This window comes from Arthrobacter sp. NPDC058192 (assembly GCF_042883665.1).
Lineage (GTDB): Bacteria > Actinomycetota > Actinomycetes > Actinomycetales > Micrococcaceae > Arthrobacter.
This window is the reverse complement of record NZ_JBHVVJ010000024.1, coordinates 1-47,301: the sequence shown is the minus strand read 5'-3', so window position 1 is coordinate 47,301 and position 47,301 is coordinate 1. Positions and strand designations below refer to the sequence as shown.

The 47,301-nt window shown below is 67.5% G+C and carries 47 protein-coding genes; 38 read left to right on the top strand and 9 right to left on the bottom strand.

Annotation, left to right across the window (positions count from 1 at the left end; translation table 11 throughout):
* The first annotated feature begins 269 nt into the window (after positions 1-269).
* The gene (rbfA, locus tag ACFVVK_RS19560) at positions 270-779 is read left to right on the top strand and encodes a 30S ribosome-binding factor RbfA (protein ID WP_390270862.1); all 510 of its coding nucleotides are present in this window, start codon (positions 270-272) and stop codon (positions 777-779) included.
* Between the two features lie 119 nt (positions 780-898).
* Here rbfA and ACFVVK_RS19555 read toward each other — a convergent pair whose 3' ends face one another.
* The 3 genes from ACFVVK_RS19555 to ACFVVK_RS19545 all read right to left on the bottom strand — a co-directional run bounded on the left by ACFVVK_RS19555 (position 899) and on the right by ACFVVK_RS19545 (position 3,701).
* Positions 899-2,023 (bottom strand): ScyD/ScyE family protein, encoded by a 1,125-nt coding sequence (locus ACFVVK_RS19555; protein WP_390270859.1) that lies wholly within the window; start codon positions 2,021-2,023, stop codon positions 899-901.
* A gap of 169 nt (positions 2,024-2,192) precedes the next feature.
* Complete coding sequence (locus tag ACFVVK_RS19550) at positions 2,193-2,396, bottom strand: hypothetical protein (protein WP_390270856.1); 204 nt, start codon at positions 2,394-2,396, stop codon at positions 2,193-2,195.
* A 96-nt stretch (positions 2,397-2,492) separates the two neighbouring features.
* Complete coding sequence (locus tag ACFVVK_RS19545) at positions 2,493-3,701, bottom strand: pyridoxal phosphate-dependent aminotransferase (RefSeq protein WP_390270854.1); 1,209 nt, start codon at positions 3,699-3,701, stop codon at positions 2,493-2,495.
* A 143-nt stretch (positions 3,702-3,844) separates the two neighbouring features.
* On the opposite strand from ACFVVK_RS19545, the gene truB reads away from it, so the two are divergent.
* Genes truB through ACFVVK_RS19530 form a run of 3 tightly spaced genes read left to right on the top strand, consistent with a single transcriptional unit; the run spans position 3,845 to position 5,629 of the window.
* Entirely contained in the window at positions 3,845-4,813 is a 969-nt protein-coding gene (gene truB, locus ACFVVK_RS19540) for a tRNA pseudouridine(55) synthase TruB (protein ID WP_390270851.1), read from the top strand.
* Positions 4,813-5,166, top strand: a complete 354-nt coding sequence (locus ACFVVK_RS19535; RefSeq protein WP_390270848.1) for a hypothetical protein — start codon at positions 4,813-4,815, stop codon at positions 5,164-5,166. Before truB ends, ACFVVK_RS19535 begins: the two co-directional genes overlap by 1 nt.
* A 1-nt stretch (position 5,167) precedes the next feature.
* The gene (locus ACFVVK_RS19530) at positions 5,168-5,629 is read left to right on the top strand and encodes a hypothetical protein (RefSeq protein WP_390270845.1); all 462 of its coding nucleotides are present in this window, start codon (positions 5,168-5,170) and stop codon (positions 5,627-5,629) included.
* Between the two features lie 80 nt (positions 5,630-5,709).
* On the opposite strand, the gene ACFVVK_RS19525 is transcribed toward ACFVVK_RS19530, so the two are convergent.
* On the bottom strand, positions 5,710-6,255 hold the full coding sequence (locus ACFVVK_RS19525) for an NUDIX domain-containing protein (RefSeq protein WP_390270842.1): 546 nt from the start codon (positions 6,253-6,255) through the stop codon (positions 5,710-5,712).
* 185 nt (positions 6,256-6,440) lie between these two features.
* Here ACFVVK_RS19525 and ACFVVK_RS19520 point away from each other — a divergent pair, with 185 nt between their 5' ends.
* Positions 6,441-8,408, top strand: coding sequence for a DUF222 domain-containing protein (locus ACFVVK_RS19520; protein ID WP_390270839.1), 1,968 nt, complete (start codon positions 6,441-6,443; stop codon positions 8,406-8,408).
* A gap of 30 nt (positions 8,409-8,438) precedes the next feature.
* Here ACFVVK_RS19520 and ACFVVK_RS19515 read toward each other — a convergent pair whose 3' ends face one another.
* Positions 8,439-8,837: a hypothetical protein gene (locus ACFVVK_RS19515; RefSeq protein ID WP_390270837.1), complete on the bottom strand. Its 399-nt coding sequence runs from the start codon at positions 8,835-8,837 to the stop codon at positions 8,439-8,441.
* Positions 8,838-9,136: 299 nt separating this feature from the next.
* Between ACFVVK_RS19515 and ACFVVK_RS19510 the strand changes: the two genes are divergently transcribed.
* Complete coding sequence (locus ACFVVK_RS19510; protein ID WP_390270834.1) at positions 9,137-9,520, top strand: hypothetical protein; 384 nt, start codon at positions 9,137-9,139, stop codon at positions 9,518-9,520.
* Positions 9,521-9,606: 86 nt separating this feature from the next.
* On the opposite strand, the gene ACFVVK_RS19505 is transcribed toward ACFVVK_RS19510, so the two are convergent.
* The gene (locus ACFVVK_RS19505) at positions 9,607-10,233 is read right to left on the bottom strand and encodes a DUF937 domain-containing protein (RefSeq protein ID WP_390270831.1); all 627 of its coding nucleotides are present in this window, start codon (positions 10,231-10,233) and stop codon (positions 9,607-9,609) included.
* 233 nt (positions 10,234-10,466) lie between these two features.
* On the opposite strand from ACFVVK_RS19505, the gene ACFVVK_RS19500 reads away from it, so the two are divergent.
* The 15 genes from ACFVVK_RS19500 to ACFVVK_RS19430 all read left to right on the top strand — a co-directional run bounded on the left by ACFVVK_RS19500 (position 10,467) and on the right by ACFVVK_RS19430 (position 27,223).
* Positions 10,467-11,450, top strand: coding sequence for a bifunctional riboflavin kinase/FAD synthetase (locus ACFVVK_RS19500; RefSeq protein WP_390270828.1), 984 nt, complete (start codon positions 10,467-10,469; stop codon positions 11,448-11,450).
* 165 nt (positions 11,451-11,615) lie between these two features.
* Positions 11,616-12,470, top strand: coding sequence for a tryptophan 2,3-dioxygenase (kynA, locus tag ACFVVK_RS19495; protein ID WP_390270825.1), 855 nt, complete (start codon positions 11,616-11,618; stop codon positions 12,468-12,470).
* 41 nt (positions 12,471-12,511) lie between these two features.
* The gene (gene kynU, locus ACFVVK_RS19490; protein WP_390270873.1) at positions 12,512-13,726 is read left to right on the top strand and encodes a kynureninase; all 1,215 of its coding nucleotides are present in this window, start codon (positions 12,512-12,514) and stop codon (positions 13,724-13,726) included.
* 255 nt (positions 13,727-13,981) lie between these two features.
* Complete coding sequence (rpsO, locus tag ACFVVK_RS19485; protein WP_090956430.1) at positions 13,982-14,251, top strand: 30S ribosomal protein S15; 270 nt, start codon at positions 13,982-13,984, stop codon at positions 14,249-14,251.
* 246 nt (positions 14,252-14,497) lie between these two features.
* Entirely contained in the window at positions 14,498-16,765 is a 2,268-nt protein-coding gene (locus ACFVVK_RS19480; RefSeq protein ID WP_390270870.1) for a polyribonucleotide nucleotidyltransferase, read from the top strand.
* Positions 16,766-16,940: 175 nt separating this feature from the next.
* Positions 16,941-18,284: a M16 family metallopeptidase gene (locus ACFVVK_RS19475; RefSeq protein WP_390270822.1), complete on the top strand. Its 1,344-nt coding sequence runs from the start codon at positions 16,941-16,943 to the stop codon at positions 18,282-18,284.
* 107 nt (positions 18,285-18,391) lie between these two features.
* Entirely contained in the window at positions 18,392-18,844 is a 453-nt protein-coding gene (locus ACFVVK_RS19470; protein ID WP_390270819.1) for a DUF1579 domain-containing protein, read from the top strand.
* 246 nt (positions 18,845-19,090) lie between these two features.
* Positions 19,091-20,284 (top strand): substrate-binding domain-containing protein, encoded by a 1,194-nt coding sequence (locus ACFVVK_RS19465; RefSeq protein WP_390270816.1) that lies wholly within the window; start codon positions 19,091-19,093, stop codon positions 20,282-20,284.
* A gap of 60 nt (positions 20,285-20,344) precedes the next feature.
* Complete coding sequence (locus ACFVVK_RS19460) at positions 20,345-21,109, top strand: ABC transporter ATP-binding protein (RefSeq protein ID WP_390270813.1); 765 nt, start codon at positions 20,345-20,347, stop codon at positions 21,107-21,109.
* Positions 21,106-21,891, top strand: a complete 786-nt coding sequence (locus tag ACFVVK_RS19455; protein ID WP_390270811.1) for an ABC transporter ATP-binding protein — start codon at positions 21,106-21,108, stop codon at positions 21,889-21,891. The genes ACFVVK_RS19460 and ACFVVK_RS19455 overlap by 4 nt, the downstream gene beginning before the upstream one ends.
* Positions 21,888-22,763 (top strand): branched-chain amino acid ABC transporter permease, encoded by an 876-nt coding sequence (locus ACFVVK_RS19450; RefSeq protein WP_390270808.1) that lies wholly within the window; start codon positions 21,888-21,890, stop codon positions 22,761-22,763. The genes ACFVVK_RS19455 and ACFVVK_RS19450 overlap by 4 nt, the downstream gene beginning before the upstream one ends.
* 140 nt (positions 22,764-22,903) lie before the next feature.
* On the top strand, positions 22,904-23,995 hold the full coding sequence (locus tag ACFVVK_RS19445) for a branched-chain amino acid ABC transporter permease (RefSeq protein WP_390270868.1): 1,092 nt from the start codon (positions 22,904-22,906) through the stop codon (positions 23,993-23,995).
* Entirely contained in the window at positions 23,992-25,629 is a 1,638-nt protein-coding gene (locus ACFVVK_RS19440; RefSeq protein ID WP_390270805.1) for a class I adenylate-forming enzyme family protein, read from the top strand. Before ACFVVK_RS19445 ends, ACFVVK_RS19440 begins: the two co-directional genes overlap by 4 nt.
* Positions 25,626-26,321 (top strand): TetR/AcrR family transcriptional regulator, encoded by a 696-nt coding sequence (locus tag ACFVVK_RS19435; protein WP_390270803.1) that lies wholly within the window; start codon positions 25,626-25,628, stop codon positions 26,319-26,321. The genes ACFVVK_RS19440 and ACFVVK_RS19435 overlap by 4 nt, the downstream gene beginning before the upstream one ends.
* The gene (locus tag ACFVVK_RS19430; RefSeq protein ID WP_390270800.1) at positions 26,318-27,223 is read left to right on the top strand and encodes an alpha/beta hydrolase; all 906 of its coding nucleotides are present in this window, start codon (positions 26,318-26,320) and stop codon (positions 27,221-27,223) included. The genes ACFVVK_RS19435 and ACFVVK_RS19430 overlap by 4 nt, the downstream gene beginning before the upstream one ends.
* A gap of 32 nt (positions 27,224-27,255) precedes the next feature.
* On the opposite strand, the gene ACFVVK_RS19425 is transcribed toward ACFVVK_RS19430, so the two are convergent.
* Complete coding sequence (locus ACFVVK_RS19425) at positions 27,256-27,522, bottom strand: MoaD/ThiS family protein (RefSeq protein WP_390270798.1); 267 nt, start codon at positions 27,520-27,522, stop codon at positions 27,256-27,258.
* A 7-nt stretch (positions 27,523-27,529) separates the two neighbouring features.
* Positions 27,530-28,660: a GTP 3',8-cyclase MoaA gene (gene moaA, locus ACFVVK_RS19420; RefSeq protein WP_390270795.1), complete on the bottom strand. Its 1,131-nt coding sequence runs from the start codon at positions 28,658-28,660 to the stop codon at positions 27,530-27,532.
* 132 nt (positions 28,661-28,792) lie between these two features.
* Here moaA and ACFVVK_RS19415 point away from each other — a divergent pair, with 132 nt between their 5' ends.
* From ACFVVK_RS19415 to ACFVVK_RS19375, 9 genes are all read left to right on the top strand, one after another.
* A complete protein-coding gene (locus tag ACFVVK_RS19415; RefSeq protein WP_390270792.1) occupies positions 28,793-29,536 on the top strand; it encodes a response regulator transcription factor in 744 nt (247 codons plus the stop codon).
* Entirely contained in the window at positions 29,523-30,947 is a 1,425-nt protein-coding gene (locus tag ACFVVK_RS19410; protein WP_390270789.1) for a sensor histidine kinase, read from the top strand. The genes ACFVVK_RS19415 and ACFVVK_RS19410 overlap by 14 nt, the downstream gene beginning before the upstream one ends.
* Positions 30,948-31,174: 227 nt before the next feature.
* A complete protein-coding gene (locus ACFVVK_RS19405) occupies positions 31,175-32,746 on the top strand; it encodes a molybdopterin-dependent oxidoreductase (protein WP_390270865.1) in 1,572 nt (523 codons plus the stop codon).
* A 25-nt stretch (positions 32,747-32,771) separates the two neighbouring features.
* The gene (gene glp / locus ACFVVK_RS19400; protein WP_390270786.1) at positions 32,772-33,995 is read left to right on the top strand and encodes a gephyrin-like molybdotransferase Glp; all 1,224 of its coding nucleotides are present in this window, start codon (positions 32,772-32,774) and stop codon (positions 33,993-33,995) included.
* Positions 33,983-34,510, top strand: coding sequence for a cyclic pyranopterin monophosphate synthase MoaC (gene moaC, locus ACFVVK_RS19395; protein WP_390270783.1), 528 nt, complete (start codon positions 33,983-33,985; stop codon positions 34,508-34,510). The genes glp and moaC overlap by 13 nt, the downstream gene beginning before the upstream one ends.
* A complete protein-coding gene (locus ACFVVK_RS19390) occupies positions 34,507-35,019 on the top strand; it encodes a MogA/MoaB family molybdenum cofactor biosynthesis protein (protein WP_390270780.1) in 513 nt (170 codons plus the stop codon). The genes moaC and ACFVVK_RS19390 overlap by 4 nt, the downstream gene beginning before the upstream one ends.
* Positions 35,009-35,482 carry a molybdenum cofactor biosynthesis protein MoaE gene (locus ACFVVK_RS19385; protein ID WP_390270777.1) on the top strand — a complete coding sequence of 158 codons (474 nt, stop codon included), beginning with the start codon at positions 35,009-35,011 and terminating at the stop codon, positions 35,480-35,482. Before ACFVVK_RS19390 ends, ACFVVK_RS19385 begins: the two co-directional genes overlap by 11 nt.
* 95 nt (positions 35,483-35,577) lie before the next feature.
* Positions 35,578-36,336 carry a 4-hydroxy-tetrahydrodipicolinate reductase gene (gene dapB / locus ACFVVK_RS19380; protein WP_390270774.1) on the top strand — a complete coding sequence of 253 codons (759 nt, stop codon included), beginning with the start codon at positions 35,578-35,580 and terminating at the stop codon, positions 36,334-36,336.
* Positions 36,337-36,341: 5 nt separating this feature from the next.
* Complete coding sequence (locus ACFVVK_RS19375; RefSeq protein WP_390270771.1) at positions 36,342-36,827, top strand: hypothetical protein; 486 nt, start codon at positions 36,342-36,344, stop codon at positions 36,825-36,827.
* Positions 36,828-36,855: 28 nt separating this feature from the next.
* On the opposite strand, the gene ACFVVK_RS19370 is transcribed toward ACFVVK_RS19375, so the two are convergent.
* Complete coding sequence (locus ACFVVK_RS19370; protein WP_390270769.1) at positions 36,856-38,109, bottom strand: heparan-alpha-glucosaminide N-acetyltransferase domain-containing protein; 1,254 nt, start codon at positions 38,107-38,109, stop codon at positions 36,856-36,858.
* Between the two features lie 93 nt (positions 38,110-38,202).
* Between ACFVVK_RS19370 and ACFVVK_RS19365 the strand changes: the two genes are divergently transcribed.
* From ACFVVK_RS19365 to ACFVVK_RS19330, 8 genes are all read left to right on the top strand, one after another.
* Positions 38,203-38,634 (top strand): hypothetical protein, encoded by a 432-nt coding sequence (locus ACFVVK_RS19365; RefSeq protein ID WP_390270766.1) that lies wholly within the window; start codon positions 38,203-38,205, stop codon positions 38,632-38,634.
* Between the two features lie 4 nt (positions 38,635-38,638).
* Positions 38,639-39,403 carry a carbon-nitrogen hydrolase family protein gene (locus ACFVVK_RS19360; protein WP_390270763.1) on the top strand — a complete coding sequence of 255 codons (765 nt, stop codon included), beginning with the start codon at positions 38,639-38,641 and terminating at the stop codon, positions 39,401-39,403.
* A 105-nt stretch (positions 39,404-39,508) separates the two neighbouring features.
* Entirely contained in the window at positions 39,509-40,417 is a 909-nt protein-coding gene (gene dapA, locus ACFVVK_RS19355) for a 4-hydroxy-tetrahydrodipicolinate synthase (protein ID WP_390270760.1), read from the top strand.
* A gap of 60 nt (positions 40,418-40,477) precedes the next feature.
* A complete protein-coding gene (locus ACFVVK_RS19350) occupies positions 40,478-42,169 on the top strand; it encodes a ribonuclease J (RefSeq protein WP_390270758.1) in 1,692 nt (563 codons plus the stop codon).
* Positions 42,170-42,356: 187 nt separating this feature from the next.
* Positions 42,357-45,299: a DNA translocase FtsK gene (locus ACFVVK_RS19345; RefSeq protein ID WP_390270755.1), complete on the top strand. Its 2,943-nt coding sequence runs from the start codon at positions 42,357-42,359 to the stop codon at positions 45,297-45,299.
* A gap of 25 nt (positions 45,300-45,324) precedes the next feature.
* Positions 45,325-45,963, top strand: a complete 639-nt coding sequence (gene pgsA / locus ACFVVK_RS19340; protein WP_390270752.1) for a CDP-diacylglycerol--glycerol-3-phosphate 3-phosphatidyltransferase — start codon at positions 45,325-45,327, stop codon at positions 45,961-45,963.
* On the top strand, positions 45,960-46,502 hold the full coding sequence (locus ACFVVK_RS19335) for a CinA family protein (RefSeq protein ID WP_390270750.1): 543 nt from the start codon (positions 45,960-45,962) through the stop codon (positions 46,500-46,502). The genes pgsA and ACFVVK_RS19335 overlap by 4 nt, the downstream gene beginning before the upstream one ends.
* 137 nt (positions 46,503-46,639) lie before the next feature.
* Entirely contained in the window at positions 46,640-47,092 is a 453-nt protein-coding gene (locus ACFVVK_RS19330) for a helix-turn-helix domain-containing protein (RefSeq protein ID WP_390270747.1), read from the top strand.
* Positions 47,093-47,301 lie beyond the last annotated feature (209 nt).

Here is a 47,301-nt window from a genome sequence, read left to right as displayed (position 1 = left end):
GGGGGGGGGGCCCGCGTTTTTGGGGGGCCCCCCCGGTGTGGGGGGGGCCGGTGTTTTTGGGTCGGGGGCGCCCGCCAATTGGGCGGTGGGGGTTGCGATCTACGATCGCAACCCGTCCGGCTCCGACAGGCCCGATGCCACTCCCAGGCCGCCGGAAAGAAATCCAACGGGAGTCGGTCGTAGACTCGCTTTAGGCGCGTGGCAACAAACCCCAGGTGTACGTGAACCGCAACCGCGCCGTCGTACATCCAAATTTTTTAGGAGTGGAAATGGCTGATCCCGCACGGGCTGCCAAGTTGGCGCAGCGGATTAAGGTCGTTGTTGCCGAGGCTTTGGGCCGGAAGGTCAAGGATCCCCGGCTTGAGGGCGTCACCGTGACCGACTCGCGGGTGAGTAACGACCTGCAGCACGCGACCGTCTACTACACCGTGTTCGGTGACGAGGTGGCCAAGGCCGATGCCGCCAAGGGGCTTGAGAAGGCCAAGGGCGTGTTGCGGCAGGAAGTTGGCCGGAACATTACTGTCCGGCTGACCCCCACGCTCGAATTCGTGGCGGACCAGATCCCGGTGAACGCCTCGAACCTGGAGGAATTGCTCCGCGAGGCCAAGAAGCGCGACGCGGAGGTGGCGGCGCTGGCCGAAGGCGCCAAGCACGCCGGGGACACCGATCCTTACAAGAGCGACGCTCCGCAGGATGTGGAGCTCGACGAGGACGACTTCGACGAAGAGGATCTGGACCTGATCGACCACGACCAGATCGACGAGGACCGCAACAGGTAGGGACTCGACAAGTGTCCTGACCGATAGGGGCAGGCACCACGGCAATGGCCGGAACCGGGAACGGTTCCGGCCATTGCCGTCTAAACGCCGTTGGTCGGCCGTTGGCCGGGGCGCGTGACTCAGTCGTCGTGCGAGCCGTGGCCCACGTCGCTGGAGGCCACCTTGCCGTTGGGTGGTCCGGGCGCGGCGCCTTCCGAGGGCAGGGCGTTCACCGTCGCGTACAGCGTGGAACCGGCGAGGTCGACGTCGGCCGTGAGGGCGGCGCTGAGCACGACGCTCTGCTTGCCGGAGTGGCGGTCAATCTTGAGAACGCCCTTGCCGAACAGTGACGCGACGTAGATGTCGCCGTCGTCTCCAACGGCGAGCCCGGTGGGGGACATGACCTGGTCAGCCAGCAGCTTCACCCTCCCGTTGTCCGGATCCACCTTGAAGACAGCGCCCCGGGCGCCGAGGGCAGGGTCCTCCGGGCCGCCGGGCAGTGTTGAGACGTAGAGCCAGTCACCGGGCCCCTGGGCCACGTCCGTGGGGACAGGCTCGAACGCGTAAGTCCGGCCCACGGTGCAGGCCGGAAGGTGGCTCGCGGCCGCAGCTTCGGCAGTGATCTTGAACGGGCGGGGCGGCAGCACGGCGACAGTCCTCGTCCGCCCGGTCCGGACGTCCACGGAAACCACGCTGTTCGCGCCGGCATCGGCTACGTAGATCGTTCGTCCGGAGACGGTCATTCCGTACGGGTGGGAATCGACGTCGCCCCCGGAAGCGGCAGGGACTTGGGGAGGCAGCTGGGCAGCGCAGTCAGCTGGCAGGTTGTGGAAACCGTAGTGCGCGTCCTTGTCGGCGTTGTGCTGGGTTTCCAGGGCGGCAAAATCACCGAAAGTGCGCTGGTGGCCGTCCTCGTCGATGCTGCGCACATGCCCCACGAGCGGTCGCGCATCCATGGGCCCGGCGCCCTGGCTCTCAACGAAGTATGTGGTCGATCCCTGCTGGGCATTTCCGGCGACGTCCCAGTGCGCGTTCTCATACAGGACTTTCTTGGTGCCGTGAGCGTCCATCCGGGTCAGTCGTCCCACGAACTCTTCGCTCACAGTCACGGTTCCATGCTCGCCGGCGCTCAGATGAAGAGGGCCGCCCAATCCACTGGCAAGGGTTGTCGGCGGCCCGTTAGCGGCCACGACCGCCGAAGGCCCGGCGGAGAGGAATGCCGCGACGGTGGCGGCTGCGGCCAACAATGACAGATCTTTTCTCATGACGTGCTCCCGTGGCGGTGCGGAATAACCCACGGCTTAATAACCGGGCAAGACCCATGGGACCGGGCGTGCGTTCGAGAAACCCGCACTGGAATTGCACTGCCCCCACGAGCGGATTTTAATCCGCGGCGGCCCCTAAGTCGATGCCCTGTGCCTCGCTGCCACCGGCCTAGCGGCGCCTGGAGCGTGCTCCCAGGCCGCCGCCCAGCACCGGGGATCCCATGCCGAGGAGGAAGCCGAAGTCGTACCAGTTGCCCGCCCGGGCGGAGTTGTAGAACGGGAACTCAGCCCAGAACCCGAACACATGCGCGATCAAGACGATCCATGCCGTCAGACCGTTCCAGAAACCCCACAACAGGTCTTGCCACCACACGATGTACTCCCTTGGCCGGAAAACACGGCACCCGGATGAACCGGGACAACCCAATGTCAGGCTAGCCGGGCCAGCTGGGGGCGCCGTGTGTTTAAGCTATGACTCCAGAGGCTCCGGCAACAGGGTCTGTGGTCCCGGCAGGCTCGGCGCTGATTCGCGTGCAGGGAGGCGGCCGAGGCCCTCCACCAGGTCGGCCTGGTCGGCGCAGAGCGCAATGCGGATCCAGCCCTCGCCGATGGAACCAAATGCCGTGCCGGGGGCGAAGGCCACGCCGGAGTCCGCGAGGAACCGGCGGGTCCAGGCCCGGACATCCCCGTTGCTGGCATGGGACACGTCCGCCCACAGATAAAACGCGCCTTGGGCGCTCAGGTAGCGGATGCCCCGGGAGCGCAGAATCGCGGAGGCGGCGTCGCGGTTGGCCCGGTAGTGGGCGCGGGCGGAGCTGACGTAGTCCTGCGGGCCGGTCAGAGCCGCCAGCGCGGCGTACTGCGACGGCGAGGCCACGCAGGACACGATCGACTCCATGACGTTGTTCATTGTCCGCTCCAGCCCCGGCGGGCAGATCAACGCGCCGATGCGCAGGCCGGTCAGCCCGTAGGTCTTGGACAAGGTGAGCGAGGTGAAGACCCGAGCTTCGCCCGGGACGTCGCTGTCGAAGCGGGCCGGGCTGACATGGGGGACGTCGTAGGTGAACGCCTCGTAGCATTCATCCGAGATGATCCACAGATCGTGCCGCCTTGCCAGCTCCACGAGGCGCCTCGTGAGGTCCTCGCCCAGGACGGCACCGAGCGGGTTGGACGGCGAGTTCAGCATCAGCACCTTTGTCCGGGGTGTGATCAGCGCCTCGATGTCCTCGATCCGCGGCTGGAAATCGTGCTCCGGGTACAGCGGGTAGCGGACGGGCACCGCGTTCAGCAGGCTGCTCGTCATCACGAAGGTGGGGTAGCCCGGGTTGGGAATCAGGATCTCGTCCCCGGGGGCGAGCAGCAGGCTCATGGCCAAATGCAGACCTTGCTGGGCGCCGCCGACGATATAGACACGGTCGGCGGCGATCGGCGTCGCATTTTGTTCCCGGAAGCGGTCGGCGAAGGCCTCGCGCAGCGCCGGGATTCCGGCATTGGGCGTGTAGTTCGTCTCGTCCCGGTCGAGGCAGGCCATTCCGGCCTCCAGCACGTGCCGGGGGACGGCGAAGCCCGGCTCCCCGATACTCAGCACGATCGCGCCGGGCGTTCCCCACGCGGCTTCGGTGATCTCGCGGATCTGGTTGACCGGAACGTCGCGGACATGTGCTGCAAGCTGGGGCATGCAAGCCATCCTAGTGGCCGGGGCCGGCGTTGGCCCGGGCATTTGTGCCGGGGTGTGGCCGGATCTTTGCGGTAGCCGGTGTCGGCCTGCCGGCCGTGCTCCGTGGGCCGTGGGGTTCGGCTGGCCCGCATATACTGGGAGGCGTGCTTTCTGGACTGGTGATAGTGGACAAGCCGCAGGGTTGGACCAGCCACGATGTGGTTGGACGGATGCGGCGGATCGCAGGTACCCGAAAGGTCGGCCACGCCGGGACGCTGGATCCGATGGCTACCGGCGTACTCGTGGTGGGCATCAACAAGGCAACCCGGCTGCTGACTTACATCGTTGGCACGTCCAAGACCTACACCGCCACGGTCCGGCTCGGTGAATCCACTGTGACGGACGACGCCGAAGGCGAGGTCACTGCCGCGCGCAGCGCCGCCGCGGTCACCGACGACGCCATCCGCGCCGGAGTCGCCGCGCTCACCGGGGAGATCGAGCAGGTTCCCAGCAGCGTCAGCGCCATCAAGGTCAACGGCGAACGCGCGTACGCGCGGGTCCGCTCCGGTGAAGCGGTCAAGCTGTCTGCCCGCCCGGTGACCATCCACCGCTTTGAGGTCCATGAGATCCGACGCGTGCGCGAGGGGGAGGCCTTGGATGTGAACGTCACGGTGGAGTGTTCCTCCGGGACCTATATCCGTGCCCTGGCCCGCGACCTTGGTGAGGCTCTCGGCGTCGGGGGCCACCTGACTGCACTGCGTCGGACCCAAGTGGGTCCCTACACGCTTGACCAGGCGCACACCCTTGAACAACTGGCTGAGACGCTGGACGTCCTGGAGATCTCTGACGCGGCCCGGGCGCTCATGCCGAACCGGGAACTCAGCGAGGCAGAGACCACCGAGATATCCTTCGGCCGACGTATCGCCGCCGGCGCTGCCGCCGGCACGCCGGGTGCGGCGACAGCGGACAGTCCGGCCGCGGCGTTCGCGCCGGACGGTACGCTGGTGGCCCTGCTGGCGGATGCGGGAAGCTACGCCAAGCCTGTGCTGGTCTTTGCGCCGGACAATGAAAAGCACGGCAGCGACAAGCACGGCAGCAAGAACCACAGCAATGAAAAGCAGGCCGGCCAGTAGTGGACGCGTATTTTTACATCATCCTCGTGGTTGGCTTGCTGTCCACCATCATCTGCGCCGTCGCAGGCATCCTGAAAAAGGCGCCCAATGACACGACGATACTGTCCGTGGCCGCCGTCGAACTATCCTTGTTGGTCTATCTGGTCGGCTCGATCATCCGGGTGGCCAGCGGGGAGCAGATCGCGGGGGAGCCGTGGGAGTTCTGGGGCTATCTGTTGACGGCTCTGATCCTCCCGATCGGCGCGGTGTACTGGTCCATCCTGGAACGGACCCGCTGGAGCAACTTCGTCCTGGCGGCCGTCGGCGTCACCGCCCTGGTGATGGCCGCCCGCATGAACCAGATCTGGTACTGACATGGAAGAGGCAGAAAACGTGAGCGCAAAATCCTCGCAGGCGGCGGACACCGCCCCGGCGCCGACCAATACCCGCAACACCGGCGCTGGCCGGCTGCTGATCGCTGTGTATGCCATCTTCGCGCTATCGGCCACAGCGCGGGCCGGCTACCAGATCCTCACCAAATTTTCCGAAGCGCCGCTCGCGTATCTGTTGTCCGCCTTCGCCGCCGTCGTCTACGTCGTGGCGACGGTGTCCCTGGCCAAGCCGGGCCGCACCGCATTCAAGGTCTCCGTGGTGGCGGTCCTCGTGGAGCTCGTCGGCGTCCTCGTGGTGGGCGCACTGAGCGTGTTCGACGCCGTGAACTTCCCGCACGAGACCGTGTGGTCCTTGTTCGGCCGCGGCTACGGTTTCATTCCGCTCCTGCTGCCCATTCTGGGACTCATCTGGCTGTACCGCCGGCGGCCCACGGCGAGCAACTGAGCCGCGGCCTCTCCACTGCAGGCGTGCCGCCACATTCCCGGCCTCGTTACGGGTTGATCGTGCCCCGTCATGCTCGTAGCTTAGGGCCCGTCAGGCAGATCGAGCAGCCGACGACGCAGGCCGGGCCATGAGGCCCCGAACCCGGGGTGCAACTCTTTGTCCTGGACGCCCCCAAGCGGCACCCACAGGAGTTCAAGGCTTTCGGGATCGCTGATGGCCGGGTCGAACGGCACCAGCGTTTCCGCAACCACCGTCGTGTAGGTCCAGTAGCCGACGTCGAACACTGACGTAAACAGTACGCGGACGTTCTCCGGCGGTACGGCCGCTTCTTCCCTTGCCTCCCGGAGGGCTCCGTCGATAGCTTCCTCACCTTGGTGCAGGGCACCTCCGGGCAGTCCCCAGGTTCCGCCCTTGTCGCTCCACAGTGCGCGGTGCTGCAGCAAGACACCTTTCGACGGGTCGTGGACCAGCAGGCCCGCCGAGCCGAAGCGCCCCCAGAACCGTCCGCGGTCACCTTCGACCCACGCATCACCGGGGTCGCGTGGGCCCAAGGGCCGTCGCAGTTCGCTGGGCAACGACCCGGCGAGTGACGTTTCCCCGGGCTGAGCGGCTTGTGTGCGTTCCATCCCTACAGCTTGCCACGCGCCGGACCGCACGACGGCGGATGGCCTACGAAGTGTTACGTCCAGCGTGGGGCGGGTTTTGAAGTCGTTGCGATATTTTGCTGGGAAAATGCCGGAATTTCGCCCCGCGCGGCCCCTCAACAGCCCATCTCATCATTACTGTCGTACCCCTGTGGTTGAGTTCAGTTATGGAAGCTCTTGGAGAGTTCGTCCCGGATCCGGCCTACCGGTCCGGGTCCGCGATGCCTGTCCGGCTTCCGCAGGTGTCAGCCGTTCCCTCGGTGCCAGGTGATTCGGTGGACGGCGCTGTGGCCGCGGCCTTGGCGTTGCTTCGCGCAGCCACGGGGACGGCGGCGGAAAGCGTTGCCGGATTGGACTTCTTTCGGGCTTCGGACTTCGCCGAAGGCGTGGAGGAGCTGTCCCGGATAGTGGAGTATCTGCAGGTCATCGGTGCCGCCCGGGTGGACCGCGCGCGCCGCGAGGCGGCCGCGGCGGAGAAGACGCCCGGCGGGTGGGGCTCGGAGACGGAAGCTGGCGCCGCCGGCGGCTGGCTGACCGGGTGGAACACAGAACCCGATGATGGCGGCGGGGCCGGCGGAGATGGCAACCACGGGGACGGATCCGGCGGCGCGAGCGGCGCCGGGGCGGACGGCGGGGCGGTCCCGGGCGGAGGCCTGGCTGCGGTGCCTTGGGGAACTGCCGGTGCCGCCGGGCCTGCTGGTTCGGTGTCTGTATTGGCCGCGGCTTCGGTGGCGGATGACGGGTACAGGAATTCGGCGGAGTTCCTGCGGGCGCGGCTGCGGATTGGTGCGTCCGAGGCCAAGCGCCGGATCGCGCTGGGCGCCGTGGTGCTGCCCCGGGCCGGCATTGCGGGACGGTCCCTGCCGCCGGCGCGGCAGGAACTCGCCGCAGCGGTCGCCGAGGGAGCCATCGCCTCCCATACGGCCACGCTGATCGCGATGTCCCTGAACCGGGCGGGGCATGTGGCCCCGCCGGAGGCTGTTGATGGCATGGAACATGCCCTCACGAGGACCGCGGTCGAGAACGACCCCGATTTCCTGGCCAGGATCACCCGGCGGTGGATCGATGCCCTGGACCAGGACGGCGCCGAGCCATCGGAGGAGGCCCTCCGCCGGCTCCAGGGCGTCTTCATCCGGAAACCGCGGCACGGGCTGCATCATCTGGAAATCTTCGCCACTACGGAACAGTTCGAGGGCCTGGTCACGGTGATGAATGTGGCCACCAATCCACGCCGGGGTGCCGCTGGTGCCGCAGCCGATGCGGACGATGCCGGCGACGACGAGGCTGCTGCAGCTTGCGCGGGCGACGCCGGCGACGACGGGCTGCTGCAGACGGTGGCTGCCCCCGCGGCCGGAGCCGGAGACGAAGCACGTGTGGAGGCGCAGGGTCAGATCGATGCGGGTAGCGGATCAGCCTTTGCAGCCCCATGCCCGGCCGCGACCGGGAGGGGAATCGACCCGGTCGAAGCCCGGCTGGACCCCAGAACACGTCCCCAGAAACTCCTCGACGGACTCGTCGGCGGATGCAAGGCCGCCCTGGCTTCGGGACAGCTGTCTGTGGCGGGAGGGCTCCGCCCCCAGGTGATGGCAACCATCAACTATCAGGACCTCGTCGGACGGCTCGGCGCCACCGAACCCCAGACCAACGACCCCTGGGCCAACGGCCCCTGGGCAAATGAATCTTCCGGCGCCACCGCGACCTACGGCACCGGCGGGACCGGATCGTTGTTGTTCACCGGGCCGGTCACGGCGTCGACCGTGCGCAAGATCGCCTGCGATGCCGACATCATCCCGGTCCTGCTCGGCGGCGAGGGCAGGGTCCTGGACATCGGCCGCGCCTCAAGGGTCTTTCCGTCGCATATCCGCAGGGCCATCACGGTCCGGGACCAGGGCTGTTCGTTCCCGCAATGCACCATCCCCGCGGCGTGGTGCGAGGCCCACCATGTGACGTACTGGTCCCGGGGCGGCAGCACCGGAACAGAGAACGGAACGCTGCTGTGTTCGCACCATCATCATCTGATCCACAAGGAACAGTGGACCATCCAGATGCGCAGCGGCATTCCCTGGTTCATCCCGCCGCCGCACGTCGATCCGGGCCAGACACCCCGCCGGAACAGATACTTCCGCCTCGAATAACCCCCGGGTCTCGGCGCGGCCGTGCCCGAACTAACCCTTAGCCGGCGCCGTGGCGAAGGGGAGTGGCGTGCCGGTTTCGAAGGGCACGGCGCCCTGGGCGGGAGTCATGGTGAACCAATAGCCATTCTGCTTAGTGGCGTAGATCAACATCCTTTGAGGCCGGTCGAGTGGATCGCCGTCAGGATAAGACACCCCTTGAGCGCATGTCCCCGGCATCGATGCAATGCGGAGCTGCCCCGGTTCCGGTTCGCCTTTGAGGACGGCCTCGATCTCCACCACATGGAGCTGTGCCCTGTAACCGTAGATGCTGGTTTCGCCATCGTTTCCCGCTGGTTTCCCCACAAGCACCAGACCAGCCTCATCGAACTGGTCCTGTGGTTTTTCAAAAAGCACCCAGTCGGCGCAGACGTCGCCCTTCGTTTCTGGCATCACGCCACAGCCGGAAACAAGGCACAAAGGAGAAATCCGACCACCGCGGGCTGCACGTGCTTCGCCATTCTCAGAACCTAGTGCTCGACCCGGACGCCGTCCAGACAGACCTGTAGCCAGGTTCCGGGATCTGTGGCCCGCTTGCCGGCCCTGGTTGGCGCGCCTTGCCGCCCTGGTTGGCGCGCGTGGCGGGACCTGTGTCCCGCGTGCCAGGGTCTGATTTGCGCGCGTGGCAGGCACCGGCCGGCGGGCCCAAAGCCTCTGAACCGTGCACGCTGCGGCGGGCCTACGCTGGAGACATGGCAGAACGCCGGATCCTGCTGCGGGCAGTCAAGTCGTTCCACACCTTCGCCTGGTTCACCATCGAAGCCTGCATGGCTTACGTCCTGTATACCGGCTTCAGGGGCCGCGCCGACCGGAAAACCGGCGCGGCCGCCGTCGTGGTGGCCGGCGAGACCCTGATCTTTGCCGCGAACGGCTTCCATTGCCCGCTCACCGCCGTCGCGCAAAACCTCGGCGACGTCCACGGCTCCGTCACCGACATCTATCTGCCGCATTGGTTTGCCAGGAACCTGCCGGCGATCCACGTCCCACTCATCGCCGTCGCCGTGCTGCTGCACTGGCGGGCCTGGCGCAACAACGCTGTGCGGCACAGCCAGCGGAGGCTGCTGACCGGGAGATAGCGGGCTGTGCCCAGTGTCCGTCGCGCGCGCGGCACCTCACAGGCACAACAACCAATGCCATTGCGCGCCGCCCAAGGACCAAGTGCCTACTTCTTCCCGAACAGCCCGCCCAGGATGTCGCCCAGGCCGCCCAAGCCGCCCTGACCGCCTTGTCCACCCGTGCCGTTCTGGCCCGCGGCGCTGCCCTGGCCACCGACCATTCCGCCGAGGATCCCGCCCAAGACACCGCCGAGGTCCATTCCACCGCCCTGGCCGGAATCGGCCGCAGCGCCGGTGCCCGCCTGGGCGCCGGCCCCAGTCTGGCTTCCGCCGAGGAACTTCTTCGCAAGATAGGACATGACGATCGGCGCGAGGATAGGCAGCAGTTTCCGGACCAGGTCGCTTCCGGCGCCGCCAAGTTGGCCTGACCCGGCAAGTTGGCTGGCCACGTGGTCCTGCTGGCCGCCGAAGACGTGATCGACGATCTTCTCGCCGTCGGCCGTGTCCACCTGAGCGACGTCGACACCGCCGTCGATCAGTCCATCCTGGTGCTGGCCGAGGGCCGATTGAAGGGACGCAGCACCGTCCGGGGCCTGCGCATTGTTGTGCATACCGGCAAGGAGCGTGGGCACGGCGGCTTCCACCGCGGCGCGGGCTGTGGGTTCGTCGGTGCCCAGCAGGCCGGCAATCTGGCCCATCGGGATCTGCCCGATGATGTCTTGGAGCTCAGTCATGTGGTACTCCTTCAGCCTCGCGTGGCAGCGGGCATCGCGGGAACGGCGCTCGCATGGACGCCGTCGAACTAGTGCCCTTGAATCGTAGTCCGGCAGAACAGGGGCGTGGAAGGCCCCGCGCGGGGCCGGCGCAGCGTCCGGAAGCGGCCCGGAATGCGGGTAATCTTAGAGAGTTCCGGAGCCGGCACAGTCCCTTCGGAAGAGTTCACGGCAGGCAGCAAAAGGCGAGGTTGATGGTCCACATCTGGAACGATCTGTCCGAAGTCCCGGCGGACTTTGGTCCTTCGGTTGTCACGTTCGGCAATTTCGACGGCGTGCATCGCGGCCACCAGCAGGTGCTGTCGCAGCTGATCCGCACCGCCCGACTGAACCATGCCCGCGCCGTGGCCATCACCTTCGATCCCCACCCCGCACAGGTCCACCGTCCTGAGTCGGCGCCAGAGCTGATCATGGGGCTGGAGGACAAGCTTGTGGCCCTGGGCGAGCTCGGCCTGGACGCTGTACTGGTGATGAAGTACTCCCTTGAGCTCGCCAGCCTGACGCCGGAGGAATTTGTCGCCACGGTCCTGGTGGACACGTTGAAGGCCAGCCACGTCGTGGTCGGCCACGACGCCAGGTTTGGCCGCGGCAATTCCGGCGACCTCTCCACCATGCAGGAACTGGGCAAGAAGCTCGGATTCGAGGTTCTGGTCATCAGCGAGTTTGGTTCAGAAGGATTCCCCATCCACGACGACGCCGGGACGGACCGCCGCTGCTCGTCCACGTGGGTGCGCGAGGCCCTGCGCGCCGGCGACGTTGCCACCGCCGCTGCCGTCCTCGGGCGGCCGCACCGGATGCGCGGTGAAGTGGTCCACGGTGCCGCGCGCGGCCGCGATCTTGGCTTCCCCACGGCAAACCTCGCGTCGACGGCGAGCGGCTACATTCCCGCGGACGGGATCTATGCCGGCTGGCTCGTGGACGAGGCGGGCACCCGCTGGCCCGCCGCCATCTCTGTCGGCTCCAACCCCACGTTCGACGGCGTGAGCCGCCAGGTCGAGGCGCACGTCATCGACCGCCCGGAGGAGTCCGTGGACGACTTCGATCTGTACGACCAGACAGTTGTGGTCGAATTCGTCTCCAGGCTCCGCGGCATGGTGGCGTACCGTGGGCCTGAGGCATTGGTGGAGCAGATGGGCCTCGACGTTGTGCAGGCCCATGACATCCTGTTCGCCCGCTGACAACCGGGCTCGGTCCGGCGAAAACCTCGGCCCGGCGAAAACCCCGGCCTGGCGAAAACCCCGGCCTGGCGAAAACCCCGGACCGGCGCCGGGTCCGGACTGACGCCGTTCTGGGATCAAATGCCGGGCACTGATTCGCAGCCATGCGCAAGGAAGGCAAGAGACGTGAGCATCGAAAAGAACACGAGGGAGCTGGACCGGGACATCGTCCGCGACTTCAGCGCACGGATGAGCTACGCGTCCTACCTGCAGCTGCCAACCCTGCTCAGCGCGCAGCAGCCGGTCAGCTCCCCGGAACACCACGACGAGATGCTGTTCATCATCCAGCACCAGACCACGGAGCTGTGGCTGAAGCTGGTGCTGCACGAGCTTCGCAGCGCCGCCGCCTGGCTGCGTGCAGATGACGCGGGGTCCGCGCTGAAGGCGATCGCCCGGGTCAAGCACATCCAGAAGACGCTCACCGAGCAATGGTCCGTGCTGGCCACCCTGACGCCAACCGAGTACTCGCAGTTCCGCGGCTTCCTCGGAAACTCCTCCGGGTTCCAATCCAGCCAGTATCGCGCAGTCGAGTTCATCCTCGGCAACAAGAACGCCAAGATGCTCCCGGTTTTCGACTCGGACCCCGCGGCCCAGGCAATGCTGCGCGAACTGCTTGAGGCCCCCAGCATCTATGACGATTTCCTGGCCTACCTCAAGCGCCAGGGCTTCGACGTCCCCGCTTCGGTGCTGGAACGCGACGTCACCAAGGCTCATGAGTTCTGCCCGGAGCTGGTCCCGGTGTTCAAGTACATCTACGAGAACGCCGCCGACAATTGGGGCGCCTACGAGGCCTGCGAGGAACTCGTGGACCTCGAGGACAACTTCCAGCTGTGGCGCTTCCGCCACTTGCGCACCGTCCAGCGCACGATCGGCATGAAATCCGGCACCGGCGGATCCAGCGGTGCCGCGTTCCTGCAGAAAGCCCTCGAACTGACCTTCTTCCCCGAGCTGTTCGCCGTGCGGACGGAGATCGGCCAGTGAGCGCGATCAAGCCGGCGGCCTCAGGCAGCACGACCGACGCCATGAGCCAGCGCGCCCGCGATCTCGATGCCGCGGATCCGCTGGCGGAATACCGGAACCACTTCGTGGGCACGGACACGGATCTGTCCTACCTGGACGGCAACTCCCTCGGCCGCCCGCTCAAGCGGACAGTAACGGACATCAGCAGCTTCATCCAGGACAGCTGGGGCGGACGCCTGATCCGGGGCTGGGACGAGGAGTGGCTTGAACTGCCACAGGCCATCGGCGACCAGCTGGGCCGTGCCGTGCTCGGCGCGGCGCCCGGACAGACCGTGATTGCCGATTCCACCACCGTGGTGCTGTACAAGCTGATCCGCGCCGCCCTGGCCGCCGTAACCGATCCCGCCCGGACGGAAATCGTGCTGGACACGGACAATTTCCCCACGGACCGCTATCTGGTCGAAGGAATTGCCCGCGAGGAAGGCCTGACCCTGCGCTGGATCGACGCCGATCCGGCCTCCGGCGTCACCCTTGAGCAGGTGCGGGCCGCCGCCGGCCCGGCCACCGCCGTCGTGGTCCTGAGCCATATCGCCTACCGCTCCGGCTTCCTCGCGGACCTGCCGGCCATCACCGCCGCGGTCCACGACGCCGGCGCCCTGATGGTGTGGGACCTTTGCCACTCAGCCGGGTCGGTGGAAATCGCCTTGGACGACGCCGATGTCGACTTCGCGGCTGGCTGCACCTACAAGTACCTGAACGGGGGACCGGGGTCGCCAGCGTTCGCCTATGTCAACGCCCGGCACCTGGGCGGACTGCGGCAGCCGATTTGGGGCTGGATGGGACGCAAGGACGCGTTCGAAATGGGCCCCGGCTACGAGGCCGCTCCCGGCATCCGCGGGTTCCTCAGCGGCACCCCGGCCATCTTTGGGATGCTCGCGATGCGCGGCACCCTGGACCTGATCGAGGAGGTGGGCATGGCCGCCGTCCGGACGAAGTCCCGGCTCCTGACGGCGTTTGCCCTGGAACTCTACGACGGCTGGCTTGCGCCTGCGGGCGTCCAACTGTCCACCCCCCGGGACCCGGAACTGCGCGGCAGCCACATCACCATCGACCACCCGGCCTTCCGCGAAATGACGGCTGCCTTGTGGGCCCAGGATGTGATTCCCGATTTCCGAGCCCCGCAGGGCCTCAGGATCGGCCTGTCGCCGCTGAGCACCTCGTTCGCGGAGCTGTACCGCGGCGTCGCCGCCATCCGCGAGCTGCTCGGTGGCCCGTAAAACGGAGCCACGCCCCAATCAGGCGCGGCAGCCGGTTTCGACAGCAGTTTCGACGGCGGTTTCGACAGCAGTTTCGACAACGGTTTCGACAAGATTGCGGACGTGCCACTAAACTAAACGTTGGATCCGGCTGCAGTCCGTGGCGGCTGGCTCCTGCTGTGCACGGAATCCCTGGCTTCGGCAGGGGATTCCGGGACGGCACCCCCGGCAGTGAATTACTGACTCGGGCCTCACGGCACATCTCTAGGAGTTATTGTGGCACTTGACGCCGCTGTAAAGCAGTCCATCATCAAGGAATACGCAACCACCGAGGGCGACACCGGTTCACCGGAGGTCCAGGTTGCAGTCCTGACTCAGCGGATCAAGGATCTCACTGAGCACATGAAGGAGCACAAGCACGACTACCACACCCAGCGCGGTCTGCTGGCCATGGTTGGTCGTCGCAAGCGCATGCTCACCTACCTCAAGAACACTGACATCACCCGCTACCGTCAGCTCATCGAGCGCCTCGGCCTGCGTCGCTAGTCAGCTTTAAGGGGCGGCCCCTTCCGGACCGGAAAGGGCCGCCTTCTTCAGGAAATAACTAAACAGGAGGATCAACCGCATCACGCATTCGCGGTCCTCGGTAGTGATTCCCGGGAACGGCTTCAAAGAGTGAAGCCCGGCCCGTGGGTCTCGATCGATGACCGGGTGCAGTGCAGGCCAGTAGACAGATGCTGGACTGGGTTGATGCGGCTGGGCTCCGTGAACCATGAAACGGAGGTGACTCTCTTGGAGGGTCCCGAAATCCAGTTCTCAGAAGCAGTAATTGACAATGGCCGCTTCGGTAAGCGTGTAATCCGCTTCGAAACCGGCCGTCTTGCCAAGCAGGCCGCCGGCGCAGCCATGGTCTACATCGATGAAGAAACCGCGCTGCTGTCCGCCACCACCGCCGGCAAGCACCCGCGCGAAGGCTTCGACTTCTTCCCGCTGACGGTCGACGTCGAAGAGCGCATGTACGCTGCCGGACGCATCCCGGGCTCGTTCTTCCGCCGCGAAGGCCGCCCGTCCACGGAAGCGATCCTGGCCTGCCGCCTCATGGACCGCCCGCTGCGCCCCGCGTTCGTCAAGGGCCTGCGCAACGAGGTCCAGATCGTCGTCACCGTGCTGTCCATCAACCCGGACGAGCTCTACGACGTCGTCGCGATCAACGCGTCCTCGATGTCCACCCAGCTCTCCGGCCTGCCCTTCTCCGGCCCGATCGGCGGCGTCCGCGTTGCCCTCGTCGCCGACGAGAACGGCACCCAGTGGGTGGCGTTCCCCAAGCACTCCCAGCTTGAGAACGCCGTCTTCAACATGGTCGTCGCCGGCCGCATCGCGGGCGATGACGTCGCCATCATGATGGTTGAGGCCGAAGCCACGGACAACTCCTGGAACCTGATCAAGGAACAGGGCGCTACCGCCCCGACCGAAGAGGTTGTTTCCGAAGGCCTCGAGGCTGCCAAGCCGTTCATCAAGGCCCTTTGCGAAGCGCAGTCCGACTTGGCGGCCCGCGCCGCCAAGCCGACCGTCGAGTTCCCGGTCTTCCTGGACTACCGGGATGACGTTTACGCCGCTGTGGAGTCCGCTGCCGCCGAGAAGCTGGCCGCTGTCTTCCAGATCGCCGACAAGCAGGAGCGCGACACCGCCTCCGACGCGCTCAAGGACGAGGTCACCTCTTCCCTGGCCGGCCAGTTTGAAGGCCGCGAGAAGGAGCTGTCCGCAGCCTTCCGCTCCGTCACGAAGCAGGTTGTGCGCCAGCGCATCCTCAAGGACCAGATCCGCATCGACGGCCGTGGCCTGACGGACATCCGCCAGCTCACCGCCGAGGTCGAGGTTCTGCCCCGCGTCCACGGCTCGGCCATCTTCGAGCGCGGCGAGACCCAGATCATGGGTGTCACCACGCTGAACATGCTCAAGATGGAACAGCAGATCGACTCGCTGTCTCCCGTGACGCGCAAGCGCTACATGCACAACTACAACTTCCCGCCGTACTCCACCGGCGAGACCGGCCGCGTCGGTTCACCGAAGCGCCGCGAAATCGGCCACGGCGCCCTCGCAGAGCGCGCCATCATGCCGGTGCTGCCGTCCCGCGAGGAATTCCCCTACGCCATCCGCCAGGTATCCGAAGCCCTCGGTTCCAACGGTTCGACGTCGATGGGTTCCGTTTGCGCCTCCACGCTGTCCCTGCTCAACGCAGGTGTGCCGCTGAAGGCAGCCGTTGCCGGTATCGCCATGGGCCTGGTCTCCGACCAGGTTGACGGCCAGACCCGCTACGCCGCCCTGACCGACATCCTCGGCGCCGAAGATGCCTTCGGTGACATGGACTTCAAGGTCGCCGGTACCTCCGAGTTCGTCACGGCCATCCAGCTCGACACCAAGCTCGACGGCATCCCCGCCTCGGTCCTGGCTGCCGCGCTGAAGCAGGCCCGCGAAGCCCGCCTGCACATCCTGGATGTCCTGAACTCCGCCATTGACACCCCGGACGAGCTCTCCGAGTTCGCGCCGCGCGTCATCGCGGTCAAGATCCCGGTGGACAAGATCGGCGAGGTCATCGGCCCGAAGGGCAAGATGATCAACCAGATCCAGGAAGACACCGGGGCCGACATCTCGATCGAGGACGACGGCACGGTCTACATCGGCGCCACCAACGGCCCGTCTGCCGACGCAGCACGGTCCGCGATCAACGCCATCGCCAACCCGCAGGTTCCGGAAATCGGTGAGCGCTACCTGGGCACGGTCGTCAAGACCACCACCTTCGGCGCCTTCGTGTCCCTGACCCCGGGCAAGGACGGTCTGCTGCATATCTCCGAGCTGCGCAAGATCGCCGGCGGCAAGCGCGTGGACAACGTCGAGGACGTCGTCTCCGTGGGCCAGAAGATCCAGGTGGAAATCACCAAGATCGACGACCGCGGCAAGCTCTCCCTGTCTCCCGTTGTGGCTGGCGAGGCCGGCTCCGAAAACTCGGCAAACTCAGAAAACGTTGCCAGCGTTGAGGTGTCCGCGGACGCCGCAGAGTAGTCGAGTCTGACAGACGGCGGGGCCGGTGGATCTTCCACCGGCCCCGCCGTTCCTTTAAGCCCCGGTGATCCTCAGCCCCAGCGACGTCTCGGCGGAATCCACCCTGCGATCGGGCCGCTGGTACGATAACAGGCAGATTTGACGCGTTTTTTCACGGTTTTATGGAAAGGTCTTGATGACAGTCGTCCCCCTGCCGCTTGAGCAGAATCAGCACTCAGACACCTTGATCCACGGAGCCGACGGCGGGTCCGAGGTTCGCCGTTCGGTCCTCCCCGGGGGCGTCCGTGTGCTGACCGAAGCCATGCCCGGCCAGCGGTCGGCCACCATCGGCTTCTGGGTCGGCGTGGGCTCGCGCGACGAGGCACCCGGCCAGCACGGCTCCACCCACTTCCTGGAACACCTGTTGTTCAAAGGCACCAAGCGCCGGACGGCCCTGGAAATCGCCTCGGCCTTCGACGAGGTCGGCGGGGAATCGAACGCCGCTACCGCGAAGGAAAGCACCTGCTACTTCGCCCGCGTGCTGGACAGCGACCTGCCCATGGCGATCGACGTCATCGCGGACATGATTACCGGCGCCGTCCTTGACCCCCAGGAGATGGAGCAGGAACGCGACGTCATCCTCGAGGAAATCGCGATGGACAGCGACGACCCCACCGACGTCGCCCACGAACACTTCGTCTCCGCCGTCCTGGGATCCCACCCGCTCGGCCGCCCGATCGGCGGCACGCCCTCAGCCATCCGGGCCGTTGCCCGGGACTCGGTGTGGGACCACTACCGGCGCTACTACCGCCCGGACGAGCTCGTCGTTACCGCGGCCGGCGGGTTGGACCACGACGTCGTCTGCGGCCTTGTGGTGGACGCCCTGCATTCAGCCGGCTGGAAGCTGGAGCCCGCTGCCGCGCCTGTCCAGCGCCGCCCCACTGACCGTGCCGCGATCGCCGGCACGGCAGGGCTGCATGTGGTCACGCGTCCGGTGGAACAGGCCAACATCATCATGGGCTGCCCTTCGCTGGTTGCCACCGACGACCGCCGCTTTGTCATGAGTGTGCTCAATGCCGTCCTGGGCGGCGGCATGTCCTCACGGCTCTTCCAGGAGGTCCGGGAGAAGCGCGGGCTCGTCTACTCGACCTACTCGTTTGCTTCCTCCTACGCCGACGCCGGCTATTTCGGCATGTACGCCGGATGCACGCCGTCGAAGGTCCAGCAGGTCATCGAGCTGCTCGGCGCCGAGCTGGACAAGCTCGCTGCCGACGGCATCTCCGAGGAAGAGCTCCGCAAGGCCGTGGGGCAGCTCTGCGGCGGCATCGTGCTGGCGCTGGAAGATACCGGTTCCAGGATGTCCCGGCTGGGCCGCGCGGAGCTCGTGTCCGGCGAGTACCAGGACATCGACGAAACCCTGCGCCAGATCAAGGCCGTCACCGCTTCTGAAGTCCAGATCCTCGCCCGCGAGCTCGCGGCCGCCCCGCGGACCGTCACTGTGGTCGGCCCCTTTGAGGAAACCGAGACGTTCGGGCTCTAAACCTAGACTCCGCCATAGGCGCGGCGTGATGATGGTGGCGGGGGCACTGGCGAGGAACTCCATCAGGAGGAAGTGTGGACCGGCCGCTGCGAGGCAGTGCATGCGAGGTGCTAGGGGAATTCCTGGGGCGCTGGACGGGGACAACGCTCTGGGAGGCCACCGCGTGGGGCCCGGCACGCAGCGCGGAATCCGAGATCGTCTTCTCCTTGGCCGCCGCAGGGCTGGCCGTTACCCACAGCTACCGCCATACCGACGCGGACGGGACCCGCTCCGAAGGCCACGGCGTTTTCACGACCGACCCGGACCACCCGGAAACCCTCTGGTATCACGTCAACAGCATGGGCCTGCCACCCGAGGCGCCCGCACGCGCGGGCTGGGAAGACGGCACCCTGACCGTGGAACGGCGCAGCGACCGCGGCACCGCACGGCACACATTCCGCATTGACGGCGGTGTGCTCAGGCATGCCGCCGGACTCCGCCTGGGCCGGGCCAGCGGGTTCACGCCGTTCATGGCCACAGTCTGCCGGCGTGTCGATGAGGGCGCCTCTATCCCGGTGTGACGCCCCGGACGGGTGACGCGCGCCGGCCGACCCTTTCCCTATCTCCCGATTTGCGGCTGCCCCGCGCCCCGATTCTGCCTGCACGGCCCGACCGTTGCCGGAATGTTGCCAAACCGTGTCCAATGGCCGTTGACACCTAGTGACGCGCACCATAGATTTACCGTGACCTGAATCACCTTTCAGGTTTGGTCCCGGTTCTCACCCCGGCATTCCTGCCCCACCTTGGGTTCTCACGAAAGGCATCCCGTGAAGGATACAAAGAAGTTCCTGTTGGCCGCCGTCATGGCCGGCGGGCTAGCCCTTACCGCCTGCGCTCCCACTGCCGGCTCCGCAACGCCGGCCGGTTCCGGCGGGGCGAAGGCCGAGCCCGTCAATGTCGGCATCATCTACTCCAAAACCGGCCCCCTGGCGGCGTACGGCGCCACCTACTACGAGGGGCTGCAGGCCGGCATCGACTACGCCACGGGCGGCACCGGCGAGGTCAACGGAGCCAAGATCAATCTGACGTACGCGGACGACGGCGGCGACCCGGACAAGGCTGTCACCGCGGCCAAAGACATGATCGGCAAAGGCTACAAGGTCATCGGCGGAACGGCGTCGTCCGGTATCGCCCTGAAACTCGCGGAGCAGGCGCAGCAAAACAAGGTTCTGTACATCTCCGGGCCCGCGGCCACCGATGCGATCCAGGGCATCAACAAGTACACCTTCCGCTCCGGCCGGCAGAGCCTGCAGGATGTCGCCACCGCGGGCACTTTCCTTGACACCAAGGGCAAGAAGGTCGTCGTCTTCGCCCAGGACAACGCTTTCGGCCAGGGCAACGTCGCCGCCGTAAAGGCGGTACTCGGGGCCATGGGCGCCAATGTGGAGGCCGTCCTCGTCCCGGAGAACCAGGAACTCACCCCCTTCGCGCGCCAGCTCCTCGACGCCAAGCCCGACATGGTCTTCGTGGCCTGGGCCGGGGCCACGTCCGGCACCATGTGGCAGGCGCTGAGCCAGCAGGGAGTCTTCGATGCCGCCCCCGTGGTGACCGGCCTGGGCGACGCGGCCACGTTCGGCGCGTACGGCCCGGCGAGCTCGAAGATCAGCTTCCTCAACCACTACTTCCCGGGTGCGGCCGGCAACGACGTGGAAAAGAAGATGATCGCCGCCGTCGAGAAGGCCGGCAAGAAGGCCGACCTCTTCACCCCGGACGGCTTCGTGGCCGGCCAGCTGATCGCGCGGGCCATCAAGGAGGGCGGCTCGGACGCGGACGCCATGGTTAAGGCCCTCGAGGGCTTCAGCTTCGATGGCCCCAAGGGCAAGGAAACCGTCCGCGCCTCCGATCACGCCCTGATTCAGGACATGTACCAGGCCAAGCTTGTCCAGAAGGGTGGCACCTGGGCTCCCGAGCTCATCAAGGCGGTTCCGGGCGACTCGGTCGCTCCGCCGGAAAAGAAGTAGCGCGGCGAGGCAGAGCGCAAGCCCATCTCCGCCCTTCAGCGAGCCAAGCAAAGGACCTTTATGAATGCCCCAGCCCTGCCCGCCCTCGCGGTGGATGGCCTCGGCCTGCAGATCGGCGGTGCGCGCATCCTCCAGGATGTGAGCTTCGCGGTCGGTGCTGGCGAAATGATCGGCGTCATCGGCCCCAACGGGGCCGGCAAGACCACCTTGTTCAACCTGATTTCCGGCGTGATGCGGCCCACCGCGGGCCGCGTTGAACTGAACGGCAGGGAGATCACAGCGGCGCCGATCCACCGCCGGGCCCGCGCGGGGCTGGGCCGGACCTTCCAGACGTCCAACTTGTTTCCGCGGCTCAGCGTGCTGGAAAACGTGCGGCTCGCCGCCCAGGCGAAACTCGGCGGCAGCTTCAGTGTCCTGCGCTTCCCTGGGGCCTCGGACGAGGCCAACCGGATCGCACTGGGCACCATCGCGGAGGTCGGTCTCACCGGCAAGCTCACGACGGCGGCCGGGGACCTCTCGCACGGCGAGAAACGCAAGGTGGAGATCGCTGTCCTGCTGGCGACGGATCCCGCCGTCGTGCTCCTCGATGAACCGATGGCCGGGGTGGCGTCGGGGGACGTCCCGTCCCTCACCGCGATCATCGCAGGATTGCACCGTGACCGCGGCTGCACCGTTCTGATGGTGGAGCATCACATGGACGTTGTCCTGGGCCTCGTGGACCGGGTGGCCGTGATGCACCACGGCAGCCGGCTGGCCCTGGACAGCCCCGACGCCGTGATGGCCGACCCCACTGTGCAAAGCGCCTACCTCGGAGAACCCGTATGAGCACCGCAGCCGAACACCGCGCCGCCGCAGTCCCGCCCATCCTGCGGGTGGAGGGCCTCAACGCCACGATTGCGGGCCAGCAGGTGGTGGAGGCCGTGTCGTTCTCTGTCCCGGCAACCGGGATCACCGCGCTGCTGGGCCGCAACGGCGTCGGGAAGACCAGCACCATCAAGGCCATCATCGGCCTGATAGACCGCGCCGGTGTGGTGGAGCTGGACGGCGAGCGGATCGAGAAGGAAGCCACGTACAAGATCATCCGCAGCGGCGTCGGCTACGTCCCGGAGGACCGTGAGGTCTTCGCCAAACTCACTGTCGCGGAAAACCTCCGGCTCGCAGAACGGGACGCCGCGCCCCGCCGGCAGCTGGTCGAGGAGCTCTTCCCGGACCTGCTGGCCCGGTCCGCCCAGATGGCCGGAACGCTCTCGGGCGGCCAGCAGCAGATGGTCTCGCTGGCCCGCGCCCTGCTGAACACCAACAAGATCCTGCTGGTCGACGAGCCCACCAAGGGCCTCGCTCCCAAAATCGTCGGCGAGGTGGCCGAGACCCTGGCCGAAGCGGCCAGGACCGTACCCATCCTGCTCGTCGAACAAAACCTGCAGGTCGTCAGCCAGCTCGCCGGGGACGCCGTCGTGCTCTCCGGCGGACGTGTGGTGCACACCGGCCCGGCCCGGGAGTTCCTCGACGACGCCGGGCTGGTCCAGCGGCATCTGGGTGTGTCCACCGACTCCGGCCCCGCCGGAAAACCTGCCGGAAAATTAGTCGAGAAAGGCGCTGCCCTGTGAGCACCGTCGTCCTGCTGATGTTCACCGGCCTCGGCCTCGGTGCACTGTACTTCCTCGTGGCCGCCGGGTTGTCCCTGATCTACGGGCTGATGGGCGTGCTCAACTTCGCGCACGGGGCCTTCCTGACCCTCGGAGCCTTCACCGGCTGGGAAATCGCCCGCCGCGCGGGCTCGGACAGCTGGGGAACGTTCCTGCTGTCCCTCCTGATCGGTGCCGCGGCCGGTGCCGCCTTTGCTGCCTTCACGGAGTTTGTCCTCATCCGGCGGCTGTACCAGCGGCACATCGAACAGGTCCTCATCACGGTGGGTCTCTCACTCGCGGCGGTGGCCCTCTTCGACGGCATCTGGGGCACCGACCCGGTGTTCATCCAGGGCCCGGCCTGGTTCAAGGACACCACCGAAATCCTCGGCGCGCGGATTCCCAATGACCGCTTCGTCTGCATCGTCGCCGCCGTCATGGTGCTGCTGGCCCTGGTGTTCTTCCTGAAGAAGACCCGCTACGGCATGATCATCCGGGCCGGCGTCGAAAACCGGTCCATGGTCACCGCGCTCGGGATCGACGTGCGCAAAGCCTTCACCCTTGTCTTTACCATCGGCGGGGCGGCGGCGGGCCTCGGCGGCGTCCTCGCCTCGCATTACTTCGGCTACGTTTCGCCAATGCTCGGCGGGTCTCTGCTGATCTTCGCTTTCATCGTCACGGTGATCGGCGGGCTCGGCTCGCTGACGGGGGCGGCGATCGCCGCCGTCGCCGTCGCCGTCCTGCAGCAGTTCGCGAACTTTTACCTCGGCGGCACCGGCGATTTCGTCGTGGTGCTGGCGCTGGCGCTCGTGCTGCTGTTCCGTCCCACCGGCCTGCTCGGGAGAACCTCATGACCACCGACACCGATACGAACAGCTCCGGACGGGCCGCGGCCAACGGCCGTGTGGCCCCCCGCGGGGGGAAAAACAGGAAGCACGACGCCGGGGCCAGTGCCCCGGGCGGGCGCCCCGCCATCACCGGCCGCCGCCTCGCGATGTGGGCGGCCGGCCTGGCCGGTGTCCTGCTCCTGGTGCTGCTGCCGCTGCTGAATATCTCCCTGCCCGGCGTGCTGCCGGGCCCCAGCTACACGCCCGGGTCCTTGCAGCTGCTGGCCATGTGCATGCTGATGGCCGCCGCCGCCCTGACCTATCACCTGCTCCTTGGCGTGGCCGGGTTGCTGTCCTTCGGGCACGCGCTTTATTTTGGCGCCGGCGTCTACGGCCTTGCGGTCATCCTGCAGAACATGGACCTTCCGCTGCTGCCGGCCATGGGGCTGACCCTGCTGATCGTCATTGTGCTGGCCCACGTGGTGGGCAGTATCAGCCTGCGCGTCGGCGGCATCCCCTTCGCCATGGTCACGCTCGCCTTCGCCCAGGCCGGCTCGGTGATCGTGGGCCGCAACCCGGGCGGCAGGACCGGCGGTGACGAGGGCCTGACGCTGCGCACCGACAACCTGCCGGATTTCCTCGTCGGCGTGGTCAACACCCGCAACCTGTACTGGCTGGCCCTGGCTGTGCTCGTGGCTGTGTTCGTGATCGTCACCTGGGTGCAGTCCTCCCGGGCCGGGCACGCCGCGGCAGCCGTCCGCGAGAACGAACTGCGCGTCCGTGTCCTGGGCCTGCAGCCGTACCTCGTCAAGCTGCTGATCTTCGTTCTCTCCGCGGTCCTGGTCTGCGTGATCGGCATGGTCTTCCTGCTGCTGCAAAGCGGTGCCGTTCCCCGGGCCATCTCTTCGGACCTCACCATCACGCTGCTCGTGATGGTGGTCCTGGGCGGCGTCGGCTCGCGCTGGGGCGCCGTGATCGGCGGCGTGTTCTACACGGTCCTCGACCAGCGCCTCACGGCCCTCGCCAATTCCGAGGCCGTCAGGTCCCTGCCCGATATCCTGCGGGTACCGTTGTCTGAGCCGTTGTTCATCCTTGGCACGCTGTTCATCCTGGTGGTGCTGTTCCTGCCCGGCGGAGTGACCGGAACCGCCGAACGGCTGGCGCAGCGACGTCGCCGCGGCAACCGGCGTGCCGGCAACCACGGCATCAAAAACCACGGTGCCGAAACGCCGCGCGACATTCTGGAGGACGCAGCATGAGCAACATAACCGGCCCCGGACGGCCGGACGGCCTGCACACCCTGGGCCGCTGGACCACCGACCGCAGCCTCGCCACCCCGCACCGTGTCGCCATCGACGACCGCGGCTGCACCCTGCTCTACAGCGAGCTGGAACGCCGGGCCGCTGCCCTGGCCGCCGGGTTCCGGGCTGCCGGTTACGGGATCGGGGACCGGATCGCCACGCTGACCGGGAACAGCTCGGACCACGTCGTGGCCTTCTTCGCCTGCGCCAAGGCCGGCCTGGTCCTGGTTCCGCTGTCCTGGCGGCTCTCTCCCCGGGAGCTCGCTGCCCAGCTGGAGCTCGCCGAGCCCCAGCTGCTGCTGGTGGAAGGTGAACTCGACAGCCTGGCCGCCGCGGCGTGCGCGCTGCTGCCGCACCGGCCCCGGACCGCGGCCCTCGGTCCCGGTGGCGTCGAAAAGTCGGTGCCGCCGCCTTCGCGCGTGCGGCCGGGAGCGCCGGGCGGGGCGGACTATTCCCGCCGGGAAGTGCACGACGACGACGCGCTGCTGATGATTTTCACCTCCGGGACCGAGGGGGCCAGCAAGGCCGCCGTCCTGACCCACGCCAACTGTTTCTGGAACAACCTGTCGCTCTCGCGGACTCTCGACATGGGCAGCAGTGACGTGGTGCTGGCCGTGCTGCCTCAGTTCCATGTGGGCGGCTGGAACATCCAGCCGCTGCTGGCCTGGTGGGTCGGGGCCACCGTGGTGCTGGAACGCGGCTTCGAGCCAGGCCGTGTCCTGCAGCTCATCGCGGAGCGCGGCGTGACCATGCTGATGGGCGTCCCCACCCAGTACCTGATGCTGGCCGAACACCCGGACTTCGCCCACGTCGAGCTGGGCAGCCTGCGGCAGGCGGTGGTGGGCGGGGCGCCAATGCCGGCGCCGCTGCTGCGAATCTGGCACCGCCGGGGGGTGGCCCTCAGCCAGGGTTACGGACTGACCGAAGCGTCCCCGAACGTGCTGTGTCTGCCGAACGATGATGCCGAGCGGATGGTCGGCTATTCGGGCAAGCCGTATCCGCACGTCGCCGTCGTCATCGCGGATCCCGTCACCGGAGAGATCCTCGACGGCGCTGCCTGCGGCGAGCTGCTGGTGGGCGGTCCGGGCGTGTTTGCCGGCTACTTCCGCGACCCTGCCGCCACGGCGGCCGTCCTCGCCGACGGCTGGCTGCGGACGGGCGACCTTGTGGAGCGCGACGCCGAGGGGTACATCAAGGTGGTGGACCGGCTCAAGGACATCTACATCTCCGGCGGTGAAAACGTGGCCCCGGCCGAGGTCGAGGCCGCCCTGCTGGCCCACCCCGCGGTGGCGCAGGCGGCCGTCGTCGGAGTGGAGGACGCGCACTGGGGCGAAAGCGGCATGGCGTTCGTGGTGGTCCGGCCCGGCATGGCCACCGACGAGCAGGAACTGCTGGAGCACTGTGCCTCCCGGCTGGCACGCTTCAAGATCCCGACAGGGGTCGAAATGGTCGCAGGCCTGCCCCGCACGGCACTGAACAAAGTGCTCCGCGCCAAGCTGCGCCTGGAACTGGCCGGACGCGAACTGGCCGGGCGAACTGCCGCCGGGCGCGCTTCGTCGGGGAACTCTCCCGCGGCAGGGGAGCGGGCATGAGCGCGGCACCGCGCACCGCCCGGGGCACGCGCACCCGGGCCAAGCTGCTCGAGGCAGCCGAGTCGGTCTTCGCCTCGGTGGGCTACCACGAGGCCTCGATCGTCAAGATCACAGAAGCGGCCGGCGTCGGCCTCGGCACCTTCTACCTGTACTTCGACGGCAAGCAGTCCATCTTCGATGAAGTGGTCGAGGACCTGAACCGCCGGGTGCGGCACGCCATGACCGACGCCGCCAGGAGCGCCGGCACCCGGCTCGAGGCGGAACGGGCCGGCTTCCGGGCTTTCTTCCGCTTCACCGCCGAGCACCCCGCGCTGTACCGGATCGTCCGCCAGGCCGAATTTGTCTCGCCCGGCGCCCTGCGGCTGCACTATACGCGGATCGTCAACGGCTACATCGAAGGCCTGAAGGCGGCGCAGCTCAGCGGCGAGGTCCGCGAAATGGATCCCACCGTGGCGGCCTGGGCCCTGATGGGCATCGGCGAGCTGATCGGCATGCGCTGGGTCCTTTGGGACGAGGAAGGCACCGAACCTGCCCAGGGTGCACGCCCGGATGTCCCGGAGGAAGTCTTCGAGGAGATGATGCAGTTCATCGAACGGGCCCTCGCCCCCGCACCGGGCGCCACGCCCGGCGCCACCACCGCCCCCGGCCCCGCCTTCAGAGCCATTCAGCCCCAGGAAGGGACAGCCCCATGAACCAAGCAGCCAGCAGCCATCACTACCGGACCACCGAGGTCGACGTCCGCGGCGGCAAGCTCCACACGGCCATCTGGGGCCCCGAAGACCCGGCCGCGCCGACCATCCTGGCGGTGCATGGGGTGACCGCATCGCACAAGGCCTGGCCGGCGCTGGCCGAAGCCCTGCCGGACGTCAGGATCATTGCCCCGGACCTGCGGGGCCGGGGGCGCAGCAATGCACTCCCTGCGCCCTACGGCATGCCGTCCCACGCGGAGGACCTGGCGGCCGTCCTGGCCACTCTCAGCACCGGCCCGGTAGTCGTCGTCGGCCATTCGATGGGCGCCTTCGCCGCCGTGGTGCTCGCGAATCTGTTCCCGGAGCGGGTGCGGTCCCTCGTGCTGGTCGACGGCGGCCTGCCGCTGCAGGTGCCGGCCGGACTCAGCGACGAGCAGATCATCGCCGCCGTGCTCGGCCCAGCCGCCGAGCGCCTGAACGCCACCTTCCCCAGCCGCGAGGTCTACCGCAGCTTCTGGAAGCAGCATCCGGCCTTCAGCGCGGACTGGAGCCCGCTGGTGGAGGAGTACGTGGACTACGATCTCACCGGAGTGGAACCGGTGCTCCGGCCGGCCACACGCTATCAGGCGATGGCCGACGACACCGCCGAGTTGCACCGCGGCGCCTCACTCCTGAAGGCCCTCGATGAGCTCGCCGTGGAGACCCTGGTGCTGCGGGCCCCGCGCGGGCTGTTCAACGAACCCGGCGGCCTGTACGCGCCCGGCTATCTGGACGCCTGGGCGGATAAACTGCCGGCCCTGACCGTGCGCGAGGTCACGGACGTCAACCACTACACGATCATCATGGGCGGGGCGGGCGCCGCCGTCGTCGGGGGCACCGTGCGGGAGGCGCTTGCAGTCGCATAGATGCCGGGCGGTACCCCCGAACCCGTGCCCGTCTAGCCGCCGGCGAAGGGCGGCAGGACGTCCACGACGTCGGCGGCCCTGAGCTTCGCGCCGTGGTCACGCACGGCCACTTCGTTGAGCAGGAAGCTGGAACGGGACAAGATCCGGGCCAGGGGAGGCGTGCCGGCCGGCGGTTCGGGGCGCTCGACGGCGAGGATCGCCTCGAGCAGCGACGCGATCGTATCGCCGTCGGAGAGGTCGAAGCGTTCTTCATCCACCCCGGCGGCAGCGCGCGCGGCAGCAAAGTAGCGTACGTTCACGAAAAAGTCAGCCTCCGATGGCGCTCATGCTGCGGTCCGGCTGGACAAAGTCGGGGGCGCCGAGGCCCACGTGATCCATACCGTGTGCTTTGGGCTTGATCCACATGGCATCCTGCCACCGTTCGGCGAGCTGTTCGTCGCTTGCGCCCTCGCGCAGCAGCCCCAGCAGGTCCACTTCCTCGCGGGAGAACAGGCAGCTCATGATCTTTCCCTCGGCGGTGATGCGGGCGCGGCGGCAGTCGGAGCAGAACGGCTCGGTGACGGAGGCGATGATGCCCACGGTACCGAGCACGGGACCGGTGGCCTCGGAGGAGCCGGGAACGCGGGCCCGGACTTCAAACCGCTCCGCGGGCGCGCCGTCGCGGTCCCGCGGGTCCGGGCTGAGCACGAAGTCGGCGGAGAGCAGTTCGCGGATCTCCGCGGCGGTGATCATGTCCCGGCGCGTCCAGCCGTGGTCCGCATCGAGCGGCATCTGCTCGATGAAGCGCAGCTCATAGCCGCGCTCCAGCGCCCACGCCAGCAAAGCGGGAGATTCGGCGTCGTTGATTCCGCGCATCAGCACGGCGTTGAGCTTGACCGGGCCCAGGCCGGCCGCCCAGGCAGCGTCCACGCCGGCGAGGACCTTGTTCAGGAACGGGCGGCGCGTCAGCTTGGCAAACGTTTCCTCATGCAGCGAATCCAAGGACACGTTGATCCTGGACAGCCCGGCCGCCTTAAGCCCGGCGGCCTTCTTGTCCAGGCCCACGCCGTTGGTGGTCATGGAGATCGGCAGCCCGGGGTGGGCCTGGCGCAGCGCGGCGATGATGTCCAGCAGGTCCGCGCGCACCAGCGGCTCGCCGCCGGTCAGCCTGAGTTCACGCACGCCCAACATGTCGACGCCGATCCGGACAATCCGCACGATTTCCTCCGCGGACATGACGGCCTGCTTCGCCAGCCAGTCCAGGCCCTCCGCCGGCATGCAGTACGTGCACCGCAGATTGCACTTGTCCGTCAGCGACAGCCGCATGTCCGTGGCGCGGCGGCCGAAACGGTCCACGAGCCCGGCAGGCAGGCCGCCGGGGCGTGCGGACAGCGCAGGCGAAACCGGGCCCGCTCCGGGACTGCCGGCCAGCAGGGGCATACCCAGTTGAACTGTCATAGGGTCAGGCTACGCCACCTCTCGGTGGTCATCACAGCCGTATGACGGCGGGGATATTACGTGTTCGGGAAGGATGCCCCGCGGGGATCGGGATGCCTGCCCGCGGCGGGGTCGCGAACCTATGCTGGAAGCGTGAACAAGACCCAGCCGGCCCCGGATGCAACGGAGCACCGGCGCATCCTGCTCGTTGAAGACGAGCCGACCATCGCCGGGGTTGTCCGCGACTATCTCGTCCAGGCCGGATTCCAGGTGGTCCTTGCAGCGGATGGGTTCGCCGCCCTCCGCCTCGCCGCCGAACGCCGGCCTGACCTTGTCCTGCTGGACCGGATGCTGCCCGGACTCGACGGGGTGGAAGTCTGCCGCCGGCTGCGGGCAGCACACAGTGTCCCGGTCATCATGCTCACCGCCCTTGGAACGGAGGACGACCGCATCCTGGGCCTTGAGGCCGGCGCCGACGACTACGTCACCAAGCCCTTCTCACCCCGTGAACTGGTCCTGCGGGTCCGTTCGGTCCTGCGCCGGAGCCTTCCGGAATTCAGCCCGGAACCTTCCGTCGAGGTGGGCGGCTTCGACCTGAGCCCGGCCGCGCGCACGGTCTCCCGCCATGGCCGGCCCCTGGCGCTGACGGCCCGGGAGTTCGACCTGCTGGCCTTCATGCTGCGCCGGCCCCGGCAGGTTTTCAGCCGCGAAGAGCTCATGAAGGCCGTCTGGGGCTGGGACTACGGCGACCTCTCCACGGTGACCGTCCACGTGCGACGCCTTCGCGAGAAAATCGAGGAGGATCCCACCCGGCCAGCCATCCTGAAAACGGTCTGGGGCGTGGGATACCGGTTGGATCCCAGCGACGAGGAGGAACCGGCCGGTGCAGACGTCTGAACTCCTGACCATCATCGGCTGGGCCGTGGCGTGGGGCGCCTTGATCGGGGCCGCATCGCTGCTCATCCTGAAACCGCTGCGCAGGGCATCCTTCGCGGTGCAGATCTGTGTGGTGGTGCTCGCTGCGGTCGCTGTCCTGACGGCAGGGATGGTCAGCGCCTTCAACGCCATGTTCATCTCGGCACGGGACCTTGAGGTCATGTGGTACGTCCTGGCCGTGGCCTCGGCGGTGGCCATTGTGATCGCCCTCGTGCTGGGATCGCGGGTGTCGCGGAACGCCAAGGAACTGGCCGACGCTGCCCGGAGCATCGGCCGCGGTGAGAGCCCGGGACTCCAGTCCCCGGTCATGAGCCACGAACTCGCCGCGCTCGCCGCCGAACTCGAAGCCAGCAGCCGGATGCTGGAGGCATCCCGGCAGCGCGAGGCGGCCGTCGAGAACGCCCGCCGCGAACTCGTCAGCTGGATCTCCCACGATTTGAGGACTCCGCTGGCGAGCATGCGGGCCATGACCGAGGCGCTCGAGGACGGCATGGCGGCGGACGTTCCGGCGTACTACCGCAAGATCATCGCGCAGACCGACCTCATGGCGGGCATGGTCAACGACCTCCTGGAACTGTCCAGGATCCATGCCGGTACGATGCGGCTGAAGGCAGAGCCGCTGGATCTGTACGACCTCGCCAGCGACGCCATCGCCGACCTCACCGCGCTGGCCGAACAGCATGGCATAACGCTCGACGGCGGCGGCCGGCGGGAATGCCTGGCTCTCGCCGACGGCCCATCAATGGGACGGGCCATCCGGAATGTCGTGCTCAACGCCATTGTCCACAGTGCGCCCGGCTCCCGCGTCACGGTGCAGGTCGGCCGGAAAGGCGACCGGGCCGTCGTCGCCGTCACGGACAGTTGCGGCGGGATCCCCGAAGAAGACCTGCCGCATGTCTTCGAGACCGGCTGGCAGAAGGACCCCTCCCGGCGGCGGGCCGGCCGGCTGTCCGCTCAGGCAGTTAACAAGCAGGGCCGCCCGTCCGGTCAGGATGGTGGCGGACCGGGTGAAGGTGCCGGGGTTCCCGGGCCCGAGGGGCTGCAGGAGCAGCCGCCGGGGGCCCTGCGGTACAGCGGGGCCGGGCTTGGCCTGAGCATTGTCGCCGGAATTGTCAGCGCCCACCAGGGCACCGTCAGCGTGGAAAACGTCGACGGCGGCTGCCGCTTCTCGCTGCTGCTTCCCGCCGAGGAGGTTCACGGCGAAATTCTCGGGCAGGCGCCCACAGCCGGTGCGCCCACAGCCGGTGCGCCCACAGCCGGCGGTTCACCCGCCGGCGTGCCTTCCGCTGGCGTGCCCACAGCCGGCGGTTCGCAGGAAACGGTTCCGCCGGGCTCGGCGCCGGAGCAGATCCAGACAGGACGCACATCGTGAAGCGCGACGTTGCCCTTGACGGTCAAGGAGATGAAATGGACGAGACGCTAGCTGGCCACGGCCAGCACGGAGGGGAAGCGCAGGTGGAGCAGGCACCGGCCCAGGGACCGGGCCAGCAACCGCAGCCCCGGCAACCGCAGCCCCGGCAACCGCAAGCCAAACACCCGCGGGCCGGGCAGCCGCAGGCACAGCGGCGACGGCGGGACCTGTGGGCAGCCGGGGCCGGGATGGTGGCCGTCGGGACCGCCGTGGTGCTCGGCGAACTCGCCGCCGGCCTGGTGAGCCCCACGGTGTCCCCGGTGACCGCCGTCGGCGGTGCCGTGATCGATGCCGTCCCGCCCGGTGTCAAGGAGTGGGTCATCTCCGTTTTCGGTACTGCCGACAAGGTGGCACTGCTCGGTGGCATGTCGCTGGTGATCGCCGCGCTCGCGGCCTTGTCCGGTGTGCTTGAAGTGCGGCACCGTTTTGCCGGGGTGGCCGTCATCGCCCTGTTCGGCGTTGTGGGTTTCGTGGCAGTACTCAGCCGGGCCGATGTGACCGCCAATGCCATCCCGGTGCCGGTGCTCGTGGCCCTGGTGGGGATCGCGCTGCTGCGCTGGCTCATCCGAAAACTGCTGGCGTGGCAAGCCTCCGTGGGGGAGATGCCGGCCGCGGAGACCGCCGGAGAGATACCGCGGGAGACGCCGGCCGCGGAGGCCCCGGCTGAACGTCCCGCGGGCGAAGCCGCACTGGCACGGCGGCGTTTCCTGTGGGCACTCGGCGGCACCGCCGCGGGTGCCGGCGTCGCCGGCGTGCTCGCCTCCACCCTGAGGGGAGCGGCCGCAGTCGTCAGCGAGGTGCGCAGCAGGCTGGCCCTGCCGGCAGCCGCCTCGCCCGCGCCGCCCATCCCCGCAGGCGCCGAGATCCGGCTGGACGGTCTCGGGCCGCTCGTGACGCCGAACAAGGACTTTTACCGGATCGATACCGCCCTGCGGGTTCCCCTGGTCGACCCCAATACCTGGACGCTGAAGGTCACGGGCATGGTGGAACGTGAGATTGAACTCGACTTTGCCGCCCTCCTGGCCAAGCCCATGACCGAACGCCATGTCACGATCGCGTGCGTTTCCAACGAGGTTGGCGGGGACCTGATCGGCAATGCCCGCTGGCTCGGCTGGCCGGTCCGCGAGCTGCTCGCCATGGCCCGCCCCAAACCCGGGGCAGACATGGTTCTGTCCCGGAGCACGGACGGCTTTACGGCCGGGACGCCGCTGGAGGCCCTCACGGACAGCCGCGACGCACTGCTGGTGGTGGGAATGAACGGCGAGCCGCTCCCGTTCGAGCACGGATACCCGGTCCGGCTGATCGTTCCCGGCCTGTACGGCTACGTTTCGGCCACCAAGTGGGTCACGGAGTTGAAGGTGACCCGCTATGCGGACGACGTTGCCTACTGGACGCCCCGCGGCTGGAGCGAGCGCGGGCCCATCAAGACCTCGTCGCGGATCGACGTGCCGCAGGACGGGCAGGGTGTGATGGCGGGGACTGTGGTGTTCGGCGGCGTCGCGTGGGCGCAGCACACGGGCATCGGGAAGGTGGAACTGCGGGTCAACCGCGGCGCCTGGCAGCAGGCCGAATTGGCCCCGGGCATCTCGAAGGACACGTGGTACCAGTGGAAGCTTCCGCTGGCACTGACGCCGGGACAGTACGAGGTCCAGGTCCGGGCCACAACCCTCGACGGCGTCCCGCAAACCGAGGAGTCCGCCCCCGTCGCGCCGAGCGGGGCCACCGGCTTCCACACCGTTAGAGTTGTGGTGAATTCCTAGCGAGCTGAGCAAAGGTCAGGAACGCATGCACCGCACCGAGACAATGCACGTCAACGTGGAAGCGCACCGGGACAAGGTGCGGATGCTCCTGGCCCCGCTCCGCGCGGAGGACCGGGTAGAACGGCTCCCGCTGCTGGCGGCCTTGGGCCGCGGACTCGCCGCCGACATTCACGCCCCGCTGGACCTGCCCCCGTTTGCGAACTCGCAGATGGACGGCTTCGCGATCCGCAGCGGCGACGTGCCCGACGGCGGCATGGAGCTGCGCGTCGTCGCGCCCGTCCCGGCCGGGGCAGCACCAGCGCAACTGGCTGCCGGCACCGCCGCGCCGATCATGACGGGGGCCATGATGCCGGCCGGAGCCGACGCCGTCGTTCCCATCGAGCAGGCGGTACCGGATTCGTTCCCGTTGCCCGGGGAGCCGGCCACGGTCCGTGTGCCTGCCACGGCCGCCGGAACGTTTGTGCGCACCGCCGGCAGCGACATTCGCTCGGGTGAACTCGCGCTCGGCGCCGGGACGTGCCTCGGCCCGGGCCAGCTGGGACTCCTGGCGGCCATGGGCCACACGGACGTGCCCGTCAGCGTCCGCCTCCGGGTCCTGCTGGTCACCACGGGCGACGAGGTCGTGGAACCGGGCAGCCCGCTGGGACCGGGCAAAATCTTCGACTCCAACGGCACGCTGCTCGAGTCCGCTCTGCGCCAGGCCGGGCTCGAGGTCACACGAACGGGCATCTCCACCGACCGGCCGGACGAACTGGCCGCACTGCTGCGCCGGCATTCCCCGGCCGTGGACCTCATCATCACCACCGGGGGCGTTAGCAAAGGCGCCTATGAGGTGGTCCGCCAGGCGCTGGCCGGACACGACGTCGAATTCACCCCGGTGGCGATGCAGCCGGGCGGCCCGCAGGGGATCGGCAGCTTCGACGGTGTCCCCGTGCTGGGATTCCCGGGCAACCCGGTGAGCTGCCTCGTATCCTTCGAAATGTTCCTGCGTCCCGTCCTCACCGAGCTTTTCGGTGCCCCGGCGCCGCGGCCGGCGGTTCGCGCGCGGCTCGCCGAGCCACTGACCTCCCCGGCGGCCAAGCACCAGGTCCGGCGCGGCACGCTGGCCCCGGACGGCACCGTCCGGCTGGAGGGCGGCCCGGGGTCCCACCTGGTCCACGCCCTGGCCCGCTCCAATGCCCTCGTCCACATTCCCGAGGGGACAGCGGCTCTCGCCGCGGGCGATGAAGTGGAAGTATGGATTCTGTGAATGAAGCAGACAACGCTGACGCCGGAACCGTCCACTCCACAGCCGTAAGCACCGGCCTGACCCACCTCCGCCACGACGGCACAGCCCAGATGGTTGATGTGTCCAACAAGGCCGAATCCACGCGGGAGGCCACGGCCACCGCAACGGTCCGCAGCACGGCTGAGGTTTTGTCGCTCCTTGGCTCGGGCGAGCTACCCAAGGGCGACGCGCTCGCCGTCGCCCGCGTTGCCGGGATCCTGGCGGCCAAGAAAACCCCCGAGCTGATCCCGCTGTGCCACCCGCTGCCCATCGCCAAGGTCACCATCGACTTCGAGCTCGACGCCGACTTCGTCACCGTTTTTGCCACGGTCAAGACGCGCGGCGTCACCGGGGTCGAGATGGAGGCACTGACCGCGGCGTCGGTCGCCGCGCTGAGCGTCTATGACATGATCAAGGCCGTGGACAAGCACGCGGTCCTGACCGACATCAAAGTGCTCGCCAAAAGCGGCGGCAAGAGCGGGGACTGGACCCTATGAACACACCCGAACCGCACCGCCACGGCGAGGCGACGGGCCGGAAGGCCGGCGTCGTGATTGCCTCCACCCGAGCGGCAGCCGGCGTCTATGAGGACCTTACGGGCCCCGTCATCATCGACTGGCTCACCGAACACGGCTTTGAGCCGTTTCCCGCCCTGGTGGTTCCGGACGGGGCCCCGGTGGGAGCCGCGCTCCGAGCCCTGCTGAGCCAGCGACCGGCCGTCATCATTACCAGCGGCGGCACGGGCCTGAGCCCCACCGACGCGACCCCCGAACAGACCCTGCCCCTGCTGGACCGGGAAATCCCCGGCATCATGGAGGGCATCCGGAACGCCGGGGCCGCCAAGACGCCGATGGCCATGCTCAGCCGGGGCCACGCGGGCGCGGCCGGACAGACGTTCATCGTGAACCTGCCCGGTTCACCCAAGGGCGTCATGGACGGGCTCAGCGTGCTGGATCCCATCGTGGGACATCTCTGCGACCAGCTGGAAGGCAGCCATGGGCACTGAAACCGGATTTGAAATCGTACACGCCGTCCTGAGCGCCGAGCCCATCTCGGTGGACCAGGCGATCGCGGCTGTTGAATCGGACACCGCGGGGGCAGTGGTCAGCTTCAGCGGTGTGGTCCGCAACCACGACGGCGGCAAGCACGTCTCCAGGCTCAGCTACAGCGCCCATCCGACGGCGCACCAGGTGATGGCCGACGTCGTCGCCCGGCTCGTGGCGGAGCACTCCGTCCCGGCCCCTGGCGCTGACGAACAGCAGCAGCCCGTGCGCATCTGGGCGGCCCACCGGATCGGCATGCTCGAGATCGGCGAGCCTGCCCTGGTCTGCGCAGTCTCCGCCGCCCACCGCGGCCAGGCTTTCGCAGTGTGCGCCGAACTGGTGGACCGGGTCAAAGCCCAGGTGCCGATCTGGAAGGAACAGTTCTTCGCCGACGGCACTGTTGAATGGGTCGGGGCTGGCGAATAGGCCAGGGCCGGGACTTGTCACCACTGCCCACGGAGGCTCGTAACCCAATACCGCCGGTTCCGGCAGGCCGCGGCCCCGGCGGTAGGGTTGATGGCATGACCGAACAACTCTCCGTCGCCGTCCTGGGCGCCCGCGGACGCATGGGCGCCGAGGCCGTGAAAGCAATCGACGCCGCCGCGGACCTGGTGCTCGTCGCGGCACTTGGCCGCAACGACTCCCTGGAAACGTTGACCAGCTCCGGCGCACAGATCGTCGTCGACCTGACCATCCCAGAAAGCACCGAGGCGAACGTCCGCTTCGCCGTCGACCACGGCATGCACGCCGTGGTCGGCACCACCGGCTGGGACGCCGGGCGGCTCGCGGATCTTCAGGACCGCCTCGCCACCCGGCCCGGCGTCGGCGTGCTCATCGCCCCGAACTTCGCCCTCGGTTCGGTCCTGGCTTCCGCCTTTGCCGCCAAGGCATCCAGGTACTTCGACTCGGTCGAAATTATTGAACTGCACCATCCGGACAAGGTGGATGCCCCCTCCGGCACGGCTGTGCGGACGGCGCAGCTCATCTCGGCCGAGCGCGCTGCGGCCGGGATGCCCTCCAGCCCGGACGCCACGACCACTGAGCTGGCCGGCGCCCGCGGCTGCGACGTCGACGGCGTCCGCGTCCACAGCGTCCGGCTCCGCGGCCTCGTCGCGCACCAGGAGGTCCTGCTGGGCGGCCCGGGCGAGCAGCTGACGCTCCGCCACGACTCCTTCGACCGTGCCTCCTTCATGCCCGGCGTGCTGCTCGGCGTCCGCAACGTCGCCGCGCACCCCGGGCTCACCGTGGGCCTCGACGGCTACCTGGACCTGGGACTCTGAGCTCGATGGCTGCTGCTTTGTCTGCCCTGAAAGCCAACCGCACCAAGATCTGGGTGGGGGCTGTCACGCTGTTGCTGGTGTTTTACCTGGTGGTGTCCTTCCAGCGTTCCCTGCTCCTCATGTCGGACCCCAGCCTGGTGGCGAAGGCGATCGGCGTCGCCTACCTCGTGCTGCCCGTCATCGGGGCTTGGGCCCTGGTCAGGGAACTCCTGTTCGGTGCACGCACCGAGCGTCTGGCGAAAATCCTCGAGGCCGAAGGAGGCCTGCCGGAGGACACCCTGCCGCGAACGCCCGGCGGTCGAATTGTCAGAGAGGCAGCGGACCGGGAATTCGAGAAATACCGCGCCGAGGCGGAAGCTGCCCCGGAAGACTGGCGTTCATGGTTCCGGCTCAGCTGTGCCTACGACGCGGCCGGCGACCGTAAGCGCGCCCGCACCTCGATGCGGGATGCCGTGCGAATGTTCCGCGAAGGCTCCCCGAAACCCGAATAGATAACGGGTAGCAGCCACGGGCTCCTCGCTACCGGAAGCGGGTCGATTGGCGGGCCCGGGTCGGCTGGTAGCTCCCCGCCCTGTTGGCGGCGTGGGTGACCCACTCCAGCGGCCCGCGCCAGACAAGTGCCGCGAAGACGGCTCCGATCACCAGCACGCCGATCACCTGCGCCCAGTAGACGCCGTCCACGCTCCACCCGGGCGCCAGCGCCTGATCGTGGAGGGCCGCCATGACGCACAGATGCGCCGTGTAGAGGCTCAGCGTCATGGCCCCGGCGCCGCGGAACGCGAGCAGCAGGTCAAGCTCCAGCCATTCGCCCAGCCGGGCGAGCAGCAGGCACACGCCAATCACGGCGGCGGCGATCCCCGAGGTGTGGAGCAGATCCAGCGTGCTGCCCGAGTGCGGTGAACTGGTGGCCAACCACCACACCGAGCCGGACTGTTCGACGCCGAGAAGGTTCACCTGCAGCAGACTCGCCAGGGGGTAGGAGGGGTCGCCGATCTGCGCCTCCAGTGCCTGCCTTCCACCCCAGTCCTCCATCAGGACTATGCCCAGCCACTTGGCGCCAAGGGCCACCACCGTTCCCGCGGCGAGCAGCAGGAACGGCGTCAGACTCTTAGAGAGCGCTAACCGGCCGATCGCCAGCCCCGCCAGAAGATAGGCGACCCACTGCAGGACAGGGTAATAGCCCGTAAGGAATAGGTCGCCCAGCAGCCTCGCCGGTGTGGTCAGGTCCTCCCAGCCGGGGTTGTGCCCCAGCCGCAAGGGCGGGTCTGCAGCCAGCAGCCAGGGCCGCAACAGGTAGGCCAGCACGGGGGAGGCCAGGACCCAAGCGGCCGCGAGCAGTAGAAGGCGCTTGGCTCCAAGTCCGACAAACGGCAACACGCACAAGAACAAAAGCGCGTAGTGGACCAGGATGATGGCGATATTGACTTCCAGGCCGCCTACCGAGAGGCCGACGGCACCTACCACGAGCGCCCTGAGGGCGATGCCACGGCGCGCAGCTCCCAGCGCGGATCCCTCGAGAGGATGCTGCTTGCCGGTGGACAGGGCCAGGCCAACGCCCGCTAGCACAGCAAACAGTGCAGCCGCCCGTCCGGAAAATGCCAGCCCCACCCAGGTCGGCGTGAGCTGTGGGTCCGGCTCGAAGATCGGCAGTACGTGGGTGGCCATCATTGCCAGCAACGCCAGGCCGCGTGCCGCGTCGATCCCGGCGAGGCGGACTCCGGCAGAGGTCCCTTTGGCGGTCCGGAAGGCAGTGGCGGTTCCGCGTGCGGTCATCGTCTGATCGTCTCATGTTCGGCCTGTTCACAGCGCCATAAAGGGACCGCGCCGAGCCTTGTATTCGAATATATGTTCGAATAACATGGCTGCATGGACAACGCCTCAGAGCCCGCATTCCTGAACCCCGACTACGCCCGCCCGGAACGGTCCGGCCTGCCGGCCGCTGGCCGTGACGAGGGCCGTGAAGCCGGCGCTGGAGTCCTCAAGGCCATGAGCCCGGGCGTCGTGGACTTTCTCTTCCGGCGGCTTGTTGCGGGCCAGCCGGCGGAAGATGTCCAGTGGGGCCAGGAGGGAACGGCCCTGGCCGCGGCGCCGCCGGGAGCGGAGCTGGCCCGGCGGCTGGCTGAGACTGATCTCGACGCCCTCACGCCAACGGAATTGTTCCACTATGTGCGGGCGGCCCAGCGCCTCGCCTCCTGGGCCGAGTCGCTGCGGGAGACAGCCGTCGGACGTTACTGCTCGATCCCCACGGCACCTTACGCATCCTCCGATGATCAAGCGGGAGGTGAATGCCTAGGATGACAGGGTGACCACTGGCTCAATTACCCCGCTGACGCTTTCCGCCGTTCAGTACGCCGCCTCGGATGGTGGCGTGGCGGCCAACGTCCCCGAACACATCCGCTTGATCGAGGACGCGGAGTCGCACGGGGCCCGGCTCGTCATCTTTCCCGAACTCTCCCTGACCGGGTACCGGCTGGACCTGCTGGAGGGGCCGGGGGACTGGCTGAGCGCAGCCGACGGACGCCTGGACGGCATCCGCGAAATCTGCCGGCGCACTGGAATCACGGCCGTGGTTGGTGCTGCGTTCAAGGAGGACGACGGCACGCCGCGCCTGGCGTCCCTTGCGATCCACCCCGCGGGATCTGTCGAGCCCAGCTTCAAGACCCGGCTGCACGGGGCGGAGCAAGAGCTTTTCGTTGCCGGCAGCCAGCCCGCGGTGCTGGAGGTCGACGGCTGGAAGGTCGCTTTGGCGCTTTGTTTCGACGCAGCCCACCCGGGCCACGCGGAGTGGGCTGCGCAGGCGGGCGCTGACGTCTATGCCGTCTCGGCGCTCTACACGGCCGGGGAAGACCATCGGCTGGGGCTGCACCTTGGTGCCCGCGCCATGGACAACCGGATGTTCTCCGTCCTGGCGAACCTCGGGGGCGCCACGCCGCTGGGCCCTTCCTGCGGGCTGAGCGGCTTTTGGGGGCCCGAGGGGCTCCCGCACGGCCAGGCGGCCGGGACCGGGACCGAAGTGCTGACGGCTAGCCTCCAGTACAGCCTGCTGGAGCGGTACCGGCAGCCCTGAGCTCCTGCCGGATGGCCTAAAAGTGACGTGCGGCCCGGCGAGTTTGACGTTCGTCACACCCTCGCCATTGTCCTCACATGCCGGAGACAAGGTAACGTTTTTCATATGGCTGACTCTGATATTCGCTCTTGCACGTTCGGGAACCTCGTGACCGCGATGGTCACACCTTTCACCACCGACGGTGAGGTCGACTATCAGCAGAACGCGGAACTGGCGAACAAGCTCGTTGACGAAGGCAATGATGCCCTCGTTATCTCCGGCACGACGGGGGAAACCTCCACGCTCGAGGACGACGAGAAAGAGAAGCTTTTCCGGGTCATTGTCGAGGCCGTCGGGGACCGCGCGAAGGTGATCGCGGGAACCGGGACCAACCACACGTCACACTCGATCGAGATGGCCAAGCGCGCCGCCAAGGCCGGCGCCCATGGCCAGTTGATCGTCACGCCGTATTACAACAAACCGAGCCAGGCCGGCATCATCGCCCACATCGAGGCCGTGGCAGACGCCGCCGACCTCCCCGTCATGGTGTACGACATTCCCGGCCGCGCCGGCGTGCCCATCGAGCCGGAGACCATGATCCGGCTCGCCGACCACCCCAACATCGTTGCCCTCAAGGATGCCAAGGCCGATTTCGCCGCCGTCACCCAGGTTTTGGCGAACACCGACCTTGACGTCTACTCCGGCGATGACGGACTCACACTGCCCTGGATGGCCGCCGGCGCCGTCGGGCTGGTGAGTGTCTCTGCGCACGTCGCGTCGCGGCAGTTCCGCGCCCTGATCGATGCCGCCCTTGCAGGTGATTTCGCAACCGCCCGCACCTTACATTTCGAACTGGACCCCGTGGTCCGCGCAGTGATGACCCATATCCAGGGTGCTGTCGCTGCCAAGCAGGTTCTTAAGTGGCAGGGAGTCCTGCCCAACTCGGTTGTCCGTTTGCCCCTCGTGGAGCCGGGCGAGGCCGAGATCGCAATCATCCGCGAGGATTTGGCGGAAGCGGGGATGGCCTTGTCCTGATCAGGAGTATCTCCTGACCGTCAAGAACCAGCCCGGCTTCTGCCTGGAAAGTAGTGCATTATGACCCAAACCGCCCTTCCCGGCCTTGCCACGCCCCCGAGACTGCCGAAGAACACCCTGCGGATTGTCCCGCTCGGCGGCATCGGGGAAATCGGCCGCAATATGACCGTTTTCGAGATCGAGGGCAAGCTCCTCATCGTTGACTGCGGCGTGCTGTTCCCCGAGGAGACGCAGCCCGGCGTCGACCTCATCCTGCCGGACTTCTCCTACATCGAGAACCGTCTCGAGGACATCGTCGCGGTGGTGCTGACGCACGGCCACGAGGACCACATCGGAGCAGTGCCGTACCTGCTGCGCCTGCGCGCCGACATCCCCATTGTGGGTTCCCAGCTGACGCTGGCCCTCATTGAGGCCAAGCTGCAGGAGCACCGGATCAAGCCGTACACGATGACGGTCGTCGAGGGCCAGGTCGAGAAGTTCGGGCCATTCGAATGCGAGTTCGTCGCCGTCAACCACTCGATCCCGGACGCCCTGGCAGTGTTCCTCCGAACCGCGGGCGGCACCGTCCTGCACACCGGTGACTTCAAGATGGACCAGCTGCCGCTGGACGGCCGCATTACCGACCTCCGGCACTTCGCCAAACTGGGCGAAGAAGGCGTGGACCTGTTCATGTCGGACTCGACCAATGCCGACGTCCCGGGCTTCACCACCGCCGAGAAGGAAATCGGACCCACGCTGGACCGGATGTTCGGCCAGGCCTCCAAGCGCATCATCGTGGCCTCCTTCTCGTCCCACGTGCACCGCGTCCAGCAGGTGCTCGACGCCGCCGCCAACCACAACCGCAAGGTGGCCTTCGTGGGCCGCTCCATGGTCCGGAACATGGCCATCGCCGCGAAGCTGGGCTATCTGGAGGTCCCGGCCGGGATCCTCGTCGACATCAAGAACATCGACAACCTGCCGGACAACCGCGTGGTGCTGATGTCCACCGGTTCCCAGGGCGAGCCCATGGCGGCCTTGTCCCGCATGGCCAACGGCGACCACCGCGTCGTCGTGGGTGAAGGCGACACCGTCATCCTCGCCTCAAGCCTGATCCCGGGCAACGAAAACGCGGTCTTCCGCATCATCAACGGGCTGCTGAAGCTGGGCGCGGACGTCATCCACAAGGGCAACGCCAAGGTGCACGTCTCCGGGCACGCTGCCGCCGGCGAACTGCTTTACTGCTACAACATCCTTGAACCGCTCAACGCCATGCCGGTGCACGGCGAAACCCGGCACCTCATCGCCAACGGCAAGATCGCCCTTGAATCCGGAGTTCCGGAGGAGAGCATTCTGCTCGCGGACAACGGCACGGTGATTGACCTGCGCGACCACCAGGCCGATATCGTGGGCCAGGTCGAGGTCGGTTTCGTCTATGTTGACGGCTCCAGCGTCGGCGAGGTGACCGAAGCTGATCTCAAGGACCGGCAGACTCTCGGCGACGAAGGCTTCATCTCCATCATCACCGTCATCCACCGTGCCACCGGGAAGGTGGTCTCCGGACCGGAGATCCACGCCCGCGGCGTGGCCGAGGACGATTCAGTCTTCGACGAGATCATCCCCAAGATCAACGCGGCCCTCGAAGAGGCCGTGCAGAACCGCACCGACCACACGACGCACCAGCTGCAGCAGGTCGTCCGGCGCGTGGTGGGCACCTGGGTCAACCGCAAACTGCGCCGCAAGCCCATGATCATCCCGGTGGTCCTGGAAGCGTAGGAAAGCGCAGGGCGGCGTCAGCCCCCGCACTGCGGGACTATCCCGGTGAACGGCCTCTCCGGCCCGCGCGCAGCCTCGGGCGGCGGCGGGCAGGGGAGGCCGTTGCCCGTTGGTGCGGCAGGCAACATGATCCCGGACGCCGCGGAAATCCGGGGTTTTCGGCCCGTCGTCCGGTACCGTGGCGGGTATGGCGACTCGTACTTCTTCCGCGCCTAGAGGAAACTCAAGCGGCAAATCAGGCAGTTCTCCCGGCCGGGGGTCCAGTCCCGCCGCATCCAAATCCGCCCGGCCACGGGGCGCCGCAGGTGGAACCGCAGCCACGGCCCGGACCCGGCAGATGGCCGCCGTCGAGCCGCACCAGTCGTGGGCCGTACGGGTCCTGGCCGGTGCGTGGCTCGGCATCGGCCACGTTGTCGGCGCGGGTATCCGGCGGGTCGGCTACGACGTCAGCGACCTCGCCCCCGAGGACCGCCGCGACGGTGCCGCGCTGTTCAACCTGGCACTGGGCGTCTTCATCGCCACGTTTGCCTGGTGGGGGTTCCAAGGCTGGTTCCCGGACCGTGTGTTTGCGGTTGTCAACGGCACCTTCGGCTGGATGTCCCTGCTGCTGCCGCTGATGCTGTTCGTGTGCGCCTTCCGCCTGTTCCGCCAGCCCGATGACGGCCGGGGCAACAACAGGATCGGCATCGGCTTCCTGATCATGACCCTTGCCGGCTCCGGCCTGGCCCACGTGATCGGTGGCCAGCCGACCGTGGCTGAGGGGTTCGACGGGTTGCGCAGGGCCGGCGGCATGCTCGGTTACCTCGCCGCGGCCCCGCTGGCCGCACTCCACCCGGCAGTCCCAGTGGTGGTGTACGGCCTGCTCGCCTTCACCTCGCTGCTGATCGTCACCGCGACGCCCTTCGGCGCCATCCCCGGGCGCCTGCGCGGCGGATACGAGCATCTGATGGGCATAGACCTGCGCGACGACGACGTCGACGACGGGCATGACCGCAGCTACCTCTACGAGAACGACGCCCCGGCCGCACCCAAGAAGAGGCGCAAGCGGCTGTTCGGCAAGGACCAGGACGACGCCGACGTCGAAGGCTACGTCGGTGACGAAGCGTTCGAGCGGGCGCTGATCGACGATGAGGAAGCCGGTGACGCCGGGCCGCCCGCGAAGGGGAAGGGCGCCAAGGCGCTGTCCAGTGCGGCGCCCGACGTCGCGCCGGGAGTCCGCCGTCCCACGCAGGCCGAGATCGCCGTCGAAAAGATCAAGGCGGCCCAGGGGCTCGGCTCCTCCACGCTGGGCGCGGCCGAGTCCTCCGCTGGCGAGAACGCGACCGAAGCCATTCCGATGGTGACCCCCGGGATGGTGGGCGCGGGTACCCAGAACCCGGCGGCCGCGAAGGTTCCCGCCAATCCGGTGGCACCGGCACCGCTGCCCACCCCGATCCCGCAGCGGACCGAGCAGCTCTCGCTGGCCGGCGATGTTACCTACACGCTCCCGGCGTCGGACATGCTCACGCCCGGTTCGATTCCGAAGGAACGCACTGAGGCCAACGACGCCATCGTGGCCTCACTGACCGAGACGCTTACCCAGTTCAACGTGGACGCCCAGGTGACCGGTTTCAGCCGCGGCCCCACTGTCACCCGCTATGAGATCGAGCTGTCCCCGGGCACCAAGGTGGAGCGGGTGACCGCGCTGTCCAAGAACATCTCCTACGCCGTGGCGAGCTCGGACGTGCGGATCCTGAGCCCCATCCCGGGCAAGTCCGCTATCGGCATCGAAATCCCCAATACGGACCGCGAGACCGTGTCGTTGGGCGACGTGCTCCGCAGCCAGAACGCCCGGCGCACCGACCACCCCATGGTCATGGGCGTCGGCAAGGACGTCGAGGGCGGCTACGTCGTGGCCAACCTCGCCAAGATGCCGCACTTGCTGGTCGCTGGCGCCACCGGTGCCGGCAAGTCTTCTTTCGTGAACTCGATGATCACCTCGATCCTGATGCGGGCCACCCCGGACGAGGTCCGCATGGTCATGGTGGACCCCAAGCGCGTGGAACTGACGGCCTACGAGGGGGTCCCGCACCTCATCACCCCCATCATCACCAACCCGAAGAAAGCGGCTGAGGCGCTGCAGTGGGTGGTTCGGGAAATGGACGCCCGCTACGACGACCTCGCCAACTACGGGTTCAAGCACATCGACGACTTCAACAAGGCCGTTCGGGCCGGCAAGGTCCACCCTCCGGTGGACTCTAAGCGCGTCATCAAGCCGTACCCGTACCTGCTGGTGATTGTGGACGAACTCGCCGACCTCATGATGGTGGCCCCGCGCGACGTCGAAGACTCCATTGTCCGCATCACGCAGCTGGCCCGCGCGGCCGGCATCCACCTGGTGCTGGCCACCCAGCGTCCGTCCGTCGACGTCGTGACCGGCCTGATCAAGGCCAACGTGCCCTCCCGCATGGCCTTCGCCACCTCCTCCGTCACGGACTCCCGGGTGGTCCTGGACCAGCCGGGGGCCGAAAAGCTGATCGGCCAGGGTGACGCTTTGTTCCTGCCGATGGGTGCCTCCAAGGCGATGCGTGTCCAGGGCGCGTGGGTCACCGAATCAGAGATCCACAAGGTGGTGGAGCACGTCAAGGGCCAGCTCCAGGCCGTCTACCGTGACGACGTCGCGCCCGAAGCGCAGAAGAAGCAGATCGACGACGACATCGGGGACGACCTCGAGGTCCTGCTGCAGGCGACGGAGCTGGTGGTCACCACCCAGTTCGGCTCCACGTCGATGCTGCAGCGCAAGCTCCGGGTCGGCTTCGCCAAGGCCGGACGCCTCATGGACCTGCTGGAGTCACGCGGTGTGGTGGGCCCGTCCGAGGGCTCCAAGGCCCGCGATGTGCTGGTCAAGCCGGACGATCTCGCCGCCGTGCTCGCCGCAATGAAGGGCCTCGAGGCTCCCGCCGCCGCGGACTCCCAGACGGCGGCCCTCAGCGATAACGCCAACGCAAACATCGCCCAGGGCGGCTACGCGGAGGACCTCGTGGCGGCCGATCTGGATAACCGTACGCAGGCCATCGACTACCACGACGGCGCCGACAGCTCCGAGGACGAGGACGGCTCGGAGGACGCCTGGTCGCTCACCGGCCGGTAGCGTGTGGAGACGGTAGCCTAGGAAGGTGAATAGCGCCGAAGCCAACGCCGGGTCCGCCTCGCGGATCTGGAACCTGCCGAACATCCTGACGATGCTGCGGATTGTTCTGGTGCCCTTCTTCGTCTGGTTCCTGATCCTCGACGCCCCCGGGCTGCAGGCCCAAAACGGCGTCTGGCGCTGGGCCGCCGCGTTCGTTTTCGCCGTCGCGATCTACACGGACAAGCTCGACGGCGACATCGCCCGGTCCCGCGGACTGGTCACCGACTTCGGCAAGATCGCGGACCCGATCGCGGACAAGCTCCTGATCGGTTCTGCCCTGGTCATGCTCTCGCTGCTGCAGGAACTCCCGTGGTGGGTTACGATCCTGATCCTGGCCAGGGAATGGGGCATCACCGCGCTGCGGTTCTTCGTCATCCGTTACGGCGTGATTCCGGCCTCGCGCGGCGGGAAGCTCAAAACAGTGGTGCAGACGTTGGCGATCTTCCTGTACATCCTTCCGCTCTCGGCAATTGCCCCCTGGCTCAGCGTTGTAGCGTTCGTCGTCATGATGGTTGCCCTGGCCATCACCCTGTGGACCGGCGGCGAATACGTCATTGAGGCCCTCAAGGTCCGCGCTTCCGGGATCAGGGCCGAGAAAGCACGGGTAGGGGAGAGCAAGCCATGACCGAGCCGAACGACAACGCGGATTCCGGTCTGCACGCCAAGCTTCACCCCAATCTTCACCGGATGTCGGAGCAGGCAGTCACCGGCGCCATCGGCCGCGGCATGACTGCAGCCACCGCCGAATCCCTGACGGCCGGCATGGTGGCCGCCGTCCTGGCCGACACGCCCGGTGCCTCCGCCATGCTGCAGGGTGGCGTGGTGTCCTACGCCAATTCCGTCAAGACCGGCGTCCTGGGCGTTCCTGCCGCACTGCTCGGCGCCGTCGGCTCCGTGGATGGAGAGGTCGCGGCGGCCATGGCCGACGGCGCGCGCCGCATCTGCGGTGCCGACATCGGCGTGTCCACCACCGGGGTGGCAGGGCCCGAACCGCATGACGGCAAAGCCGTTGGCACGGTCTTCATCGGCATCGCCACGGCGGAAGGGTCGACGTCGTACCCGTATTCCTTTGAGGGCACCCGCGCAGAGATCCGCGCCCTTGCCTGTGGTGCGGCCCTGGAGCGGCTGCTCGAAGCCCTATCTTCTGAAAGCTACCGGGCGTAAAGTTGCCGGGAACAAAAGTTGATTCCGAATAGTTGTTACATTGTGTCGCTTCCAAATAAGGGAGGCGCCTAGGATGAAGTCATTAGCAGAGTCCGCCCACCGGCGGACGACACAGTACGAGGAGCAAGGCGATACAGATGGTAAAGCAGCCCGTATCCGTAAACGGCGTTGTCCGCTGGAAGGATGTGGGCCTCGCCGATCAGGCAAAGAGCGAACAGAAGGAGCGCAAGATGGTTGTACTTCGTCACGAAATCGGTGATGTCCTGCGCGATGTCCGCCAACGCCAAGGCCGTACCCTCCGCGAAGTCTCGCACAGTGCCCGTGTTTCCTTGGGCTACCTGAGTGAAGTGGAACGCGGCCAGAAGGAAGCTTCCTCGGAGTTGCTGTCCTCGATCTGCTCGGCCCTCGATGTTCCGCTTTCGAGCATGCTCCGTGAAGTCAGCGACCGCGTCGCGGTCGCTGAGGGCGTGACGGTTCCGGACACCGTCCCCCAGGAGTTCGCTCAGCGCTACGGCCGCGATCTCGATCGGGAACTCAACTCCGACCTCAACGACGAGCTGGCGAAGGGCCTCCTTTCCGGAGCACGCTAGACGCCAACTCACCTAAGACGCAGACAAGGACCCCCGGCGGTAAGCTTGGGTTCTAACGGTCGTTGCAACACCCAGCATTTTTGGGAGTTGCAACGACCGTGTCTCGTTTAAGCGGTGAATCATCGAGTGGAGCGCGCTCCGGCAAGGATCAGAAGGCTGCATTTTTCGCGGTTTTTGACCGCCTTGGAAGCACACGGGCAGCGGCGAGG

Coding starts and splice junctions, on each gene's coding strand:
- ACFVVK_RS19510 (WP_390270834.1), top strand. CDS start 9,137: ATGGCAGAACGCCGGATCCTGCTGCGGGCAGTCAAGTCGTTCCACACC.
- glp (WP_390270786.1), top strand. CDS start 32,772: ATGCACCGCACCGAGACAATGCACGTCAACGTGGAAGCGCACCGGGAC.
- ACFVVK_RS19350 (WP_390270758.1), top strand. CDS start 40,478: ATGACCCAAACCGCCCTTCCCGGCCTTGCCACGCCCCCGAGACTGCCG.
- ACFVVK_RS19335 (WP_390270750.1), top strand. CDS start 45,960: ATGACCGAGCCGAACGACAACGCGGATTCCGGTCTGCACGCCAAGCTT.
- ACFVVK_RS19330 (WP_390270747.1), top strand. CDS start 46,640: ATGGTAAAGCAGCCCGTATCCGTAAACGGCGTTGTCCGCTGGAAGGAT.
- ACFVVK_RS19555 (WP_390270859.1), bottom strand. CDS start 2,023: ATGAGAAAAGATCTGTCATTGTTGGCCGCAGCCGCCACCGTCGCGGCA.
- ACFVVK_RS19345 (WP_390270755.1), top strand. CDS start 42,357: ATGGCGACTCGTACTTCTTCCGCGCCTAGAGGAAACTCAAGCGGCAAA.
- ACFVVK_RS19440 (WP_390270805.1), top strand. CDS start 23,992: ATGAGCAACATAACCGGCCCCGGACGGCCGGACGGCCTGCACACCCTG.
- ACFVVK_RS19545 (WP_390270854.1), bottom strand. CDS start 3,701: ATGCCCCAGCTTGCAGCACATGTCCGCGACGTTCCGGTCAACCAGATC.
- ACFVVK_RS19405 (WP_390270865.1), top strand. CDS start 31,175: ATGGTGGCCGTCGGGACCGCCGTGGTGCTCGGCGAACTCGCCGCCGGC.
- rbfA (WP_390270862.1), top strand. CDS start 270: ATGGCTGATCCCGCACGGGCTGCCAAGTTGGCGCAGCGGATTAAGGTC.
- ACFVVK_RS19530 (WP_390270845.1), top strand. CDS start 5,168: ATGGAAGAGGCAGAAAACGTGAGCGCAAAATCCTCGCAGGCGGCGGAC.
- ACFVVK_RS19500 (WP_390270828.1), top strand. CDS start 10,467: ATGGTCCACATCTGGAACGATCTGTCCGAAGTCCCGGCGGACTTTGGT.
- ACFVVK_RS19460 (WP_390270813.1), top strand. CDS start 20,345: ATGAATGCCCCAGCCCTGCCCGCCCTCGCGGTGGATGGCCTCGGCCTG.
- moaC (WP_390270783.1), top strand. CDS start 33,983: ATGGATTCTGTGAATGAAGCAGACAACGCTGACGCCGGAACCGTCCAC.
- ACFVVK_RS19430 (WP_390270800.1), top strand. CDS start 26,318: ATGAACCAAGCAGCCAGCAGCCATCACTACCGGACCACCGAGGTCGAC.
- ACFVVK_RS19475 (WP_390270822.1), top strand. CDS start 16,941: ATGACAGTCGTCCCCCTGCCGCTTGAGCAGAATCAGCACTCAGACACC.
- ACFVVK_RS19525 (WP_390270842.1), bottom strand. CDS start 6,255: ATGGAACGCACACAAGCCGCTCAGCCCGGGGAAACGTCACTCGCCGGG.
- ACFVVK_RS19385 (WP_390270777.1), top strand. CDS start 35,009: ATGGGCACTGAAACCGGATTTGAAATCGTACACGCCGTCCTGAGCGCC.
- ACFVVK_RS19520 (WP_390270839.1), top strand. CDS start 6,441: ATGGAAGCTCTTGGAGAGTTCGTCCCGGATCCGGCCTACCGGTCCGGG.
- ACFVVK_RS19515 (WP_390270837.1), bottom strand. CDS start 8,837: ATGCCAGAAACGAAGGGCGACGTCTGCGCCGACTGGGTGCTTTTTGAA.
- ACFVVK_RS19375 (WP_390270771.1), top strand. CDS start 36,342: ATGGCTGCTGCTTTGTCTGCCCTGAAAGCCAACCGCACCAAGATCTGG.
- ACFVVK_RS19445 (WP_390270868.1), top strand. CDS start 22,904: ATGTGGGCGGCCGGCCTGGCCGGTGTCCTGCTCCTGGTGCTGCTGCCG.
- ACFVVK_RS19505 (WP_390270831.1), bottom strand. CDS start 10,233: ATGACTGAGCTCCAAGACATCATCGGGCAGATCCCGATGGGCCAGATT.
- ACFVVK_RS19455 (WP_390270811.1), top strand. CDS start 21,106: ATGAGCACCGCAGCCGAACACCGCGCCGCCGCAGTCCCGCCCATCCTG.
- kynU (WP_390270873.1), top strand. CDS start 12,512: ATGAGCCAGCGCGCCCGCGATCTCGATGCCGCGGATCCGCTGGCGGAA.
- moaA (WP_390270795.1), bottom strand. CDS start 28,660: ATGACAGTTCAACTGGGTATGCCCCTGCTGGCCGGCAGTCCCGGAGCG.
- dapB (WP_390270774.1), top strand. CDS start 35,578: ATGACCGAACAACTCTCCGTCGCCGTCCTGGGCGCCCGCGGACGCATG.
- ACFVVK_RS19390 (WP_390270780.1), top strand. CDS start 34,507: ATGAACACACCCGAACCGCACCGCCACGGCGAGGCGACGGGCCGGAAG.
- dapA (WP_390270760.1), top strand. CDS start 39,509: ATGGCTGACTCTGATATTCGCTCTTGCACGTTCGGGAACCTCGTGACC.
- ACFVVK_RS19365 (WP_390270766.1), top strand. CDS start 38,203: ATGGACAACGCCTCAGAGCCCGCATTCCTGAACCCCGACTACGCCCGC.
- ACFVVK_RS19435 (WP_390270803.1), top strand. CDS start 25,626: ATGAGCGCGGCACCGCGCACCGCCCGGGGCACGCGCACCCGGGCCAAG.
- ACFVVK_RS19370 (WP_390270769.1), bottom strand. CDS start 38,109: ATGACCGCACGCGGAACCGCCACTGCCTTCCGGACCGCCAAAGGGACC.